Raw genomic sequence first — 49,079 nt, forward strand, 5'->3', positions numbered from 1 at the left:
ATGATGGCAGAGAGGTCACACCCGTTCCCATACCGAACACGGAAGTTAAGCTCTCTAGCGCCGATGGTAGTTGGGACCTTGTCCCTGTGAGAGTAGGACGTCGCCAAGCAATTAAAGCACGAGTCATTTGACTCGTGCTTTTTTATATTTTCAGGTGAAAAGATAAAAAAGTACTGTGGAAGAAAGTTTAATTTCATCATGTGTGTGACAAACACACTGCCCAAATAGGATTCATATCATACATATATAACGAAACGATGTATATTTTCCGGAAAAGTGTCAAGGAATAGAGGTAAGTATATTTTAATTCAAAATAGAGGGGAGGAATATCCTACATCGTTTTCATTTAGAGAAAAATGATTAGGATAAAGATATGAAAATAAAACATGAGGTTTGCATTGTATGTGGGAATAGGAAAGATGATGGTATACATGTACACACAAGTTTTATATGTGATGCTTGTGAACGGGATATGGTAGAAACTGAAACGAATGATCCTAAATATATATACTATTTAGAACAACTGCGAAAGATCCAAATATTATATTCATAAATAGGCGCACATGCCTATTATTTTTTTTGCCCTAATATCTCTGTATAATAGATAGAGAATGAAAAGTAAGGAAGAGATAAACATGAATCAAAATCGAATACCATTATATGAGACGTTACTCCAGTTTAAAAATAAAAAGCCTTTATCTTTACATGTTCCAGGACATAAAAATGGTTTGAATTTTCCGGAGCAGGCACAAGCAGGTTTTAGTGATGTGCTTTCTATTGATGTAACGGAATTAACAGGATTAGATGATTTGCATAGTCCGTTTGAATGTATAGATGAAGCACAGCAATTATTGGCTGATGTATATAATGTAAAAAAGAGTTATTTTTTAATTAATGGTTCTACAGTTGGAAATTTGGCAATGATTTTATCATGCTGCAAGGAGCATGATATTGTTCTTGTACAAAGAAATTGCCACAAGTCTATTATTAATGGCTTGAAGTTAGCTGGAGCGAATCCAGTATTTTTAGAGCCTTGGATTGATGAATTGTATGGCATACCAGTTGGAGTTGAGCATGAGGTCATTAAGGGAGCTATTGAACGATATCCAGAAGCAAAGGCATTGATTTTAACACATCCCAATTATTATGGTATGGGAGTTGACCTAAAGAAAAGTATTATGTGCGCACACGCACATAAAATTCCTGTTTTAGTAGATGAGGCACATGGAGCTCATTTTTGTATAGGAGAGCCATTTCCTAAGTCAGCATTAGAATACGGTGCTGATATAGTTGCACACTCAGCGCATAAAACATTACCCGCTATGACTATGGGGTCTTATTTACATATCAATAGTAATTTAGTGCATGAAGAAAAAGTTTCTTCTTATTTAAATATGTTACAATCTAGCAGTCCGTCTTATCCGATTATGGCTTCATTAGATGTGGCTCGCTTTACATTAGCAAATATGAAGGAGAAGGGCTGTCATAAAATCGTGGAGTTTGTGAGGCGATTTAGGGAGGAATTGCAGGGGATTCCACAAATTGCTGTTTTACAGTATCCTTTGCAGGATGAGTTAAAAGTTACGGTACAAACACGCTGTGAGCTGTCTGGCTATGAATTACAATCTATATTTGAAAAGATAGGTATATACGCAGAAATGGCAGATCCATATAATGTTCTATTTATTTTACCATTACAAGTGAATGAGCAGTATATGAAGGCCATAGAAGTAATACGGTCAGCATTACGTAATTATACGGTAACAGACAAGATACCATCTATTCGGTATACTTACAGAGAGGGATTCTCTTCTTTACCATTTACTTATAAGCAATTAGGAAAGTATAAGAAAAAAATTGTACCTTTACAAGAAGCTGCGGGGATGATTGCAGCGGATATGGTTATTCCGTATCCACCGGGTATTCCATTACTGATGTATGGAGAAGAAATTACGACAGAACACATCGAACAAATTTCTTATTTAGAAGAAACGGGTGCTCGTTTTCAAGGGAATGTAAAATATATGAATGTGTATGATATAGGAAGAAAGTAGGTTTTAGGATGAAGGGATTATTTGTAACAATTGAAGGACCAGAGGGTTCAGGTAAATCGACATTAATTACAAAGTTATTACCGTACTTTGAAAAGAAAGAACAAAAAGTCATAGCAACGCGAGAACCAGGTGGTATAGCGATTTCAGAAGAGATCCGAGCAATCTTACATAACCAAGAGTATACGATGATGGAAGCACGTACGGAGGCATTATTATATGCTGCAGCACGCAGACAACATTTAGTAGAAAAAGTTATGCCAGCTTTGGAGAAAAACTATCTTGTATTATGTGATCGCTTTATTGACAGCTCTCTTGCTTATCAAGGTTATGCAAGAGGTCTAGGGATTGATAAGGTATTTGAAATTAATCGGTTTGCAACTGAAGATTGTATGCCTAATTTGACAATCTATCTAGATATTGAACCTGAAGCAGGCTTAGCTCGCATCGAAAAGGATGCTAATCGTGAAGTGAATCGTTTAGATATGGAAAGTATTGAATTTCATAAGTGTGTACGTGATGGTTATTTACAGGTTGTAGATCGCTTCTTAGATCGCATAGTCGTTGTGAACGCAGATCAGCCAATAGAAAAGATTGTGGAAGAAGTTATTCAGCTTATAGAAGATAAATTGTTATAATAGAAGGAAAGTATAAAACAAGTGAGGTATGCATTATGACGAGGACGTGGGAGCAGCTTTCTGCTATACAGCCCATTGGTGTAAAGATGTTGATGAATAGTATTGCAAAAGGGCGTATATCCCACGCTTATTTGTTAGAAGGTGCAAAAGGAACTGGAAAATATGAAACGGCAATTCAAATGGCAAAAAGTTTTCTTTGTAAACAAAGAAACGGTGTGGAGCCGTGTCATACATGTACGAATTGCCGCCGGATTGATTCGGGTAACCATCCTAATTTACATATTGTAAGACCAGATGGGTTATCTATTAAAAAACAACAAATTCATGATTTACAGGAAGAGTTTTCAAAAACGGGTTTAGAGGCAAATAAAAAGGTATATATTATTGAGCATGCAGATCGAATGACAGCAAATGCTGCTAATACCTTATTAAAATTTTTAGAAGAACCAAGCAGCAATACAACAGCTATTTTACTTACTGAACAAAGTCATCAAATTTTAAATACTATTTTATCTCGTTGCCAAGTTGTGACATTTAGACCTTTGTCTACAGAATCTTTAATTGAGAGACTGCAGGGGGATGGAATTGCAGTTTCTTTATCTACCCTTGCTGCACAGCTTACGAATAGTTTTGAGGAAGCGTTATTACTGTGTAATGATGAATGGTTTGCACAAGCACGAGCTTTAGTGATAAAATTATGTGAAGCGCTCGAAAAAGATACAACCTCTCTTTTTTTTGTACAAGAAAAGTGGGGGAAACACTTTGGAGAGAAGGAACAATTACAACAAGGTTTAGATATTTTACTCCTTATTTATAGGGATTTATTATATGTTCAATTAGGAGAGGAAGATCGTCTTGTCTTTCAAGATCAAAAGGAGATGTTTCATTCTTTCTCTTACGCTCAGAAGCGCATTGTATCAGCTCTTTTTAATATATTAGAAGCAAAAAATAGAATCAACGCTAATGTAAATGCGCAGCTTGTGTTCGAACAGTTAGTGTTGCGGTTGCAGGAGGGATGACCGTTTTGTATGATGTAGTAGGTGTTCGCTTTAAGAAGGCCGGAAAAGTGTATTACTTTGACCCGAATCAATTCGATATCTCGGAAAATGAATTTGTGATCGTGGAAACTGTACGAGGTATTGAATATGGGAAAGTAGTTATTACAAAAAAGCAAGTTGATGAAAATGATGTGGTACTACCGCTAAAGAAAGTCATTCGCATTGCAAATGAAAATGATCGGACAATTGTTGAAGAGAACAAACATGCTGCAAAAGAAGCATATCAAGTTTGTCAACAAAAGGTAGGGGAACATAAACTTGATATGAAGCTTGTAGACGTAGAATATACGTTTGATCGTAATAAGATTATTTTCTATTTTACAGCGGATGGTCGTATTGACTTTCGTGAACTTGTAAAAGACTTAGCTGCAATTTTTCGGACAAGAATTGAGCTAAGACAAATTGGTGTTCGCGATGAAGCAAAAATGCTTGGTGGTATTGGTCCATGCGGCCGTATGCTTTGTTGTTCTACATTTTTAGGTGATTTTGAACCTGTATCCATTAAAATGGCAAAGGATCAAAATTTATCATTAAATCCTGCGAAAATTTCTGGCTTATGTGGCCGATTAATGTGTTGCTTAAAATATGAGAATGACGAGTATGAAGCGGCAAAAGAGCAACTTCCTGATTTAGATCAACGTATACAAACACCGCATGGTCTTGGACGCGTTATCGGATTAAATATTTTAGAAAGATTAATTCAAGTGGAATTAGTAGACAAGGAACGGATAGTAGAATATACGTTAGATGAATTAATTAATGAAGGGGTCGTTTCGAGTCAAACCACAGATTAATGAGGTGGGTGCTTGTGGAGAAAAAGGATATTTTTGCAGCGGTTTCCAGTATGGAAGAGCAAATTGGACATTTATATAAGCAGTTGGGAGAATTAAAGCAACATCTTGCAGAGTTACTTGAAGAAAACCAACATATTAAAATGGAAAATGAAAATTTGCGACGTCGTTTTGAAGAAATACAGAATAAGGAAAAACAAAAAACTCAAAAACGAAAAGAAATGAAGCCTAAAACGGATATTGGTGAAGGCTACGATAACCTAGCACGCCTATATCAAGAAGGTTTCCATATCTGTAATTTACATTATGGAAGTGTACGTAAAGAAGGGGATTGTTTATTCTGTCTGTCATTTTTAAATAAAAAATGAAATTACCTTTCCAATATATTGGAAAGGTAATTTTTTATACATGAGAGTAAAGATAAGATGAAATAGGTCTTAGTTTTACGTTCAAATAGGGTAGGTTAAGTATAAGAAAGGAAATCGTATATGCACTTATATGAAGATGAACGTTTAGATTATTTACTAGCGGAAGAAATGAAAATTATTCAAAGTCCATCTGTGTTTAATTTTTCTTTAGACGCAGTGTTACTTGCGAATTTTGCATGGGTTCCGATTCAAAAGGGAAATTTGCTTGATTTATGTACAGGAAATGCTGTTATTCCGCTTTTGTTAAGCACGAGAACGAAAGGGAATATTACAGGGGTAGAAATTCAAGAACGCTTGTATGATATGGGAGTAAGAAGCATCCAGTATAACAAGTTAGAAGAAAGAATCCAGTTAATTCATGGAGACTTAAAGGATATGCCAGAGCAGCTTGGGCGTCATCAATACGATGTTGTAACATGTAATCCGCCGTATTTTCAAACGCCAAAGGCATCTGAGAAAAACATTAACGAGCATTTAGCTATAGCTCGTCATGAAATTATGTGTACATTAGAGGATGTCGTATATGCTAGCAGTCAGCTTGTAAAGCAAGGTGGTAAGGTAGCATTTGTTCATCGTCCAGGTCGATTACTTGATATTGTAACACTAATGAGAAAGTATAAGATTGAACCAAAACGTGTGCAGTTTGTATATCCAAAGGCGGGTAAAGAAGCAAATACGCTACTAATAGAAGGAATTAAAGATGGAAATGCAGATTTGAAAATTTTGCCACCCCTTTTTGTATATGAGGAAAATAATGAGTATACAAAGGAGCTTCGTTCAATCTTATATGGAGAAGAATAAACATTATTTTTATGTAGTAGAATGTTCAGATAGGAGTTATTATGCAGGGTATACAAATAATTTAGAGAAACGAATTCAAACTCATAATAGTGGGAAGGGAGCACGTTATACTCGTGCTAGGCTTCCTGTTGTTTTAAAATACGTAGAGGTTCATGAAGATAAAACGACAGCGATGCAAGCTGAATATCATTTTAAACAGTTAAAGCGAAAAGAAAAAGAAGAATATATGCAAAAAGGAGAACGTTATGTGGCAGCAAAAAAGTTTTCAAGCAAATGAAAAGGGAGCCTTATATTTAGTTCCAACGCCGATTGGTAATTTAGAAGATATGACGTTTCGTTCGATTCGGATATTGAAAGAGGCTGATATCATTGCTGCTGAAGATACGCGGCAGACGAAAAAGCTTTGTAACTACTTTGAAATTGAAACACCAGTTATGAGTTATCATGAGCATAATAAGGAAGTAAGTGGACAGAAAATTTTAGATAAGCTAGAAGATGGAAAAACAGTAGCTCTTGTAAGTGATGCAGGTATGCCTTGTATTTCTGATCCAGGCTACGATATTGTTGTAGAAGCTGTAGAGAAACAATATCATGTTATTCCACTTCCAGGGGCAAATGCTGCTCTTACAGCGCTAATTGCATCAGGGTTAGAAACGAGACATTTTTATTTTTACGGATTTTTGCACAGAAATAAAAAAGAACGTAAGGCGGAATTAGAAAAGCTTCGTTATGTTCCAACTACGATGATGTTCTATGAAGCGCCGCATCGGTTAGATGATACATTAATTTCTATGAAAGAAGTACTTGGAAATAGAGAAATTGTATTGTGCCGAGAACTAACGAAAAAATTCGAAGAATTTATTCGTGGTTCGGTAGAAGAAGCGATTGAATGGACAAAGCAAAATGAGGTTCGTGGTGAATTTTGTATATTAGTATCCGGGTCAAAGGAGGAAGCTGCTCCAGAGGAACAGTGGTGGGAAGCTATATCAGTATACGATCATATCGAACACTACATAAACGAGCAAGGAATGTCTTCAAAGGATGCAATTAAAAAGGTGGCCAAAGATCGAGATTTGTCGAAACGAGACGTCTATCAAATCTATCATGTTGATAAAAAATAAGCTTCTCATAATTGAGAAGCTTATTTTACTGCTTGAATATATTGTTGAAGTTCGTTTAAGATCTGTTCAGCGCCTTCTTTGCTTAAGATAATTTTACCTTCGGCTAAAGAAAGGTTACCATCAGACACTTCACCAGTTACTTGGCAAGTCATGTTAGGCTTATATTTTTTTAGGATGATTTTTTCGTCATCAACGTAAATTTCAAGAGCATCCTTTTCAGCAATACCTAATGTACGACGTAATTCAATCGGAATTACAACACGGCCTAATTCATCAACTTTACGAACGATACCAGTAGATTTCATATTCGTTATCCTCCTCATATTCTGTAAGTTTGCGAGTCTATATTTTAATTCGTCATTTTTCGACAAAATACCCTATGAACATATGATACCAATCATTTACATTTCCGTCAATTCATAAATTTTATATTTTATGAAAGAATTGTAGATTTTTATACTTCTTATATATAATAGAAAATGAAAGAATTACACAAGTATTTTACTGTATTTTTAAATTTTATCAATATTTCAGATAAATCACTGTATATTTTTTTTGAATATGAGTAATAGATGATAAAGATAATCGAGCATTAATTCGTTTTTATGCGTCAGTTTTTGATATACTGTTTATAAATACATATGAGGTCATTTGGGAGGTTCAAAACAATGACAGAGGAAAATAAGACCTTTTATATCACTACTCCAATTTATTATCCAAGCGGAAAGCTTCATATTGGACATGCTTATACAACGGTAGCAGGAGATGCAATGGCACGCTACAAGCGCATGCAAGGATATGATGTTCATTATTTAACAGGTACTGATGAGCATGGACAAAAGATTCAAAAGAAAGCAGAAGAACTACAAGTTACACCACAAGCATATGTTGATAACATTGTAGCAGGAATTAAAGAATTGTGGGAGAAAATGGACATTTCTTACGATGACTTTATTCGGACAACCGAAGATCGTCATAAAGAAGTTGTTGAAAAGATTTTTAAACAACTTGTTGATCAAGGTGATATTTATCTTGATGAATATGAAGGATGGTATTCTGTACAGGATGAAACATTCTACACAGAACATCAACTTGTTGATCCGATTATGGAAGGCGATAAAGTAGTCGGAGGAAAAAGTCCAGATAGTGGCCATGCTGTAGAACTTGTTCGCGAAGAATCTTACTTCTTTAGAATGGGTAAATATGTAGATCGACTACTACAATTTTATGAAGAAAATCCACACTTCATTCAACCTGAATCTCGTAAAAATGAAATGATTAATAACTTCATTAAACCAGGTCTAGAAGATTTAGCAGTTTCTCGTACTTCTTTTGACTGGGGAATTCGTGTGCCAGGTAACCCCAAACACGTTATTTACGTATGGGTAGATGCATTATCTAATTACATTACAGCACTAGGATATGGAACAGATAATGAAGAGAAATATAAAAAGTATTGGCCAGCAGATGTTCACTTAGTAGGAAAAGAAATTGTTCGTTTCCATACAATTTATTGGCCGATTATTTTAATGGCACTAGATTTACCACTGCCGAAAAAGGTATTTGCTCATGGTTGGATCTTAATGAAAGACGGAAAAATGAGTAAATCAAAAGGTAATGTAGTTGATCCAGTTACGTTAATTGATCGTTATGGATTGGATGCACTGCGTTACTATTTACTTCGTGAGGTTCCATTTGGATCAGACGGTGTATTTACGCCAGAAGGTTTTGTTGAGCGAATTAATTTTGACCTTGCAAATGACTTAGGAAACTTATTAAATCGTACAGTAGCGATGATTGATAAGTACTTTAATGGAGAAATTCCTGCTTTTAAAGAAAATGTAACTGAGTTTGATGAAACATTAGTAACGTTTGCACAGGATACATTGAAAAAAGTAGAAGAAGCAATGGAAAACATGGAGTTTTCAGTAGCATTGAGTTCTATTTGGCAACTGGTTAGCCGTACTAATAAATATATTGATGAAACACAACCTTGGGTATTAGCGAAAGATGAGAATGATCGTGATAAGCTTGCGTCCGTAATGGCACACCTTGCAGAAATGCTTCGCCAAATGGGTATTATGCTTATGCCATTCTTGACAGCAACACCAAGTAAAATCTTTACACAACTTGGCCTTACTGATGAAGCTTATCAATCTTGGGATAGCCTTTCTACGATTGGTTGTGTTCCAGCTAGCACGAAGGTAGTCAAAGGACAACCAATTTTCCCACGCTTAGAGGTAGAAGTTGAAGTTGAATATATCAAAGAACAAATGAAAGGTTCTGCTCCTAAAATAGAAGAGAAAAAGGAAGAGGAACCGAAGGCAGAAGAAATTACAATTGATGATTTCTTTAAAGTTGAATTGCGTGTGGCGGAAGTAATAGAAGCAGAGCCTGTAAAAAAAGCAGACAAACTGTTAAAGATTCAACTTGATTTAGGCACAGAAAAGCGACAAGTTGTTTCTGGAATTGCTAAATTTTACACACCAGAAGAATTAAAAGGGAAAAAAGTTATTTGTGTAACAAATTTAAAACCAGTGAAATTACGTGGTGAATTATCACAAGGTATGATTTTAGCAGGCGAAGAAAATGGAGTATTGTCTTTAGCAACAATTGATCAAAATTTATCAAATGGTACAAAAATCAAGTAATCTTGACAAAATAAGAGATGTTTCACGTGTAACATTCGTGGAGCATCTTTTTTTCTTGTCAGGAATCTTTTTAAAAATTCCTTTTTTGTATTAAGATTGTACTATTGTTATTACGTTTTTAGGGAAGAGATTTTTTACTATGATAGAATTTATTTCAAATAAAAGGAGTTATTTGTTATGTTGTTTGATACACATTCACATTTAAATGCAGAGCAATTTGAAGAAGATTTACAGGAAGTTATTGCAAGAATGAAAGAAGCTAGGGTTTCGTATACAGTTGTTGTTGGTTTTGATGAGGTAACAATAAAAAAAGCAATTGAGCTCGCAGAAACATATGACTTTATTTATGCAGCGGTTGGTTGGCATCCCGTTGATGCCATTGATATGACGGAAGGACATTTAGTTTGGTTAGAAGAGTTAGCTGCACACCCAAAAGTAGTTGCTCTTGGTGAAATGGGGTTGGACTATCATTGGGATAAGTCTCCGAAGGAAGTACAGAAAGAAGTATTTCGTAAACAAATTCAGTTAGCAAAGAAAGTGAATTTGCCTATTATTATACATAACCGTGATGCAACGCAAGATATTGTAGATATTCTAGAAGAAGAAAATGCAGCTGAAGTAGGCGGCATTATGCATTGCTTTAGTGGCAGTGTAGAGGTGGCAAAACAATGTATTGATATGAATTTTTTAATTTCATTGGGTGGGCCAGTAACTTTCAAAAATGCAAAGAAACCGAAAGAAGTTGCAATGGAAATTCCAATGGAAAAGCTGCTAATAGAAACGGATTGTCCATACTTAACGCCACATCCATTTCGTGGTAAACGAAATGAGCCAAGTTATGTGAAACTTGTGGCAGAAGAAATTGCTAACTTAAAAGGTATTTCATACGAAGAGGTCGCAAAGGTAACTACAGAAAATGCAAAAGCTTTATTTGGTGTTGAATAAGAAAGAATGGTGAATTCCATTCTTTTTCTTTTATCCTGCCTCTATTGTTACCTCCCAATGAAGAGCACCAACAATACCCAGAAGGCAATACAAGCTAGCTAACTAACTAACGGATATATTTGTAGGGAAGAAAACAAGTGAGGTTAAAGTGTTACAATAAGAAGAGTAGGCAGAGGATTTTTTCTCCTCTGCTTTTTAAATTGTATCAGTGGGAAAATAATAATGGAAAAGTATTCGTTTTTTTGTTTTACTAAGTAGAGACGAAATCAGTGTGGAGGCAGTCATGAAAATTAAAGAGATTATCGTTGTAGAAGGTAAAGATGATACAGTTGCAATTAAGCGTGCTGTTGATGCAGATACAATTGAAACGAACGGTTCAGCAATCGGCGAACATGTCATTGAGCAAGTAAAATTGGCACAGCAAAAACGAGGCGTTATTATTTTGACGGATCCTGATTACCCGGGAGAGCGTATTCGGAAAATTATTTCTGAGAAGGTTCCGGGTTGTAAGCATGCTTTCTTACCGAAAGAAGAGGCACTTGCCAAGAGAAAAAAAGGAGTCGGAATTGAACATGCTTCCAATGAATCCATTCGCCGTGCTTTAGAAAATGTTCACGAAGAAATGGAAGCCTATACGAGCGAAATTAGTTGGAGTGACTTAGTAGATGCTGGACTAGTAGGCGGAGAACAGGCAAAAAGTCGTAGAGAAAAAATGGGTAAACTATTAAAGATTGGTTATACAAATGCGAAGCAGCTACATAAACGTTTACAAATGTTTCAAGTTTCAAAAGAAGCATTTGCGGAAGCATATAAACAAGTATTACAGGAGGAAAAGAAATGAAGGATATCGCAACACCGAATCGTACGAAAGATATTGTTGAAAAGTACGGGTTTTCATTCAAAAAGAGTTTAGGTCAAAATTTCTTAATTGATACAAACGTATTAAATCGTATTGTGGATTATGCAGAAATCGGCCCAGAGAGCGGAGCAATTGAAATTGGTCCTGGTATTGGAGCGTTAACGGAGCAGTTAGCAAAACGTGCTAAGAAAGTAGTCGCTTTTGAAATCGATCAACGACTATTACCAATTCTAGATGAAACATTAGCTCCTTACAGCAACGTAACTGTAATTAATAAAGATATTTTAAAAGCAGATGTACATGAAGTATTCGGAGAGCAGTTCGAAAAAGGGCAAGAGGTAATGGTAGTAGCAAATTTACCATACTATGTTACAACACCAATTTTGTTTAAATTGCTAGAAGAACAATTACCAGTTCGTGGGTTTGTTGTTATGATGCAAAAAGAAGTGGGAGATCGCTTAGCGGCTAAACCAGGAACGAAAGACTACGGTTCTCTATCTATTGCAATTCAATATTATACGGAGGTAGAAACAGTTATGACTGTTCCGCGCACCGTATTTGTCCCACAACCAAATGTAGATTCCGCAGTTATTCGTCTTTTAAAACGTCCAAAACCAATTGTTGAAGTGAAAGATGAGAAGTTTTTCTTCGAAGTAGTACGAGCAAGCTTTGCACAACGTCGTAAAACGTTGATGAATAACTTATCAAATAATCTAAATGGTTTCCCGAAAGATAAAGAGTTATTAGATCGTATTTTAACGGAAGTAGGCATTGATCCAAAGCGAAGAGGCGAAACATTATCAATCGAAGAATTTGCAGCACTGAGTAATGCATTAGTCTCTCATAAAGTGAAACCTTAATCCCCCACTGATTATTAGTTGAACCAATCGGGCTTTTATGGGCAGTTAATCCCCCACCTAACTTCTTTACTTTCGCTGAATTTTGAGGTGGGGATCTTACTGGTCGCAAATAGCGGGATAAACAATAAAAGGACAGCTCAATTCGAGCTGTCCTTTTTGTCACCCTTTTCACTCTAAATTCATACGTTAAAAACAGAACATGGTTAGTGAGATGGCCTAATGAATTTGGAGGTAGGATAATGGCTGTACATGTTGGAGATTTAGTGGAACGACAGTCTTATAACCGAGACATTCTTTTTCGCATTACAGAAATAAAAGGTGAAATTGCAATATTATTTGGAGAAGAAGTCAGACTTGTGGCAGATGCACCGCTTGAAGATTTAATTAGCATTGATCAGAGAGAGTATAAGAAAAGGGAAAAGCGTGAGAAGGAAACGATGGAGCGAACATATCGCCTGTTTCAACAAGACTATGTTTTGATGAAGCAACGTCACGAGCATAATTCTACAGGAGGATATACGAGTGAAGTCAATTATTTTCAAATGCCAGGTAGGGTTTTGCATATAGATGGAGACCCATTATATTTACGGAAATGTTTAGATTTATATACAAAGATAGGTGTTCCAGTTCAAGGGGTACATTGTAAAGAAACAGAAATGCATGAAAAGGTAGTTGATTTAATCGATCATTTTCGTCCAGACATTTTGGTCATTACAGGTCATGATGCATATACAAAATCTAAAGGAGTTATGGGAGACTTAGCAGCTTATCGTCATTCTCGGCACTTTGTACAGGCCGTTCGGGAAGTACGAAAAAAATACCCTTCTTTAGATCAACTTGTTATTTTTGCAGGGGCATGTCAGTCCCATTTTGAAGCATTAATTCGAGCTGGTGCTAATTTTGCTAGTTCACCATCGCGTATTAATATTCATGCATTGGATCCAGTATATGTAGTGGGGAAGATTAGTTTTACTTCATTTATGGAACGCGTAAATGTATGGGATGTTGTTCGAAATACTATTACTGGGCAAAAAGGCCTTGGTGGTATTGAGACCCGAGGACTTTTACGAACAGGATTACCTTTTCAATATTATGAAGAGTAAGCAAGGTATATATGTACCTTGTTTTTCTTATGGGAAAAGTATCAGTTTGTTTGGTGAAAGATGTACCATAAACAAGGATTTGTAGGTGCTTGGATAAAAAAAGGTAAGAACGTACAGACTATACAATAATACTTTTACAATATAGTAATTCTTCTATCTATTCGAACGCATTAGGTTCTTGCGAAGATATTGCTTGTTATGTATAGGCAATGATTGGGATAGATATATCATGTATTTATGTATTCACTCTAAATTACAGCGAGGTGTAGCAAAGTATATGTCAAAACGTTTAGATGAAATTAAAAGTGAATTAGATCATCATCTTGGGAAGCGCCTTATGTTAAAGGCGAATAGTGGAAGAAGAAAAACAGTGGAACAATCAGGCGTACTAGCAGAAACTTATCGTTCTGTTTTTGTTGTACAGTTAGATCAACAAGAAGATACATTGCAGCGTGTTTCCTATAGCTATGCAGATGTTTTAACAGAAACGGTAGAATTAACGTTTTATGATGATCCTCAGAACGAGGTTATTTTAGGGTAATTGTCTAATTTGTTACATATATTCCCATAAATAAAAAAGACATTTTTTTGCATACTAATTATACCGTAGCAAAATAAGGAGGGACCTGCATTGAGTAGACGAAGAGGAGTCATGTCAAATCAGTTTAAAGAAGAGCTTGCAAAAGAGCTTGGATTTTATGATGTTGTTCAGAAAGAAGGATGGGGCGGAATTCGTGCGAAAGATGCTGGTAATATGGTGAAACGTGCTATTGAAATTGCACAGCAGCAATTAATGAAACAAAACCAGTAGTTGCAAAATAACTTCTATGCTACGGTGGCCGAGGAGAAATTCCTCGGCTTTTTGCACGCCAAAAGGTATCATCATTTTGTATAAGTAGTTTCATTCTGAATGCTTTTCGTTATAATTAGGGAAGTGTCATCGTCTTACTATAAATTTATGGTAAAATAAACGATAAAAGATTGAGTACATAGAGTGGGTGAATAGATTGAAGCTACTAGTGAAAGCACCAGCAAAGATTAATCTGTCGTTAGATGTACTAGGGAAAAGACAAGACGGTTATCATGAAGTGAAAATGATTATGACAACAATCGATTTAGCAGATCGTTTAGAGTTAACGGAGTTATCAGAAGACCGTATTGAAATTGTATCCCATAATCGGTATGTCCCAGACGACCAGCGTAATTTAGCTTATCAAGCAGCGAAATTATTAAAAGAGAAATTTAAGGTAAAACAAGGTGTATCTATTGCTATTGAAAAAACAATTCCAGTAGCAGCAGGATTAGCAGGTGGAAGCAGTGATGCGGCTGCTACATTACGTGGTCTTAATAAGCTATGGAATTTAGGTCTTACAATAGGTGAATTAGCGGAACTTGGAGCAGAAATTGGGTCTGACGTATCCTTTTGTGTATATGGCGGAACAGCGATTGCGACAGGAAGAGGAGAAAAGGTTGAGCATATAAAGACACCCCCTTCTTGTTGGGTTATTTTAGCGAAGCCTCATATCGGTGTATCTACTGCTGACGTATATGGAAATTTACAATTAAATCGTGTTACACATCCAGACGTAGATAAAATGGTTGAAGTTATCAATCAAGGTGACTATAAAGGAATATGCAATGCAGTTGGAAATGTATTAGAAGATGTGACATTTGCGATGCATCCTGAAGTTGCACGTATTAAAGCACAGATGAAGCGCTTTGGCGCAGATGCAGTTTTAATGAGTGGCAGTGGTCCAACTGTGTTTGGGCTTGTGCATCATGATTCGCGTATGCACCGTATTTATAATGGTTTAAAAGGATTTTGTGAACAAGTATACGCAGTCCGTCTATTAGGGGAGCGAGAAACGCTTGAATAAAGACGTATAATAAGTTATGATTTGTTTAGAATATTCGTGATTTGGGGTGAGAATGTGAAAATTAGACGGAGTACAAGACTAGTTGATATGACTTACTATTTATTGCAAAATCCTCGTCAGTTAGTTTCTCTCACTTTTTTTGCTGAACGGTATCAATCAGCTAAGTCTTCCATTAGTGAAGATTTAGTTATTATTAAGCAAACGTTTGAACAACACGGGGTCGGCACATTGCAAACGATACCAGGGGCAGCAGGAGGAGTGAAATATATTCCATATATAAGTGAAGAGGAAGCAAATCTGATCATTAATGAGCTTTGTGGCTTATTTGAGAATCCAGATCGTCTTCTTCCAGGTGGATACTTATATATGACGGATCTTTTGAGTAATCCCCGCTATATCAACGGGGCAGGTCGCCTATTTGCTTCTGTATTTGCGAGGCAGCCGATTGATGCGGTTATGACGGTAGCAACAAAAGGAATTCCGCTTGCATATGCGGTAGCGAATTATTTAGATGTACCTGTGGTAATTGCAAGAAAAGATAATAAGGTAACAGAAGGACCAACAGTTAGTATTAACTATGTATCAGGTTCATCTAAGCGTATTCAAACAATGACTTTAGCAAAACGTAGTCTTCCGGAAGGTGCCAATGTTTTAATCGTTGATGATTTTATGAAGGCTGGAGGAACAATTCAAGGCATGATTAGCATGCTAGAAGAGTTTAATGCCAATGTTGTTGGAATCGGCGTATTAGTAGAATCGACAGATATTGAAGAAAGACTTATTAATAACTTTGTTTCTTTAATCCGCTTATCAGAAGTAGATATTAAAGAGAAAACAATTCAAGTGGAAAAAGGGAATTATTCACTTGTGCCATTTGACGAAGGGCTTGTAGAAGCTGAATAAAAAGGTAAAGCAGAAGCTTTATCTTTTTTTGTAAATGAAAGTGCTAGTGGGCGTTAAGTCTTTTCTTGTATTGTGAAAGTCTTACCGCCCGCTAGCACAGGGCATCCTAATTATTTTAGATAGGATGAACTGAGTTTATATGGGAAGAAAATTTTCTAAGAGTTTTTATTTAAGGAAAATAAAATAATAAAAGGGAGAGAGAATATGAAAGTAGTTCAAACAAATCAAGCACCACAAGCGATTGGTCCATATTCACAAGGGATTATCGTAAATAACATGTTTTATAGCTCAGGACAAATGCCATTAACGGTAGGTGGAGAACTTGTAACAGGTGATGTGAAAATACAAACCGAACAAGTATTTCAAAATTTACAAGCTGTGTTAGAAGAGGCAGGAGCATCATTTGATACGGTTGTAAAAACAACTGTATTTTTAAAAGATATGGATGATTTTAATGATGTAAACGAAGTATATGGAACATATTTTTCTGCACATAAACCAGCTCGTTCTTGTGTACAAGTTGCAAAATTACCAAAAGATGTTTCCGTCGAAATTGAAGTTATTGCCCTTGTAAAATGAAAATTTGTAAGCGATAACGTCCATTAATTCTTATATTCCGTTAAAATAAAAATTTTTATCTTAAAAATTTTTAAAAAATTAAAGGGAAAATAGAAAATTTGTGGAATTTATACAAACATATCGCTTATTTAGAAAAGGGTGGTGAACACAAGATGGAAGTGACTGACGTAAGATTACGCCGCGTAAACACAGAAGGCCGTATGAGAGCGATTGCCTCTATTACATTAGACCATGAGTTTGTTGTTCATGATATTCGTGTAATTGATGGCAATAATGGATTATTTGTAGCAATGCCAAGTAAACGTACTCCAGATGGGGAGTTCCGTGATATTGCGCATCCAATTAATTCTAACACACGCTCAAAAATTCAAGATGCGGTTTTAGCTGAGTATCACCGTTTAGGCGAGTTAGAAGAAGTTGAGTTTGAAGAAGCGGGAGCTTCGTAAAATTCGAATAAAAAGGGCTCTAATAAAGGAGCTCTATAATTTTGTAACAAACTCCTGTAAACCCTTACAGGGGTTTGTTTTTTAATTTGTAAATCCATTTTGATTTATTGGCACCTAAGTTCCGGCTATGAAAATAAAAGAAGATCTGAACTCGTTATCTCCTTTTGTCTTCCCTGGGCATGGAGGCAAAAAAGGCCCTGACCGCTTCTGTGCGAGGCCGGGCGCTCTCTCCCGCCTAAAAAGAACGGTTTTGTACTTATAAAGTATTTATTTTGAATAAAATTTTCCGCTAATTAAAGCCTCACTTTATTGTCCTCGTTATATGTAAACTTCTAATTTCTTTAAAATCATTCGAAATAGTATATCTTATTTCCTAAAAAAAGATATTAAAGAATAAAACATCTTATAAGAAGTATGGTAAAATTTAATAGTTATGCTGTGTTTCTTGAAATATATAATGATTTAGGATAATATCTTTAATGGATAAATAGGTTGCGATGGAGGGTCTATATGTCAAACAGATTTGCAGTGATTTTAGCTGCAGGTAAAGGCACACGTATGAAGTCCAAGCTATACAAAGTGCTTCATCCTGTATGCGGAAAACCAATGGTACAGCATGTAGTTGATCAAGTATCTCAATTAGGATTGCAGAAACTTGTAACGGTAGTTGGACATGGTGCTGAAAAAGTACAAGAACAACTAGGGAACGTAAGTGAGTTTGCATTGCAAGCAGAACAACTTGGTACAGCACATGCTGTTGATCAAGCTGCCGATGTACTTGCAAATGAAGAGGGAACAACTTTAGTTATTTGTGGTGATACGCCCCTTATAACTGCAGGAACAATGGAAGCATTGTTAAAGCATCATGAAGAAGCAGGAGCGAAAGCGACGGTGTTAACAGCGTACATAGAAGAGCCTGCTGGATATGGACGCATTGTTCGTAATGAAAGTGGTCATGTTGAAAAAATCGTTGAGCATAAAGATGCAAATGAAGTAGAGCGAGCTATTAAAGAAATTAATACAGGTACGTATTGTTTTGATAATAAGGCACTATTTGCTTCACTTTCTAAAGTTTCAAACGATAATGTTCAAGGTGAATATTACCTTCCAGATGTTATTGAGATTTTGAAAAGTGAAGGTCATATTGTATCAGCTTATCAAACAGAGCATTTCGATGAAACATTAGGTGTTAATGACAGAGTCGCTCTATCGCAAGCGGAAATTATTATGAAAAAGCGTATTAACCAAAAGAACATGGTAAATGGTGTTACAATTATTGATCCAAATAACACATACATTTCTGCTGATGCAATCATTGGTAGTGATACAGTTCTTTATCCGGGAACAGTTATTGAAGGCAAAACTGTAATTGGTTCTGATTGTGAAATTGGTCCACATACAGTAGTACGTGATAGTGAAATTGGAGATCGTACGACAATTCGTCAATCTACTGTACATGACAGTAAGATTGGTATGGAAGTTTCAGTCGGCCCATTTGCACATATCCGTCCAGATTCAGTTATTGGTGACGAAGTACGCGTTGGAAACTTCGTGGAAATCAAAAAGACTGTTTTTGGTAATAGAAGTAAAGCTTCACACTTAAGTTATATCGGGGATGCACAAGTTGGAGAAGACGTGAATCTTGGTTGTGGTTCAATTACGGTGAACTATGATGGCAAGAATAAATTTAAAACAGTTATTGGAAACGGCGTATTTATTGGTTGTAATTCAAACCTTGTTGCTCCTGTAACAGTTGAAGATGGTGCTTATGTTGCGGCAGGATCTACAATTACAGAGAGTGTTCCATCAAAAGCATTATCAATTGCACGTGCACGTCAAGTTAACAAAGAAGACTATGTTGATCAATTGCTGAATAAGAAAAAATCATAATGTGGAGGGTTAATCTAGATGTCGACTCAATATCTAAATTCTAATTTGAAAGTATTCTCTTTAAACTCTAATAAGGAACTTGCTGAGCAAATTGCAAAGCATATTGGAGTAGGGTTAGGGAAATGTTCTGTTGACCGTTTTAGTGATGGAGAAGTTCAAATTAACATTGAAGAAAGTATTCGTGGTTGCGATGTATTCATTATTCAATCTACAAGCTTCCCAGTAAATGAACATATCATGGAATTACTTATTATGATTGATGCATTAAAACGTGCATCTGCAAAAACAATTAATATCGTTATTCCTTATTATGGTTATGCGCGTCAAGACCGTAAAGCGCGTTCTCGTGAACCAATTACATCGAAACTTGTAGCAAACTTACTTGAAACAGCAGGTGCAACTCGTGTAATCACTCTAGATTTACATGCTCCACAAATTCAAGGGTTCTTTGATATCCCAATCGACCACTTAATGGGTGTACCGATTCTTTCTGATTACTTTGAGACAAAAGGTCTTAAAGATATCGTAATCGTATCTCCTGACCACGGTGGTGTAACACGTGCAAGAAAAATGGCAGACCGCCTAAAAGCGCCAATTGCTATTATTGATAAACGTCGCCCACGTCCGAATGTGTCGGAAGTTATGAATATCATCGGTAACATTGAAGGTAAGACAGCAATCTTAATTGATGACATCATTGATACAGCTGGTACAATTACATTAGCAGCAAACGCTCTTGTTGAGAACGGTGCTTCTGAAGTATATGCTTGCTGTACACACCCAGTTTTATCTGGTCCAGCAATTGAGCGTATCCAAAACTCAAATATTAAAGAGTTAGTTGTAACAAACTCTATTGTATTACCGGAAGAGAAGAAAATTGATAAAGTACACGAGCTTTCTGTTGCTCCATTAATCGGAGAAGCGATCATTCGTGTTTATGAAGAAGAATCAGTGAGTGTATTATTCAATTAATTGGATAGAATGAGACGTAACCAAATTTGGTTACGTCTTTTCGTATCGTAAAAAGAAAGTAGTGGTACAAGAGTGAAATTAATAGTAGGACTTGGGAACCCGGGTAGAGAATATGAATTAACAAGGCATAATATCGGATTTATGGGAATTGATGAGCTTGCGAAACGATGGGGCATTTCTTTAAGTGAACAAAAGTTTAAAGGCATGTATGGTTCAGGTTTTGTTAATGGTGAAAAAGTAATTTTATTAAAGCCGCTTACGTATATGAATTTATCTGGAGAAAGCATTCGTCCACTTATGGATTACTATAAAATTGATGTAGAAGATTTTGTTGTCATGTATGACGATTTAGATATTCCAGTGGGTAAATTGCGTCTTCGTATGAAAGGTAGTGCAGGCGGTCATAACGGTGTGAAATCGACAATTTCTCATTTAGGAACGCAAGAGTTCCAACGTATTCGTATGGGGATTGATCGTCCAAAAAATGGCATGAAAGTTGTGGATTATGTATTGGGGCGTTTCACAGCAGAAGAGCTACCAGGGGTAAATCAATCTATTGAAAAAGCTACGGACGCATGTGAAGAGTGGTTGAAGAAACCATTTCTTCAAATTATGAATACTTTTAACGGTTAATGTTCTAAATTGGAATATTTTATAATGTTTTTATCCATACTAGTAGTAATTGTACACTTAGGAGGATAGTATGGAAGGACATTATTACTGTAGACATTGTGGTTGTAACGTAGGTTCCATTACCGCAGAAAAGGTATACAACAAAGTTTTATTTCAACTAACAGAGCAAGAACGATTGGATATGATTCATTTTCATGAAAATGGAAATATATATATAAAAACAATCTGTGAGTCGTGCCAAGAAACGCTCTCATCTTATCCGGAGTATTATGAGTATGAAAAATTTTTGCAATAAAATGTTGTCGCTTTGGCGTGTCCAAAGCATTTTTCTGTTTTCCTTTTCCAAAATATTTGCATAAAAATATATTAACTTGCTCTTTATGTTGAGAGGAGTTTTGAAAATGATAGGGTTATTAGAGCAATTTTATAAAAATAAAGAAATACAATCCATTATTAATGGACTAGAAGAAGGATTGAAAGAACAGCTTGTATCAGGTATGGCAACTTCTTCTCGTTCTTTATTAATGGCTGCTTTATATAAAAAAACAAAGCAGTCACAACTTGTTGTTACACACAACTTATTTCAAGCGCAAAAAGTATATGAGGATTTAGTATCACTACTTGGTGAGCGGGATGTATGGTTATATCCGGTTAATGAATTAATTGCGTCAGAAATAGGGGTTGCAAGCCCAGAACTGAAAGCTCAGCGTATTGAAGTATTAAATCGTTTAGCGATGGGCGAGCAGGGCATTATTGTTGTTCCAGTTGCTGGATTACGTAGATTTCTACCAATAAAAGAATTATGGAAGCAAAAGCAAATCGAAATTAGTCTAGGGCAAGAGATTGATTTAGATGTATTGCTTCATACATTGCATCATATTGGATATGAACGTAAGTCAATGGTAGAAGCACCTGGAGAATTTAGTTTGCGCGGGGGTATACTGGATATTTATCCGTTAACTGAAGAATTACCGTTTCGTATAGAGCTCTTTGATACGGAAGTAGATTCTATCCGCTCATTTGATGTAGAAGAACAACGCTCTCAAGATAAAAGAGAAAGCGTGAAATTCGGTCCTGCGACAGAATTTTTATTTTCAAAAGATGAACTGAAATTAGGGGTGGAGCGTCTTGAGGAAGGTTTAATGAAGACGATGCAGAAGCTCTCTGATGATAAAATCAAGACAGCAGTACTTGAAACAGTTAGTCACGAGATAGAAATATTGAAAAACGGACAGACTATAGAGCAAATGTTTAAATATTTATCTATTTTTTACAAAGAACATGCTAGTCTAATAGACTATTTACCTGAGAATGGTGTCGTTATCTTAGATGAAATTTCGCGTATTCAAGAAACGGCATCACATCTTGAGACAGAAGAAGCAGAATGGTATACATCGCTTCTAAGTGAAGGGGCAATTATTCAAGATTTGGTGTTCTCACACCAATTTGAAGAATTTCTACACCATAAAAAGAGAAGCTTTGTATATTTAACATTATTTTTACGCCATATTGCACATACGCACCCGCAAAATATTGTTAATGTAACGTGTAAAACAATGCAGGACTTTCATGGGCAAATGCAATTGTTAAAAACAGAAATTGATAGATGGACTGAAGGGGACTTCACGACTGTTGTATTAGGAACAGATGAAGAACGCGCAAAAAAATTACAATATATTTTAAGTGATTATGATATTGAAGCAGACATTATAGAATCTACAGATATATTGCTTCCTGGTCGCCTTCAAATTGCTGTAGGTGATTTACATGCAGGATTTGAAATGCCAATGCAAAAGCTTGTTGTGATTACAGAAAAAGAGCTGTTCCATAAAAAAGTAAAAAAATCACAACGTAAGCAAAAACTATCGAATGCAGAGCGTATTAAAAGTTATTCAGAGTTAAAAGTTGACGACTATGTTGTTCATGTAAATCATGGTATCGGTAAATTTTTAGGAATTGAAACGTTAGAAATTAATGGTGTCCATAAAGATTATTTGAACATTAAATATCAAGGTAATGATAAGTTATATGTGCCAATCGAACAAATTGATCAAGTACAAAAGTATGTAGGATCAGAAGGTAAGAATCCGAAAGTTTACAAACTAGGCGGAAACGATTGGAAAAAGGTCAAAACGAAGGTGGGAAAATCTGTACAAGATATTGCAGATGACTTAATTAAATTGTATGCAGAGCGTGAGGCTTCAAAGGGATATGCGTATACGCCGGACACTGCAGAGCAGCAGGAATTTGAATCATCTTTCCCGTACCAGGAGACAGAAGATCAGTTGCGTTCTATTGAAGAAATTAAGAAGGATATGGAACGTGGGCGTCCGATGGATCGACTTCTATGTGGTGATGTTGGATATGGTAAAACGGAAGTTGCAATTCGTGCAGCGTTTAAAGCAATTATGGATGAAAAGCAAGTTGCAATTTTAGTACCGACAACGATTCTTGCACAACAACACTATGAAACGATTCGAGAACGTTTTCAAGACTACCCAATTAATATTGGATTGTTAAGTAGATTCCGTACTAGAAAACAACAAAATGAAACAATTAAAGGTTTAAAAGATGGGACAGTTGATATTGTTATTGGAACACATCGCATTTTATCTAAAGATGTAACCTATAAAGATTTAGGCTTACTAATTATCGATGAAGAACAAAGATTTGGTGTTACGCATAAAGAAAAGATTAAACAATTGAAAGCGAATGTTGATGTATTAACATTAACGGCAACGCCAATTCCGCGTACGCTCCATATGTCTATGCTCGGTGTACGAGATTTATCTGTTATTGAGACGCCACCAGAAAATCGTTTCCCGGTACAAACATATGTGGTTGAGTATAATCCAGGGTTAATTCGAGAGGCGATAGAACGGGAACTTGCAAGGGGCGGTCAAATTTATTTCTTGTATAACCGTGTTGAAGATATTGAAAGAAAAGCAGATGAAATCTCCATGTTAGTCCCAGAGGCGCGTGTGACGTATGCACATGGGAAAATGAACGAGAGTGAACTAGAGTCTGTCATGCTATCATTTTTAGATGGGCAGCATGATGTTCTTGTAAGTACAACGATTATTGAAACAGGTGTTGATATTCCTAATGTAAATACATTAATTGTATTTGATGCCGATCGTATGGGATTATCACAGCTTTATCAGCTTCGTGGGCGCGTTGGTCGTTCAAACCGTGTTGCTTATGCATACTTTGCATATAAGCGTGATAAAGTGTTGTCAGAAGTCGCTGAGAAGCGTTTACAAGCAATTAAAGAATTCACAGAACTTGGATCAGGATTTAAAATTGCAATGCGAGATTTATCCATTCGTGGTGCTGGTAACTTGTTAGGGGCTGAGCAGCATGGATTCATCGATTCTGTCGGATTTGATCTATATTCTCAAATGTTAAAAGATGCGATTGAACAGCGTCAAGGAACACAAGGAATTGAAAATACGATTGATGTTGAAATTGATTTAGAAGTGGATGCTTACTTGCCAGACGCCTATATTTCAGATAGTAAACAAAAAATTATGATGTACAAACAATTTAGAGGTGTCTCTGCGATTGAAGATATTGAGGAATTACAAGAAGAAATGATTGATCGTTTTGGAGATTATCCGCAAGAAGTTGGATATTTATTACAAATTGCAAATATTAAAGTATTAGCAACGAAAGAACAGATTGAGCTAATTAAGCAAACAAAATTTGAAGTGACGTTTTTATTCTCAGAGCAATCAAGCCAAAATATTGATGGTGGAAAATTATTTATGCTTGGTAATAGTTTTGGTCGTATGATTGGTCTTGGTATGGAAGGTTCTCGTTTGAAAATTGTTATGAAAACGAATGGATTAGAGACATCAAAATGGTTAACAATCGCCGAAAATTTATTAAAAGGTTTGTCTGACGTGAAAAAAGAAGTAATAAATGCCTAAAACAAAATAAAAAATGCAATTCGACGTGCATAGAAGAACTAATGTGTAAAATACTATGTCTAACAGTTGGTGATTTTTACATGAACAGGTAAATTCACCACTTTCATCATCAGTAGAAAGTGAGGCAGCATTAGAATGAAAGCAACTGGAATTGTACGTCGAATTGATGATTTAGGTAGGGTAGTAATTCCGAAAGAAATTCGTAGAACCCTTCGTATCCGAGAAGGAGATCCACTAGAAATTTTTGTGGATCGCGATGGAGAAGTGATTTTGAAAAAATATTCTCCAATTAGTGAATTAGGTGATTTTGCAAAAGAATATGCAGAAGCTTTATACGATAGTTTAGGACATAACGTACTCGTGTGTGATCGCGATTCCATTATCGCCGTAGCGGGGGTATCTAAAAAAGAATACTTAAATAAAAGTGTTGGCGATTTAATCGAAAAAACGATGGAAGATCGAAAATCTGTTGTTATGACAGATGAAAGTGAAATTTCGATTATCGATGGTGTAACTGAAAAGGTTAGCTCTTATACAGTTGGCCCAATCGTTGCAAATGGAGATCCGATTGGAGCTGTTATCATCTTTTCAAAAGAAGCAATTATAAGTGAGGTAGAGCATAAGGCAGTAAATACTGCTGCAAGTTTTTTAGCAAAACAAATGGAACAGTAATTCTTCTTAATCATAATATTTCTTTATAAAAGGTTTTTTTCGGAAAGTAGGATTGTATTTCATTTAAAGGTAGCGTCTTGCTACCTTTTTTATTGTATAAATCTAAAAGGAATCCTGTTTTTTCTTTGTGATATAATACGAGGGATGAGAATAGGAAAAGGAGTTTTCTCGTATGGAAGCGAAGAAGTATCAAGCTTTTTGGCGCGGGGCTATTATATTAACGATTGCAAGTTTTGTTACGAAAGTATTAAGCGCTTTTTACCGTATTCCATATCAAAATATAGCGGGGGATGTTGGTTTTTATATTTATCAACAAATTTATCCGTTTTATGGATTTTGTTTAATTTTAGCTACTTATGGTTTTCCCATCATTATTTCTAAGATGGTAGCAGAGCGTTTAGAACAAGGAAAACAGGAAGAGGCAGAGGGAATTATTTGTGTTTCTTTTTGGTTTTTATTAGGAATCGGTTGTATAGGTTTCTTTACGTTGTTTTTAGGAGCTCACACGATTGCATCAGTCATGGGCGATGCAAATTTAGATAAACTGCTAAGAGTTATTTCATTTTCATTCTTGTTAATGCCCTTTTTATCTGTTGCACGAGGGCACTTCCAAGGGTTTAACAATATGATACCGACAGCTATATCGCAAGTGATTGAACAAACGGTTCGTGTGTCAATTATTGTGTTCTTATCGTTGTTCCTCATTGCACATGAATTTGATTTATATACAGTTGGAGCAGGAGCGATGTTGGGGTCGATTGCAGGCGGATTTATTGGTATACTCGTACTTTTATTTTATATGCGGCATAATTTTCGCTCTATTTTCTTACAAGGATGGAAGAGGGTACACAATAAAAAGAGAATCATTCGAATCCTTTTTTGGCAAGGAATGGCTATTTGTGTTAGTAATTTAGTGTTAATTTTTATACAAATGGCAGATTCAGTTTCGTTTTATACATTGCTTATTCAGGCAGGAGAACCGGCGGAAATTGCAAAAGTATTAAAGGGTGTTTATGACAGGAGTATCCCGCTTATGCAGCTTGGTACAGTTGTGACGACTTCATTTTCACTTTCGCTTATTCCAATTATTACTTCAGCAAAAGAACGAGGAGATCGTCTGTTTATTCAACAAAAGGTGCAGTTAGCGATGAAGATAACTTTTGTGATTGGAGTTGCGGCAGCATTAGGATTAGCGTGTATCATTAAGCCGACAAATATTATGTTGTTTGAAAATAGTGAGGGCTCAGGTGTATTAGCTATTTTAGCTGTTTCTATTTTATTTAGTTCCTTATCCATTACAACGGCTTCTATTCTGCAAGGGCTTGGTCAAACTGTAAAGCCGGCATTGTTTGTTATATTTGGAGGGTGTCTAAAATTATTGCTTAATTATATGTTAATGCCGCAATTTGGTGTAACTGGGGCGGCAGTCGCAACGTTAATTTCGCTCATGGTTATCGCTTTGTTAAATAGTGCTTTCCTTATTCGAATTGTAGAAGAACCACTCATTCATAAACAAGGCATATTTGGAGTAACGATCAGTGGATTAGGAATGGTCGTTATATTAATGTTATTTATGCGTATTTATGAAGGGTTGGGACTAGCAAGTGATGAAGGGTATAGAGGATTAGCTGTAATTGAAGCGTTGCTAGGCGTAGCGATTGGCGGATTGGTATATCTGTTTTTAATTACAAAGTTAAGTGTTTTTACAAAAAAAGAATTAGGGACTGTTATGAAGCAAGAGAAGGTACAAGCTTCATTGAAGAAGAGTGGATAGAGGTGAATGGTTGTGAGTAGAGTAATCACGATTTTAGGATTAGGTGCTGGTGAATTAGATCAGCTGACAATGGGTGTATACCGAAAAATAAAAGAAGCAGATCATATGTATGTGCGTACGAAAGAGCATCCTGTTATTGAAGAGTTAGAAAAGGAAGGTGTAAAGTACACGGCTTTTGATGATGTATATGAGTCGCACGATACATTTGAAATCGTGTATGAAACAATTGCGAATACGTTAATGGAACAAGCGCAAGGTGCGGATATTATATATGCTGTACCAGGTCATCCGCTTGTTGCGGAACGAACTGTTCAATTACTCTTGCAAAAAGGGGAAACGAAGCAGATTGAGGTGCGAATTGAAGGTGGACAAAGCTTTTTGGATCCGATGTTTGCTAGTTTAAAAATAGATCCAATTGAAGGATTCCAACTTATTGATGCAACTTCATTTGAAAGAGGTCAATTAGAATTACGCCAACACTTAATTTTTTGCCAAGTATATGATGCGTTTGTTGCATCTGAGGTTAAGTTGACATTAATGGAAATGTTGCCTGATGAGTATGAAGTATATATTGTAACAGCTGCAGGAACATCTTTTGAGCAAGTGAAAAAAGTGCCGCTCTATATGTTGGATCATGAAACAGAGTTGAACAATTTAACAAGCGTATATGTACCGCCTGTTACTGAGCGAGCTTCTTTATATCAACAATTTGATGTGCTCCGAGAAATTATTGCTGAGCTTCGTGGGCCAAATGGCTGTCCATGGGATAAAAAGCAAACACATCAGTCTTTAAAGAAATATTTAATTGAAGAGGCATATGAAGTGTTAGAGGCAATTGATGAAGAAGATGATGACCACTTGATTGAAGAACTTGGTGATGTGTTGTTACAAGTTATGCTTCATGCTCAAATTGGAGAAGATGAGGGCTGGTTCTCAGTTGATGATATCATCCGAACGCTATCTGAAAAAATGGTACGTCGTCATCCGCATGTGTTCGGAGATATAGATGTAGAGAGCGCGGAAGAAGTTGTTTTAAACTGGGAAGAAATTAAAAAACAAGAAAAAGGGCATGTAAGGGAGTCTGCTTTAACGGGAATTCCAAAAAGTTTACCACAATTAATGCGTGCGTATGAAATTCAGAAAAAAGCAGGAAAAGTTGGTTTTGATTGGGATGATGTACAGCCAATGATGGATAAAGCTTTTGAAGAATTGAAAGAGTTTGAGCAGGAAGTTGCAAAGATGGATAAAGAAAAAATGTTAGGTGAATTTGGGGATTTACTATTCGCCTTTGTTAATATTGCTCGCTACTATAAATTGGATCCAGAAGAGGCACTTCGTACCACAAATGAGAAATTCATGCGCCGATTTATATACATGGAAGCCAAAGTAGCTGAAATGAATAAGGAAATGCAGGAGTTAACGTTAGAGCAAATGGATGCTTTATGGGAAGAAGCGAAGCAGATAGAGAATCGATAGGGGGGAAATGAGATGCGCTTAGATAAATTTTTGAAAGTATCGCGTCTAATTAAAAGGAGAACATTAGCAAAGGAAGTAGCTGATCAAGGAAGAATTGCGATTAATGGGCAAGCTGCAAAGGCGAGCTCTGTTGTGAAAGTAGAAGATGAACTAACAATTCGTTTTGGACAAAAGGTAGTAACTGTAAAAGTAAATGAATTAAAAGAAACAACGAAAAAAGAAGATGCAGCTAATATGTATACGGTAGTTCGTGAAGAGAAAGTGAAAGCAGAAGAAGGCTTGTTCTAAATTATTTTCTCTCCTCATACATTATTTACTAGATAGTATAAAGCTATGGGGGGATTGACGTGAATAAGGGCTACTCAGTTGCGTCTTCTAATCAACAGAATGTTTCTGTAGAGCATGATATTATTATGCGTGGTAGACGTGTAATAGATATTACTGGCGTAAAGCAAGTAGAGAGTTTTGATAGTGAAGAGTTTTTATTAGAAACTGTAATGGGTTTTTTAACAATTCGCGGTCAAAACTTACAGATGAAAAATTTAGATGTAGAAAAAGGTATTGTATCCATTAAAGGGAAAATTCATGAGATGTTGTACATTGATGAAAATCAAGGGGAGAAAGCTAAAGGATTCTTTAGTAAGTTGTTTAAATGAGTTTAACGATTCAACTGTATACAATGCTTTCTATGATTGGAATGGGTGCTTGGATTGGAGCGGCGTTAGATACATACCAACGCTTTTTACAGAGACCGCGGCGTAAGCGTTGGATTGTATTTATATATGATATACTGTTTTGGATTGTCCAAGCACTGTTTGTCTTTTACGTATTGCTGCTTGTAAATGAAGCTGAATTACGTATATATGTTTTTGTAGCTTTGTTTTGTGGTTTTGCTGCATATCAAAGCTTATTGAAAGCAGTGTATATGCGAGTATTGAATTTTCTCATTTATATTTTTGTACAAACGATACAATTTTTTATCCAAATTGTACAGCTACTTATGATAAAACCTGTTATTATTATAGCGCAGCTTATTATTGCTTTTATTTTATTTTTATTTCGTATACTATTTTCAATTGGGCATGTGTTGTGGAAGTGTACCGTATGGATATTACTTTTTGTATGGAAAGTTTTTTTCTGGCCTGTTCGATTTCTTACTTTGCTCATATGGAAACTTCTCCCTAACCGTGTTAAACTTTTTATAAAGAGATATGTGGAATTACTGCAACATACAAGGAAATTGAAGAAATATATCTTTCAAATTTGGGAGCGTATAAAAAAGAAGTTAGGGGGACCTCGGAAATGAGGGAACTGAGGCAAAGATTGATTGAAGAGCAGAATCCAAATTCTGTAAGAGAACATATAATACAAACAAATGAAAACAGGAGGCGATTATATCGCCGTTTAGCAGTTTTTCTTGTCTTTGCTTTTACAATTATTGCGAGCATTAGTGTAACGTTTTATCAACAAAATAGTTCCATTAAAGCAAAAGAAGTAAAGGTTGAAGAGATGAAAAAAGAATTGGGTTCATTAACAAAGAAAGAAAAAAAATTACAAGATGATGTTCAAAAGTTGAATGATGAAGAGTATGTTTTAAAGATTGCTAGGAGGGATTATTTCTTCTCTGGAAAAGGGGAGATAATTTTTCCTGTTTCTAAGTAGGTCGTGTCTTATTGACACTATATTTTAGGATTATATATAATAAAGTAAAATTTGACTTTTTAACCACTAAGGAGGAGCATTTTTTTTATGTCAATCGAGGTAGGCAGCAAGTTACAAGGTAAAGTAACAGGTATTACAAATTTTGGGGCTTTTGTGGAGCTGCCAGAAGGCTTAACGGGTCTTGTTCATATTAGTGAAGTTGCTGATAATTATGTGAAGGATATTAATGATCACTTAAAAGTAGGCGACCAAGTAGAAGTAAAAGTTATTAATGTTGAAAAAGATGGAAAAATCGGTCTATCTATTAAAAAAGCGAAAGAACGTGTAAAACCAGAAGGAGATCGTCCACGCAGTGAATATCAACGTGGTGGTGATCAACGTGGTGGTGATCAACAACGTTCTGGGCGTCCACAACGCAATCGTTCTTTTAACAGAGATAACCGTGGTGGCCGTGATAATGGTGGCAATCAAAAGGAAACGTTTGAGCAAAAGATGGCACGCTTTTTAAAAGACAGTGAAGATCGTCTAACTTCTTTAAAGCGTAATACAGAATCTAAACGTGGTGGCCGTGGCGCTCGTCGCGGATAAAACGAACGTTTTATTCTTAACATATAGAGAGGTGCCCGGAGTAAGTCACTCGGGGTGCTTTTTTATGTAAATGAGTATATAAAAAAAGAATAAAAAACTTTTTGAAACATGTTGACTTTAAAGTGAATTTGATATAAGATACTAATTGTCCGTTAAATAAGACGACATGGCGGTGTAGCTCAGCTGGCTAGAGCGTACGGTTCATACCCGTGAGGTCGGGGGTTCGATCCCCTCCGCCGCTATATTTATTTTAACGGCCCGTTGGTCAAGTGGTTAAGACACCGCCCTTTCACGGCGGTAACACGGGTTCGAATCCCGTACGGGTCATCTAGAAAAGATCATGCAGATAGCATGATCTTTTTTTTATTAAGAAATTATAAATAAGTGCAAAGCTTCTACAAAAACACCCTATATTTTTTGAATTTTCTGTTCTTTTAAGGTCCTTATTTTTAACAACTTGTATATATATAGGTTTATTTCGAATAAAAAGTCGAACGATTATGTAAGTGTGAACTGTTGTTTTGACAAAAATCCCAATAATCATCTTTTATAATGACAGTAATTAAACTATGCAGGTGGTGTTAAAAATATGCCAAAAGCAGGAAGGAATACTGTGAACACAAGTACACTGGCTATGAATGATGGACAACTCAGATCAATAACATGGACAAGCAAGTTGAAAGTGAAGTTGGAGCAAGTTTTCTTTAGATGGGGATTCGTTATTGCTGTAATCGGTTTTCTTTTAGGAAGAGCATATATATTAACGAACATTTTACCGTTTGCACTACCGTTTTTTGCTGCTGTTTATGTAATGAAGCGTGATAAGATGGCACTCGCATTTCTTGCTCTTATGGGTGGTGCGCTTTCCGTTTCACTAGATAATTTACTTTTTGCCTTTGCATCTATTTTTACTTTCTTCATTTACAATATCTTCTTTAGTCGATTTACACGTAAAATTGTTGGACTTGTACCATTTCAAGTATTTATCTCCGCATTAACCGCACATCTCGCTGTTGTTTACTTCGCGCAGCAAACCGTCACTATGTATGATTTACTTGTAAGTACTATTGAAGCAGGGCTTAGTTTTGTTTTAACAATGATTTTTCTACAAAGTGTACCGTTATTGACAGAAAGAAAAGGAAAGCAACAAGCGTTAGAAACGGAAGAAATTGTTTGTTTAATTATACTACTTGCATCTGTGTTGACGGGTACAACAGATTGGTTTATTTACGACGCTTCAGTTCAACATATTTTCACGAGATATTTAGTGTTATTATTTGCTTTTGTTGCAGGGGCAGCTACTGGTTCAACAGTAGGGGTTGTTACAGGATTGATATTGAGTTTAGCGAATGTAGGTAGCTTATCTCAACTTAGTCTATTGGCTTTTTCGGGGTTACTTGGTGGATTATTAAAAGAAGGGAAGCGTTTGGGCGTTAGTTTAGGGTTGCTAATTGGTACAAGTCTAATCACATTATACGTCGACAAACAAGTAAATATTATAACAACTTTAATAGAATCTGGAGTGGCGATAGGATTCTTTTTACTAACACCACAGGCAATTATCGATCGGCTTGCTAAATTTATGCCAGGAACACAAGAACATTCTCAGGATCAACAACAATATTTACGAAGAATGCGTGATGTGACAGCGAATAAAATTAATCAATTTGCAAATGTATTCTCTGCATTATCTAATAGCTTTTCGGTATATGGATATGTGGAGGAAGAGGATGAGGAAACAGAAGCTGATTTATTTTTAAGTACAATTACAGCAAAGACGTGTCAATCATGTTTTAAAAAGGATCAATGCTGGGTAGTGAATTTTGATAAAACATATGATTATATGAAACAAATTATGAATGAAACAGAAGAAGGGACGCTTCAGCATAACCGTAAGTTGGTTCGTGAATGGGACAAGCACTGCGTAAGAGGAAAAAAGATAACAGATTTAATGGCAGGAGAATTAAGTCATTTCTATGAGGGACAAAAGTTACGAAAACAAATGAAAGAGAATCGTAGAATTGTTGCAGAACAATTATTAGGTGTTTCAAAAGTAATGGAAGATTTTGCGAAAGAAATTCAGCGTGAACGGGAAAATCATCAGGTACAGGAAGAACAAATTTTACAAGCGTTTCGTGACTTTGGTGTCGAGGTGGAACATGTTGATATCTATTGTTTAGATAGAGGGAATATTGATATTGAAATGATGATTCCAGCAGCATCTAATCAACATGGGGAATGTGACAAATTAGTTGCGCCGATGCTTTCGGATGTTTTAAAAGAAAATATTATTGTTAAACATGAAGAACCTTCTGCTTATCCAAATGGTCATAGCATGATATCTTTTGGATCAGCGAAAACATTTTCTCTTGATACAGGGCTTGCTACAGCGGCAAAAGGAGGCGGATTTGTATCAGGAGATTCGTATGCGATGATGGATTTAAGTGTTGGGAAATATGCTCTTGCCATTAGTGACGGAATGGGCAATGGACAAAGGGCACATATGGAAAGTAAGGAAACGGTAAAATTGTTACAAAAAATATTGCAATCCGGTATTGATGAAGAAATTGCTATTAAGTCTATTAATTCAATTCTTTCATTGAGGACGACAGAAGAAATGTTTACGACGCTTGATTTAGCTATGGTAGATTTACGTGATGCAAGTGCTAAGTTTTTAAAAATTGGTTCAACCCCAAGTTTTGTAAAACGTGGAAATAACGTTTTACAAATAGAAGCAAGCAACTTGCCAATGGGAATCATTGAGGATGTTGAGGTGGATGTTGTTGGTGAACAATTAAAAACAGAGGACATTCTAATTATGATGAGTGATGGGATTTTTGAAGGGGCGCAGCATGTGGAAAACCATGAATTGTGGATGAAACGTAAAATTAAAGAACTACAAACCGATGATCCACAAGAAATTGCTGATATTATTATGGAAGAGGTCATTCGATCTAGTGATGGATATATCAATGATGATATGACGATTGTCGTTGCGAAGGTAAAGAAGAATATGCCAAAGTGGGCTACGATTCCAATTATGGGTAAACAAGCGCAATAGGGGAGCGGAAATCTCTTCAGTTTGGTTATGAGGTCTAGGTTGATACCTAGGCCTTTTTTTATAGGAGAAAGTAGCTGTATTATTTCTATGAAGATAGGGAAGGGATGTAAGATAAAAATGTGAATTTTGTACATCTTTTTTTTGCACAAAGTTTGTAAAAGTTGTACCATTATAGGTAAGGTAAAAAGTATGTTATTGTTTGGTTTTAACGAAAGGTGATTGCGGAGTTGAAAGATACATTTGTTGAAAAAGTAGATGAGTTTGCAAAGCAGCATGATGTATTAGAGGAACATTCGACAATTGTTGTAGGAGTTTCTGGAGGCCCTGATTCTTTAGCTCTTTTATATTATTTATTAGAGAAAAGGGAAGAGAAGAAATTGAAGATTGTAGTCGCGCATGTGGATCACATGTTTAGAGGAGATGAATCCTATGAAGACTTACAATTTGTAGAAAATCTTTGCCGGAAGATTGGGGTTATTTGCGAAACGATAAGAATTAATGTATCGCAATATCAACAGCAATATGGAATGAATGCACAGGTGGCTGCTAGGGAATGCCGATATGCATTTTTGGAAAGAATAATGAAGAAATATGATGCGGGATATGTAGCTCTTGGGCATCATGGAGATGATCAGATGGAGACGATTTTAATGCGTCTCGTCCGCGGGAGTACTCCGAAGGGTTATGCTGGAATTGCTGTGAAACGCCCTTTCCATAGTGGATATGTAATTAGGCCTTTGTTAGCGGTAACAAAGGAAGAGATTAATGCTTATTGTAAAAGGTTAGGGGTTACGCCACGTATGGATCCGAGTAACGAAAAGGAAGTATATACGAGGAATCGATTACGTAAGTATGTTCTACCTTATTTAAAAGAGGAAAATCCGCATGTGCATGAGCGATTTCAAAATTTTAGTATGCTTATGCAAGAGGATGAGGCGTATTTGCAGGAATTAGCTTTTGAAAAGATGAATAAAGTAATTACAAAAAAAAGGGATAAACACATCGTCTTATCAATTCCTGCCTTTGAATCCATGTCTATGCCTTTACAAAGGAGAGGGATTCAACTAATATTAAACTATCTTTATGAATACAAGATTCCGTCTTCGCTTTCTTCTATACATATTGACAAAGTTATTGCATTTTTTAAGCGGACACACCCTTCAGGCTCACTTGATTTTCCTGGTGGCCTAAAAATTGTTCGTACATATGAAGAATGTAGTTTCCGATTTAAGCAAGAAATTGTTTTCCCTTTTTCACAAGTTTTATCAGTACCGGGTGCTGTTACCTTAGCAAACGGTGATGAACTTGTAGCAGAAGTAAATGAGGAATTACCAAGTAACATGAATGAAACAGTATTTGTTGCTAAGTATAATGATATATCATATCCTCTTCTTATCCGCTCTAGAGAAAATGGAGATCGCATGTCAATAAAAGGTATGAGTGGTACGAAAAAGATAAAAGCTATTTTTATTGAGGAAAAAGTACCAAAAGAAAAGAGAGAAGAGTGGCCGATTGTTTGTGATGCAAGCGGGAACATTATTTGGGTTCCGTTGTTGAAACAATCTGCAGTTGCTATTTCACATGGAACAGCAGATAAGGATAAATATATGATTATTCACTACAAAAGCAAGGAGTCTTCCAGGAGGATAATGAAATGATGAATCAAGATATCGAAAAAGTATTAATTTCCGAAGAACAAATACAAGAAAAGGTGCATGAGCTAGGTGCAATTATTGCAGAGGATTACAAAAATACAGTACCTCTTGCAATCGGTGTATTAAAGGGTGCAATGCCATTTATGGCAGATTTATTGAAAAGAACAGATACATATCTTGAAATGGATTTTATGGCTGTTTCTAGCTACGGTCATTCTACAGTTTCAACAGGTGAAGTGAAGATTTTAAAAGACCTTGATACTTCTGTAGAAGGTCGCGATATTTTAATCGTTGAAGATATTATTGATAGCGGCCTTACATTAAGTTACTTAGTGGACCTATTCAAATATCGTAAGGCGAAATCTGTAAAGATTGTTACGCTACTAGATAAGCCAACTGGTCGCAAAGTCGATCTGAAAGCGGATTATGTTGGATTTACTGTTCCTCATGAATTTGTTGTAGGATATGGCTTAGATTATAAGGAGCAATATCGTAATCTTCCTTATGTTGGAGTATTGAAACCAAGCGTTTACTCAAATTAATTAAATACAGGCGTTAAAAATTGGATAGGAAAGTTTTTCTATGTTACGATTTACTATAGTGTTTATGCCGTGAGAGGAGGTTAGGAATGAATCGTATCTTCCGTAATACCATCTTTTATTTACTGATATTCTTAGTAGTGATTGGAATCGTGAGCTATTTTAATGGTTCAACACAAAAAACAACATCAGTTAGCTACGATAAATTCATTACTAAACTTGAAAAAGGTGAAGTGCGTAATGTGCAGCTTCAACCAAAAAATGGTGTGTTTGAGGTAAAAGGACAATTTAGCAATGCTAGTCAGGAAGAACAATTTGTTACTTATGCACCAAATACTGAAGAATTACAAAAGAAAATTAATGACAAAGCGCAAGGTGCTGAAGTGAAGTATCAACCAGCAGAGGAAACGAGTGCTTGGGTGACATTCTTTACTTCTATCATTCCGTTTGTGATTATCTTCATCTTATTCTTCTTCTTACTAAACCAAGCTCAGGGCGGCGGTAGCCGTGTTATGAATTTCGGGAAAAGTAAGGCGAAGTTATACAATGATGAAAAGAAAAAAGTGCGCTTCAGAGATGTAGCTGGAGCAGACGAAGAGAAACAAGAACTTGTTGAGGTAGTAGAATTCTTAAAAGATCCTCGCAAGTTTGCTGAAGTTGGTGCCCGTATTCCTAAGGGTGTTCTGCTAGTTGGACCTCCAGGTACAGGTAAAACATTGCTTGCACGTGCTGTTGCAGGTGAGGCTGGCGTTCCTTTCTTCTCTATTAGTGGTTCTGATTTCGTAGAGATGTTCGTTGGTGTCGGTGCTTCCCGTGTACGTGATTTGTTTGAAAATGCGAAGAAAAATGCTCCTTGTATCATCTTTATCGATGAGATTGATGCAGTAGGTCGTCAACGTGGGGCAGGTCTTGGTGGTGGTCACGATGAACGTGAACAAACGCTAAACCAACTTCTTGTTGAAATGGATGGATTCGGTGCAAACGAAGGTATTATTATCATCGCTGCAACAAACCGTCCTGATATTCTTGACCCAGCGTTATTACGTCCAGGACGTTTTGACCGTCAAATCACAGTGGATCGTCCAGATGTAAATGGACGTGAAGCGGTACTAAAAGTACATGCTCGTAACAAACCACTTGATGATGATATTAACTTAAGAGCAATTGCGACTCGCACACCAGGATTCTCTGGTGCAGATCTTGAGAACTTATTAAACGAAGCTGCATTAGTAGCTGCGCGTCAAGATAAAAAGAAAATTGACATGTCTGATATCGATGAAGCGACGGATCGTGTTATTGCAGGTCCTGCGAAGAAAAGTCGTGTTATTTCTGAAAAAGAACGTAATATTGTCGCATTCCATGAAGCGGGCCATACTGTAATTGGTGTCGTGCTTGATGAGGCGGATATCGTTCATAAAGTAACAATTGTTCCTCGCGGTCAAGCTGGTGGATATGCGGTAATGCTTCCAAAAGAAGATCGTTACTTCATGACAAAACCAGAATTACTTGATAAAATCACTGGTTTACTTGGTGGCCGAGTGGCTGAGGAAATTGTATTTGGTGAAGTGAGTACAGGAGCTCATAACGACTTCCAACGTGCGACTGGCATTGCAAGACGTATGGTAACGGAATTTGGTATGAGTGATAAGCTTGGACCGATGCAGTTTGGAAGCTCACAAGGTGGTCAGGTGTTCTTAGGAAGAGATTTCCATTCAGAACAAAACTACAGTGATGCAATTGCACATGACATCGATGTAGAAATGCAAACGATTATGAAAGAATGTTATGCTCGTGCAAAACAAATTCTTACTGAAAAACGTGATAAGCTTGATATTATCGCAAAAACGTTACTTGAAGTGGAGACGTTAGATGCAGAGCAAATTAATCATTTATATGATTATGGAGTTTTACCTGAGCGTAAAAAGTCCTCTGAAGATGTGAAAGTGAATATCACAATGAAAAAAGATGACGAGAACGCAGAAGATAAATAAGAAATGAAGGAGTGACAATAGTCACTCCTTTTTTTATGCTGAGAAAATTGTGTACTTGTATATAAATTTGAAGCTTCTTTGCTTTAAAAATTGAAATAGTGAACGATCTTTTTGTAAAATGGTGAAGATGGAAAAACTGATTATATAGGTATGTATGATATGATGGCATTATCAGTTTTGTACATACTGCACAAATATAGATTAAATAAGATAAGTGGTGAGAATATGATTTTTGTATTGGATGTAGGGAATACAAATGCGGTGCTTGGTGTATTTGAAGATGGGAAACTTCGTCAGCATTGGCGCATGGAGACTGATCGTCATAAAACAGAAGATGAATATGGTATGTTAGTGAAACAGTTACTTGAACATGAAGGCCTTTCTTTTCAAGATGTGAAAGGAATTATTGTTTCTTCGGTTGTACCACCAATTATGTTTGCCTTAGAGCGTATGTGTGAGAAATATTTCAAAATTAAACCACTTGTAGTGGGACCAGGAATAAAAACAGGTTTAAATATTAAATATGAAAATCCGCGTGAGGTTGGAGCGGATCGTATTGTAAATGCTGTAGCTGGTATCCAATTATACGGAAGCCCGCTTATTATTGTCGATTTTGGAACAGCTACTACATATTGTTATATTAACGAAAATAAGCATTATATGGGCGGGGTAATTACACCAGGTATTATGATTTCGGCAGAAGCTTTATACAGTAGAGCGGCTAAACTTCCTCGTATTGAAATTACAAAACCAAGTAGTATTGTTGGGAAAAATACAGTAAGTGCAATGCAAGCTGGCATTCTTTATGGGTATGTTGGACAAGTGGAAGGTATTGTGAAGCGTATGAAAGAAGAAGCTAAACAAGAACCGAAAGTTATTGCAACTGGAGGATTAGCAAAATTAATTGCAGAAGAATCTAATGTAATTGATGTTGTAGATCCGTTTTTAACATTAAAAGGCTTGCATATGCTATATGAACGTAATGCAAATTTACAACATGAGAAGGGTGAATAAATAAGTATGAAAGATTATTTAGTAAAAGCGTTAGCGTTTGATGGAGAAGTTCGTGCGTATAGTGTACGTACAACAAATATGGTAAGTGAGGCGCAAAGACGTCATGATACATGGAGAACCGCTTCAGCGGCACTTGGGCGTTCGTTAACAGCTGGTGCAATGATGGGGGCTATGTTAAAAGGTGATCAGAAGCTGACGATTAAGGTGGAAGGAAATGGCCCACTTGGCCCAATCTTAGTGGATGCTCATGCGAATGGAGATGTACGTGGATATGTAACGAATCCCCACGTTGATTTTGAAGCAACAGAGCAAGGGAAATTGCGTGTATATCAAGCAGTAGGTACAGAAGGGTTTCTAACAGTAATTAAAGATATCGGTATGCGTGAACCGTTTATCGGGCAATCTCCAATTGTTTCGGGAGAATTAGGAGAAGATTTCACGTATTATTTTGCTGTTTCTGAGCAAACACCTTCTTCTGTTGGTATTGGTGTCCTTGTAAATGGGGATGATAGCATACTTGCTGCAGGTGGATTTATCCTGCAAATTATGCCAGGAGCACAGGAAGAGACAATCTCCTTTATTGAAGAGCGTCTGCAAAAAATCCCACCTGTTTCAAAATTAATTGAACAAGGACTTTCGCCAGAGGAATTATTATACGAAGTACTAGGAAAAGAAAAAGTGAAGGTATTAGAAACAATGGACGTTCAATTTAATTGTACATGTTCTCGTGAGCGTATTGAGAGTGTATTAATTAGTCTCGGTAAAAAAGAATTAGAACAAGTTCGTGAGGAAGAAGATGAAACGGAAGTGCATTGTCATTTCTGTAATGAGCGATATAATTTCTCTAAAGAAGATATTACAAACTTGATTGAAACCTTGTAAACAGAAAGGTTTTCTAGCAATTGTAAATCATCTAAATAAATTGACAAGTAAGAAAAATTCTGTCAAAATTGAAATGTATATAAAACCAATAAAAATACTCGGTGTTAGGAGTGACAGGAATGCGAGTGGCACAATCAGTTTCAGAATTAATCGGGAAAACGCCGATCGTTAAGTTGAACCGCATCGTAGAGCAAGACAGTGCAGACATTTACTTAAAATTAGAATTCATGAACCCTGGAAGTAGCGTAAAAGATCGTATTGCATTATCTATGATCGAAGCTGCTGAAAAAAAGGGATTATTACAAGAAGGCGATACAATTATTGAACCAACGAGTGGTAACACAGGAATTGGCTTAGCGATGGTAGCGGCTGCAAAGGGCTATAAGGCAATTTTAGTAATGCCGGAGACAATGAGTATTGAACGTCGTAACTTATTACGTGCTTATGGAGCTGAATTAGTATTAACTCCGGGTCCAGAAGGAATGGGCGGCGCAATTCGTAAGGCAACTGAATTAGCGAAAGAGCATGGTTACTTTATACCACAACAATTCCAAAACCCGGCGAATCCAGAAATTCACCGTTTGACGACAGGGCCAGAAATTGTTGAACAAATGGGTAATGAATTAGATGCATTTATCGCTGGTATCGGTACTGGTGGAACAATTACAGGTGCTGGTGAAGTGTTAAAAGAAATATATAAAGATATTAGAATTTACGCAGTAGAACCTGCAGATTCTCCAGTGTTATCTGGTGGGAAACCAGGTCCGCATAAGATTCAAGGTATTGGGGCTGGATTCGTTCCTGAAACATTGGATGTAGAAGTATATGATGAAATTATTCAAGTAAAGACAGAACAGGCATTTGAATATGCGAGAAGAGTGGCTCGTGAAGAAGGTATTTTAGTTGGTATTTCTTCAGGTGCTGTCATTTATGCCGCGACAGAAGTTGCGAAAAAACTTGGTAAAGGGAAAAAGGTTCTTGTAATTATTCCAAGTAATGGTGAACGTTATTTAAGTACACCGCTTTATCAATTTGAATCATAATTAGTATGGCCAGAAAAAGCATTCCTGAAAAGGAATGCTTTTTCTTTTTTCGTTTGAAAATAGTGAATGACTAGAAAACTTCATGTAAAATAAGTAGTAGTAAAGTTAAAATATTTTCACTAGCTCTCAGGGACGATTGTTTCATATTAACCATCTGTAATTTGGGGTGATTAGTCTAAGGGAGTGGGATAAAAGAAGACGGGGTGTTGGTATGCAGCGAAGAAAATCTTTAGCGCTTTCTGTTCCATATCATTTAGATTTTTTTAAGCAATATAAGTCTCTTTCTCAGAATAAGAATCAACATATTTTGTTAGAAAGTGGACGTGGGGGTCGTTATAGTATTGCGGGGCTCGATCCGGTAGCGGTGATTCGGGGGAAAGATGAAACGTTACATATAAGTGAAAGCGGTAAGGAAACAATAGAGAAAGGCAATCCGTTAGATTTAATGCAAAGGTATATGGAACGATGGAGAACGAATCATAATCCAGACTATCCGCCATTTCAAGGTGGTGCAATCGGATATTTTAGTTATGACTGTATCCGTTATATTGAAAAACTTCCTTCCCTTGCGGAGGATGATGTGGATATACCTGACATATTCTTTTTATTATTTGATGACGTGTTTGTGTATGATCAACAAGAGAAAGTGTTGTGGATTATTACGCATTATATAGATGAATGTGAGGAAGCGGAAAGTCGTTTAAATGAATGGAAGAGCCTTTGGATGAAGGAAGTTCCTGAAGTTAAATTGCCATTTGAATGTCCTGAACATAGAAATGAAGCGGTAGCTTTTACAGAAGAAGGATTTATGAAAGCTGTTCAGCGTATTCAAGAATATATTGGGGCTGGAGATGTGTTTCAAGTGAATTTGTCTACAAGACAAGAGAAAACATTACAAACACACCCACTGGAGATTTATACGAGTCTTCGTGAAATTAATCCATCACCATATATGGGATATTTAGAGCTTGGAGATTTTCAAATTGTTAGCGGTTCACCTGAATTGTTAATTAAAAAGCAAGGGAATGAAGTGAGTACCCGTCCGATTGCTGGTACACGTTCTCGTGGGAAGAATGAACAAGAAGATGAGAGCTTAGCGAAAGAGTTAATTGAAAATGAAAAGGAACGTGCAGAACACGTCATGCTTGTGGATTTAGAGCGTAATGATTTAGGGCGAGTTTGTAAGTATGGAACTGTAGAAGTAGATGAATTTATGGTTATCGAAAAATATTCGCATGTTATGCATATCGTTTCAAACGTTCGTGGTGAGGTCGGACGAGATAAGGATGCTTTCGATTTAGTGCGAGCTGTATTTCCAGGTGGAACGATTACGGGTGCACCCAAAATACGTACGATGGAAATTATAGAAGAATTAGAACCTGTTCGCCGTGGGATTTATACAGGTTCAATTGGATGGATTGGTTACTCAGGAGATATGGAATTAAATATTGTGATTCGGACGCTTCTTGCAAAAGATGGTCAAGCGTATGTGCAGGCTGGAGCAGGAATTGTAATTGACTCAAATCCGAAAAATGAATATAAAGAGTCGTTAAAAAAGGCAATCGCCCTGTGGCGTGCGAAAGAAAGTAGCGAAGAAACGGTTAGGTGAGAGAAATGATATTGATGATTGATAATTATGATTCTTTTACATTTAATTTAGTGCAATTTCTTGGAGAACTTGGACAAGAGCTTATCGTCAAGCGCAATGATGAAATTACCATTTCAGATATTGAACAAATGAAACCTGACTTTATTATGATTTCACCAGGTCCTTGTAGTCCGAATGAAGCTGGTATAAGTATGGATGTCATTAAATATTTTGCAGGAAAGATTCCTATTTTTGGTGTGTGTCTAGGTCATCAATCGATTGCACAGGTTTTCGGAGGCGATGTTGTTTGTGCGGATCGTTTAATGCATGGAAAAACTTCTCTTATGTATCATGATGGAAAAATGATTTTTGCAGACATTCCAAATCCATTTACAGCAACGCGTTATCATTCTCTTATTGTAAAAAAAGAAACATTGCCAGAATGTTTAGAAGTGACATCTTGGACAGAAGAGGGAGAGATTATGGCGCTTCGTCATAAAACATTGCCAATTGAAGGAGTGCAGTTTCATCCAGAATCCATTATGACTTCACATGGGAAAGAATTGCTGCAGAACTTTATTCGGAATTATAGTCCAAGTATATCATCATGTTAATTTATGTGAATGGCACGTATGTGGAAGCGGATGAAGCGAAAATCTCTCCATATGATCATGGGTATTTATATGGGTTAGGTGTTTTTGAGACGTTTCGTATTTATAATGGTCATCCGTTTTTATTAGATGACCACTATGAACGTTTAATGGATGCTCTTTCTACGTTGCAAATCAAATGGACGATGACGAAAGATGATGTGCTGTGCATTTTACAGGAGTTACTTGTAAGGAATAGGATAGACCATGCGTATGTGCGCTTTAATGTATCGGCTGGTATAGATGAAATAGGTTTACAAACAGAGGTTTATGAAGAGCCCTCTGTTATTGTGTTTATAAAGCCTTTAGCAGTCCCTGGTGTAGTGATGGAAAAGGAAGGCGTTATTTTGAAGCAAATACGAAATACGCCGGAAGGAGCATTTCGTTTAAAGTCCCATCATTATTTAAATAACATTTTAGGAAAACGTGAAATTGGAAATGTTGTGAACAAAGAAGGGATTTTTTTTACTGAAGCAGGCCACGTAGCGGAGGGGATTGTTTCGAATCTCTTTTTTGTAAAGGAGGGTATCTTATATACACCTTCACTTGAAACTGGGATTTTAAATGGAATCACTCGTGCGTTTATTATAAGGATTGCTGAAATATTAGATGTACATGTGGAAGAAGGTTTCTTTACACAAAAGGAGTTACTTTCCGCTGATGAGGTGTTTGTAACGAATTCTATTCAAGAAATTGTTCCGCTTAATCAGATTGGAGAATTTAATTTCCCTGGTAAAGAAGGAAAGGTTACAAAGTCTCTAATGTATGTATATGAAATGCATAGAGAAAATCTTTGGAGCCGAAATGAACTGCGAAGAGGAGATGTGTAGTGTGAAGTGGAATTATGATTTGCGCTGCGGCGAATATACATTGGATTTAAATACAAAGACATTAATCATGGGGATTTTAAATGTTACACCAGATTCATTCTCAGATGGTGGAAACTACGATGAGATGAACGCAGCTGTAAGTCATGCGAGAGAAATGGTGAGTAATGGAGCTGATATTATTGATATCGGTGGAGAATCAACTCGTCCTGGTTTCGCGAAAGTTTCGGTGGAAGAAGAGTTAGGGCGCGTAATCCCGATGATTCAAGCGGTTTCGAAAGAAGTGAAAGTGCCTATTTCTATTGATACGTATAAAGCTGAAGTAGCCAAGCAAGCAATTGAAGCGGGTGCTCATATTATTAATGATATCTGGGGAGCGAAGGCAGAACCGAAAATTGCAGAAGTTGCGGCACATTATAATGTGCCGATAATTTTAATGCATAATCGTGATAACACAAATTACCGTAATCTTATTGCGGATATGATTGCGGATCTATATGAGAGTGTTAAAATTGCAAAAGGTGCAGGTGTACCTGATGAGAATATCGTTTTAGATCCGGGTATCGGTTTCGCGAAGACGCCAGAACAAAATTTAGAAGCCATGCGCAATCTAGAAAAATTACATGTGTTAGGGTATCCAGTCCTTCTTGCAACTTCGAGAAAATCGTTTATCGGTCATGTTTTAGATTTGCCGGTAGAGGAACGTGTAGAAGGCACAGGAGCATCGATTTGTCTTGGTATTGATAAAGGCTGTGAAATGATTCGTGTTCATGATGTGAAGGAAATGGCACGTATGGCAAAGATGATGGATGCGATGATTGGCAAGGGGGTAAAATGATTGGATAAAATTTATATTCATGATATGGAGTTTTATGGCTATCATGGCGTATTTCCAGAGGAGAATAAATTGGGGCAAAGGTTTAAAGTGGATTTAACAGTGGAACTGGATTTAAAACAAGCGGGCGAAAGTGATAACTTAGAGCATTCGGTAAACTACGGGGAGCTCTTTGAACTTTGTAGACAAGTGGTAGAAGATCGAACATATAAGCTTGTAGAAAGTATTGCGGAAAATATAGCGGCGAATATATTGAATCAGTACGTAAGTATTTTGCGATGTACAGTAAAGGTTGTTAAACCGGATCCACCAATACCAGGGCACTATCGTGCTGTGGCGGTAGAAATTACGAGAGGCCGACCATGAAAAATGTAGTATATGTTGCGTTAGGATCAAATATTGGTGATCGTTATGTTTATTTATTGCAAGCGATTGAGCTGTTAAATAAAAATCCTCATATTCAAGTGGAGGATGTCTCTTCTGTATATGAAACAGATCCAGTGGGATATACAGATCAAAATCGTTTTTTAAATTTAGTTATAAAAATTTCTACCAATTTACTGCCGCAAGAATTGTTGAAAGTAACGCAAAAGGTTGAGATAGATTTAGGAAGAAAAAGGGAGATCAGATGGGGCCCGCGAACCATTGACATTGACATTTTGCTCTATAATCAAGAAAATATTGAAGCAGAGAATCTTATTGTGCCGCATCCGCGGATGTTCGAAAGAGCTTTTGTTATCGTTCCGTTGTTAGAGATCAATCAAGATATAAAACAAAACATTTCACGTTCGCAAGTAGATGAAATGAAAAGGCGAGAGGGAGTAACGGTATGGAAGCAGAAAAATGGGGAAGACGCATTCGTGCTTTTCGGAAGTTGAAAGGTTATACGCAAGAAGGTTTTGCAAAGGAATTAGGGGTATCTGTATCTGTTTTAGGAGAAGTAGAGAGAGGGAATAGAACCCCTTCTCAAGATTTTGTAGTAGAAGTTGCTAAGACATTAAATATTTCAATAGATGAATTAATGCCAAAGTGAGGGTAAAGTAAGGAGACAGTAGAGTGTTAAAGATTGCAAACATTGAGATGAAGAATCCAGTTGTACTAGCACCGATGGCGGGAGTGTGTAACTCTGCATTCCGTTTAACAGTAAAAGAATTTGGTGCAGGTTTAGTATGTGCTGAAATGGTAAGTGATAAGGCGATTTTATTTAATAACCAAAAAACATTAGATATGTTATATATCGATGAGAGAGAGAAGCCGCTAAGTTTACAAATTTTTGGCGGTGAGAAAGAAACGCTTGTTGGTGCTGCGAAATATGTAGATAAAAACACAACGGCGGATATTATCGATATCAATATGGGTTGCCCAGTTCCGAAAATTACGAAGTGTGATGCTGGTGCAAAGTGGTTATTAGATCCAGATAAAGTATATGAAATGGTAGCGGCCGTTGTAGATGCTGTGGAAAAACCAGTTACAGTTAAAATGCGTATTGGCTGGGATGAAGACCACATTTTCGCAATTGAAAATGCTAGAGCTGTGGAACGTGCAGGCGGTCAAGCGGTAGCGGTTCATGGACGTACACGTGTTCAAATGTATGAAGGGAAAGCGGATTGGGATATTATTAAACAGGTAAAACAATCTGTAAATATTCCTGTTATTGGAAATGGTGACATAGAAACTCCTCAAGATGCGAAACGTATGCTTGATGAAGTAGGGGTAGATGGCGTTATGATTGGACGTGCAGCTCTTGGGGATCCATGGATGATTTATCGTACGGTAAAATATTTAGAAACAGGGGAATTAATGCCGGAACCAACAGTGCGTGAGAAAATGGATGTATGTATGTTGCACTTAGATCGTCTTATTGACTTAAAGAATGAAGATATTGCAGTAAGAGAGATGAGAAAGCATGCAGCTTGGTATTTAAAAGGTGTTCGTGGTAATGCGAGAGTACGTAATGCAATTAATACTTGTGATACTCGTGAAGATCTTGCCTCTTTATTAGGTGCATTTGTAGAAGAAGTAGAAGCAAAACAACAAACAATTCACGTTGGTTAAAAGGAGGGAAGAGAGAACGTTTGACATTCCTTCTCTCACTACCTATAATTACGTGAAAGAAAGAAGAACTGCCAGTATGCTACTGGCAGTTTTTCTAGTTGAGTAGAAAATGATATACTGTATATATTGTAAAATTTAATAGAGCTGGAGTGATATCAATACCATGGATAACATGAACCACGAAGAATTAAATGACCAATTGCTTGTTCGTCGTGAGAAGTTACATAACTTACGTGAACAAGGGATCGATCCGTTTGGTAAACGTTTTGAACGTACGAATTCAACGGAAGAATTATTAAACTTGTATGGAGAGTTCTCTAAAGAAGAATTAGAAGAGAAAGGAATCTCTGTTTCTATTGCTGGCCGTATTATGACGAAGCGCGGTAAAGGGAAAGCAGGTTTTGCACATATCCAAGATTTACACGGACAAGTTCAAATCTATGTTCGTAAAGATGCTGTTGGAGATGAGCAATATGAATTATTTAATACAGCTGACTTAGGTGATTTAGTAGGAATTGAAGGGAAAGTTTTCAAAACGAACGTAGGTGAGCTTTCAGTGAAAGCAACAGGATTTACGTTATTAACGAAAGCTCTTCGTCCACTTCCAGATAAATACCATGGATTGAAAGATGTTGAACAACGTTACCGTCAACGTTACCTAGATTTAATTACGAGCATGGAGAGTCGTGAAACATTTGTTACTCGTAGTAAAATCATTCGTGAAATGAGAAGATACTTAGATGATAATGGCTACCTTGAAGTGGAAACACCAATGATGCACGCGATTGCGGGTGGTGCTTCTGCTCGTCCATTCATTACGCATCATAATGCGTTAGATATGGAATTATATATGCGTATTGCAATTGAGTTACACTTAAAACGCCTTATTGTAGGTGGCTTAGAGAAGGTATACGAAATCGGCCGTGTATTCCGTAATGAAGGTGTGTCAACGCGTCATAATCCTGAATTTACAATGATCGAATTATATGAAGCATATGCTGACTATAAAGATATTATGAAACTAACAGAAAACATGATTGCTCATATCGCAAAACAAGTACTAGGTACAACAACAATCCAGTACGGTGAGCAAGAAATTAATTTAGAGCCAGAATGGACACGTCTCCACATGGTAGATGCAATTAAACAATATTCTGGAGCAGATTTCTGGAGCCCGATGAGCGTGGAAGAAGCACGTGCATTGGCGAAAGAACATGGTGTGGAAATTAAAGATACAATGGAAGTTGGTCATATTATCAATGAATTCTTCGAACAAAAAGTAGAAGAAAAGTTAATTCAACCTACATTTATCTATGGACACCCAGTGGAAATTTCTCCGCTTGCGAAAAAGAATGATGAAGATCCACGCTTTACAGATCGTTTCGAGTTATTCATTGTTGCTCGTGAGCATGCGAATGCATTTACGGAATTAAATGATCCAATCGATCAAAAAGAACGTTTTGAAGCGCAATTAAAAGAGCGTGAGCAAGGTAATGATGAAGCGCATATGATGGACGATGATTATATTGAAGCACTTGAGTACGGTATGCCTCCTACAGGTGGACTTGGAATTGGTATTGATCGTCTTGTTATGCTATTAACAAATGCGCCATCTATTCGCGACGTGCTGTTATTCCCAGCGATGCGTCATAAGTAAGACTAATCTAAGCTTTGGAGATTTCTCCAAAGCTTTTCTTTTTGTCATATAATGAAGTTAAAATGATTCATTTACTATATAGAAGAAAGGTGTCTTTATGTAGGGGGATTGATACTGTTTTTATACTTTTTGATTAGGTTAAAAATTTTATTGAAAAAACTATTGCATTTTAATAAATGAACTGGTATATTTATATTCGTTGTCACGAAAGACAACAAAGAAAACAAACGAAAACAACTTTTAAGATAAAAAAGTTGTTGACGAAAATGTAACGAAATGTTATATTGATAAAGTCGCTTCGGCGGCAATGAGTTCTTTGAAAACTGAACGAAACAAACAACGTGAAACGTCAATTTTTATTTTAGATGCTAGACAAACTAACTTTATTGGAGAGTTTGATCCTGGCTCAGGATGAACGCTGGCGGCGTGCCTAATACATGCAAGTCGAGCGAATGGATTAAGAGCTTGCTCTTATGAAGTTAGCGGCGGACGGGTGAGTAACACGTGGGTAACCTGCCCATAAGACTGGGATAACTCCGGGAAACCGGGGCTAATACCGGATAACATTTTGC

50 protein-coding genes, 2 tRNA genes and 2 rRNA genes are annotated in these 49,079 nt (G+C 36.6%); 53 read left to right on the forward strand and 1 reads right to left on the reverse strand.

Going from position 1 to position 49,079, the window contains the following annotated elements; translation table 11 throughout:
• The 10 genes from rrf to rsmI all read left to right on the forward strand — a co-directional run.
• A 5S ribosomal RNA gene (rrf, locus tag C568_RS0124975) occupies positions 1-109 on the forward strand; the annotation flags it as partial.
• Between the two features lie 264 nt (positions 110-373).
• The gene (locus tag C568_RS33665) at positions 374-553 is read left to right on the forward strand and encodes a sigma factor G inhibitor Gin (RefSeq protein WP_029427743.1); all 180 of its coding nucleotides are present in this window, start codon (positions 374-376) and stop codon (positions 551-553) included.
• Positions 554-635: 82 nt separating this feature from the next.
• Positions 636-2,054, forward strand: coding sequence for an aminotransferase class I/II-fold pyridoxal phosphate-dependent enzyme (locus C568_RS0124985; protein ID WP_018783057.1), 1,419 nt, complete (start codon positions 636-638; stop codon positions 2,052-2,054).
• Between the two features lie 8 nt (positions 2,055-2,062).
• Positions 2,063-2,689 carry a dTMP kinase gene (gene tmk / locus C568_RS0124990; RefSeq protein ID WP_003194196.1) on the forward strand — a complete coding sequence of 209 codons (627 nt, stop codon included), beginning with the start codon at positions 2,063-2,065 and terminating at the stop codon, positions 2,687-2,689.
• A gap of 35 nt (positions 2,690-2,724) precedes the next feature.
• Positions 2,725-3,708, forward strand: a complete 984-nt coding sequence (gene holB, locus C568_RS0124995; RefSeq protein ID WP_018783058.1) for a DNA polymerase III subunit delta' — start codon at positions 2,725-2,727, stop codon at positions 3,706-3,708.
• A gap of 5 nt (positions 3,709-3,713) precedes the next feature.
• Positions 3,714-4,541 (forward strand): PSP1 domain-containing protein, encoded by an 828-nt coding sequence (locus tag C568_RS0125000; RefSeq protein ID WP_003194202.1) that lies wholly within the window; start codon positions 3,714-3,716, stop codon positions 4,539-4,541.
• Positions 4,542-4,555: 14 nt separating this feature from the next.
• Entirely contained in the window at positions 4,556-4,906 is a 351-nt protein-coding gene (gene yabA / locus C568_RS0125005; protein WP_016116893.1) for a DNA replication initiation control protein YabA, read from the forward strand.
• 120 nt (positions 4,907-5,026) lie between these two features.
• Positions 5,027-5,767, forward strand: coding sequence for a tRNA1(Val) (adenine(37)-N6)-methyltransferase (locus C568_RS0125010; protein ID WP_006093070.1), 741 nt, complete (start codon positions 5,027-5,029; stop codon positions 5,765-5,767).
• Positions 5,754-6,044, forward strand: coding sequence for a GIY-YIG nuclease family protein (locus C568_RS0125015; protein ID WP_018783059.1), 291 nt, complete (start codon positions 5,754-5,756; stop codon positions 6,042-6,044). The genes C568_RS0125010 and C568_RS0125015 overlap by 14 nt, the downstream gene beginning before the upstream one ends.
• A complete protein-coding gene (gene rsmI, locus C568_RS0125020) occupies positions 6,013-6,888 on the forward strand; it encodes a 16S rRNA (cytidine(1402)-2'-O)-methyltransferase (RefSeq protein ID WP_018783060.1) in 876 nt (291 codons plus the stop codon). Before C568_RS0125015 ends, rsmI begins: the two co-directional genes overlap by 32 nt.
• A gap of 20 nt (positions 6,889-6,908) precedes the next feature.
• On the opposite strand, the gene C568_RS0125025 is transcribed toward rsmI, so the two are convergent.
• Positions 6,909-7,193, reverse strand: coding sequence for an AbrB/MazE/SpoVT family DNA-binding domain-containing protein (locus C568_RS0125025; protein WP_003194210.1), 285 nt, complete (start codon positions 7,191-7,193; stop codon positions 6,909-6,911).
• 363 nt (positions 7,194-7,556) lie between these two features.
• On the opposite strand from C568_RS0125025, the gene metG reads away from it, so the two are divergent.
• The 43 genes from metG to C568_RS0125240 form a co-directional block, all read left to right on the forward strand.
• Positions 7,557-9,539: a methionine--tRNA ligase gene (gene metG / locus C568_RS0125030; RefSeq protein ID WP_018783061.1), complete on the forward strand. Its 1,983-nt coding sequence runs from the start codon at positions 7,557-7,559 to the stop codon at positions 9,537-9,539.
• Between the two features lie 177 nt (positions 9,540-9,716).
• Entirely contained in the window at positions 9,717-10,484 is a 768-nt protein-coding gene (locus C568_RS0125035) for a TatD family hydrolase (RefSeq protein ID WP_018783062.1), read from the forward strand.
• Between the two features lie 283 nt (positions 10,485-10,767).
• Complete coding sequence (gene rnmV, locus C568_RS0125040; RefSeq protein WP_018767333.1) at positions 10,768-11,325, forward strand: ribonuclease M5; 558 nt, start codon at positions 10,768-10,770, stop codon at positions 11,323-11,325.
• The gene (gene rsmA / locus C568_RS0125045; protein ID WP_018783063.1) at positions 11,322-12,203 is read left to right on the forward strand and encodes a 16S rRNA (adenine(1518)-N(6)/adenine(1519)-N(6))-dimethyltransferase RsmA; all 882 of its coding nucleotides are present in this window, start codon (positions 11,322-11,324) and stop codon (positions 12,201-12,203) included. The genes rnmV and rsmA overlap by 4 nt, the downstream gene beginning before the upstream one ends.
• A gap of 239 nt (positions 12,204-12,442) precedes the next feature.
• Positions 12,443-13,306, forward strand: coding sequence for a sporulation peptidase YabG (gene yabG / locus C568_RS0125050; RefSeq protein WP_003205440.1), 864 nt, complete (start codon positions 12,443-12,445; stop codon positions 13,304-13,306).
• Positions 13,307-13,583: 277 nt separating this feature from the next.
• Complete coding sequence (veg, locus tag C568_RS0125055; RefSeq protein WP_018767332.1) at positions 13,584-13,847, forward strand: biofilm formation stimulator Veg; 264 nt, start codon at positions 13,584-13,586, stop codon at positions 13,845-13,847.
• A 90-nt stretch (positions 13,848-13,937) separates the two neighbouring features.
• Positions 13,938-14,117, forward strand: a complete 180-nt coding sequence (gene sspF, locus C568_RS0125060; protein ID WP_016116903.1) for an acid-soluble spore protein SspF — start codon at positions 13,938-13,940, stop codon at positions 14,115-14,117.
• 196 nt (positions 14,118-14,313) lie between these two features.
• Positions 14,314-15,183, forward strand: a complete 870-nt coding sequence (gene ispE, locus C568_RS0125065; protein WP_018767331.1) for a 4-(cytidine 5'-diphospho)-2-C-methyl-D-erythritol kinase — start codon at positions 14,314-14,316, stop codon at positions 15,181-15,183.
• 54 nt (positions 15,184-15,237) lie between these two features.
• A complete protein-coding gene (purR, locus tag C568_RS0125070; RefSeq protein ID WP_018783064.1) occupies positions 15,238-16,086 on the forward strand; it encodes a pur operon repressor in 849 nt (282 codons plus the stop codon).
• A gap of 204 nt (positions 16,087-16,290) precedes the next feature.
• On the forward strand, positions 16,291-16,665 hold the full coding sequence (locus C568_RS0125075; RefSeq protein ID WP_018783065.1) for a RidA family protein: 375 nt from the start codon (positions 16,291-16,293) through the stop codon (positions 16,663-16,665).
• Positions 16,666-16,817: 152 nt separating this feature from the next.
• The gene (spoVG, locus tag C568_RS0125080) at positions 16,818-17,111 is read left to right on the forward strand and encodes a septation regulator SpoVG (protein ID WP_002174553.1); all 294 of its coding nucleotides are present in this window, start codon (positions 16,818-16,820) and stop codon (positions 17,109-17,111) included.
• A 510-nt stretch (positions 17,112-17,621) separates the two neighbouring features.
• On the forward strand, positions 17,622-19,001 hold the full coding sequence (gene glmU / locus C568_RS0125085; RefSeq protein WP_018767328.1) for a bifunctional UDP-N-acetylglucosamine diphosphorylase/glucosamine-1-phosphate N-acetyltransferase GlmU: 1,380 nt from the start codon (positions 17,622-17,624) through the stop codon (positions 18,999-19,001).
• An 18-nt stretch (positions 19,002-19,019) separates the two neighbouring features.
• Positions 19,020-19,973, forward strand: a complete 954-nt coding sequence (locus C568_RS0125090) for a ribose-phosphate diphosphokinase (protein WP_000107420.1) — start codon at positions 19,020-19,022, stop codon at positions 19,971-19,973.
• 72 nt (positions 19,974-20,045) lie between these two features.
• Complete coding sequence (pth, locus tag C568_RS0125095) at positions 20,046-20,606, forward strand: aminoacyl-tRNA hydrolase (protein ID WP_018783066.1); 561 nt, start codon at positions 20,046-20,048, stop codon at positions 20,604-20,606.
• 70 nt (positions 20,607-20,676) lie between these two features.
• Positions 20,677-20,901: an anti-sigma-F factor Fin family protein gene (locus tag C568_RS0125100; RefSeq protein ID WP_003194238.1), complete on the forward strand. Its 225-nt coding sequence runs from the start codon at positions 20,677-20,679 to the stop codon at positions 20,899-20,901.
• Between the two features lie 106 nt (positions 20,902-21,007).
• Positions 21,008-24,538, forward strand: a complete 3,531-nt coding sequence (gene mfd, locus C568_RS0125105; RefSeq protein ID WP_018783067.1) for a transcription-repair coupling factor — start codon at positions 21,008-21,010, stop codon at positions 24,536-24,538.
• A gap of 135 nt (positions 24,539-24,673) precedes the next feature.
• The gene (gene spoVT, locus C568_RS0125110; protein ID WP_006093076.1) at positions 24,674-25,210 is read left to right on the forward strand and encodes a stage V sporulation protein T; all 537 of its coding nucleotides are present in this window, start codon (positions 24,674-24,676) and stop codon (positions 25,208-25,210) included.
• A 172-nt stretch (positions 25,211-25,382) separates the two neighbouring features.
• A complete protein-coding gene (locus C568_RS0125115; RefSeq protein WP_018783068.1) occupies positions 25,383-26,984 on the forward strand; it encodes a putative polysaccharide biosynthesis protein in 1,602 nt (533 codons plus the stop codon).
• Positions 26,985-26,996: 12 nt separating this feature from the next.
• Positions 26,997-28,460 carry a nucleoside triphosphate pyrophosphohydrolase gene (gene mazG, locus C568_RS0125120; protein WP_029427744.1) on the forward strand — a complete coding sequence of 488 codons (1,464 nt, stop codon included), beginning with the start codon at positions 26,997-26,999 and terminating at the stop codon, positions 28,458-28,460.
• A 12-nt stretch (positions 28,461-28,472) separates the two neighbouring features.
• Complete coding sequence (locus C568_RS0125125; RefSeq protein WP_003194249.1) at positions 28,473-28,748, forward strand: RNA-binding S4 domain-containing protein; 276 nt, start codon at positions 28,473-28,475, stop codon at positions 28,746-28,748.
• Positions 28,749-28,807: 59 nt separating this feature from the next.
• Positions 28,808-29,116, forward strand: coding sequence for a sporulation protein YabP (gene yabP, locus C568_RS0125130; protein WP_003194251.1), 309 nt, complete (start codon positions 28,808-28,810; stop codon positions 29,114-29,116).
• Positions 29,113-29,766: a spore cortex biosynthesis protein YabQ gene (yabQ, locus tag C568_RS0125135; protein ID WP_018767323.1), complete on the forward strand. Its 654-nt coding sequence runs from the start codon at positions 29,113-29,115 to the stop codon at positions 29,764-29,766. The genes yabP and yabQ overlap by 4 nt, the downstream gene beginning before the upstream one ends.
• Positions 29,763-30,122: a cell division protein DivIC gene (gene divIC, locus C568_RS0125140; RefSeq protein ID WP_018767322.1), complete on the forward strand. Its 360-nt coding sequence runs from the start codon at positions 29,763-29,765 to the stop codon at positions 30,120-30,122. The genes yabQ and divIC overlap by 4 nt, the downstream gene beginning before the upstream one ends.
• 87 nt (positions 30,123-30,209) lie before the next feature.
• Positions 30,210-30,710: a S1 domain-containing RNA-binding protein gene (locus tag C568_RS0125145; RefSeq protein ID WP_003194257.1), complete on the forward strand. Its 501-nt coding sequence runs from the start codon at positions 30,210-30,212 to the stop codon at positions 30,708-30,710.
• Between the two features lie 168 nt (positions 30,711-30,878).
• A tRNA-Met gene (locus C568_RS0125150) sits at positions 30,879-30,952 on the forward strand.
• Positions 30,953-30,965: 13 nt separating this feature from the next.
• Positions 30,966-31,037 (forward strand) — tRNA-Glu (locus C568_RS0125155).
• Positions 31,038-31,299: 262 nt separating this feature from the next.
• Complete coding sequence (gene spoIIE, locus C568_RS0125160) at positions 31,300-33,771, forward strand: stage II sporulation protein E (RefSeq protein ID WP_018783070.1); 2,472 nt, start codon at positions 31,300-31,302, stop codon at positions 33,769-33,771.
• A gap of 227 nt (positions 33,772-33,998) precedes the next feature.
• Entirely contained in the window at positions 33,999-35,429 is a 1,431-nt protein-coding gene (gene tilS / locus C568_RS0125165) for a tRNA lysidine(34) synthetase TilS (RefSeq protein ID WP_018783071.1), read from the forward strand.
• Positions 35,426-35,968 (forward strand): hypoxanthine phosphoribosyltransferase, encoded by a 543-nt coding sequence (hpt, locus tag C568_RS0125170; RefSeq protein WP_000981837.1) that lies wholly within the window; start codon positions 35,426-35,428, stop codon positions 35,966-35,968. Before tilS ends, hpt begins: the two co-directional genes overlap by 4 nt.
• 86 nt (positions 35,969-36,054) lie before the next feature.
• Positions 36,055-37,956, forward strand: coding sequence for an ATP-dependent zinc metalloprotease FtsH (ftsH, locus tag C568_RS0125175; RefSeq protein ID WP_018767320.1), 1,902 nt, complete (start codon positions 36,055-36,057; stop codon positions 37,954-37,956).
• 225 nt (positions 37,957-38,181) lie between these two features.
• Positions 38,182-38,970 (forward strand): type III pantothenate kinase, encoded by a 789-nt coding sequence (locus tag C568_RS0125180; protein ID WP_003194273.1) that lies wholly within the window; start codon positions 38,182-38,184, stop codon positions 38,968-38,970.
• Positions 38,971-38,976: 6 nt separating this feature from the next.
• On the forward strand, positions 38,977-39,852 hold the full coding sequence (gene hslO / locus C568_RS0125185; protein ID WP_018783072.1) for a redox-regulated molecular chaperone HslO: 876 nt from the start codon (positions 38,977-38,979) through the stop codon (positions 39,850-39,852).
• 119 nt (positions 39,853-39,971) lie between these two features.
• Positions 39,972-40,895 carry a cysteine synthase A gene (gene cysK, locus C568_RS0125190; protein WP_018767319.1) on the forward strand — a complete coding sequence of 308 codons (924 nt, stop codon included), beginning with the start codon at positions 39,972-39,974 and terminating at the stop codon, positions 40,893-40,895.
• A 211-nt stretch (positions 40,896-41,106) separates the two neighbouring features.
• Positions 41,107-42,504, forward strand: a complete 1,398-nt coding sequence (trpE, locus tag C568_RS0125195; RefSeq protein WP_006093083.1) for an anthranilate synthase component I — start codon at positions 41,107-41,109, stop codon at positions 42,502-42,504.
• Positions 42,505-42,509: 5 nt separating this feature from the next.
• Positions 42,510-43,097 (forward strand): aminodeoxychorismate/anthranilate synthase component II, encoded by a 588-nt coding sequence (gene pabA / locus C568_RS0125200; RefSeq protein WP_029427745.1) that lies wholly within the window; start codon positions 42,510-42,512, stop codon positions 43,095-43,097.
• Entirely contained in the window at positions 43,091-43,963 is an 873-nt protein-coding gene (gene pabC / locus C568_RS0125205) for an aminodeoxychorismate lyase (RefSeq protein WP_018783073.1), read from the forward strand. Before pabA ends, pabC begins: the two co-directional genes overlap by 7 nt.
• Complete coding sequence (gene folP, locus C568_RS0125210) at positions 43,938-44,798, forward strand: dihydropteroate synthase (RefSeq protein WP_026008711.1); 861 nt, start codon at positions 43,938-43,940, stop codon at positions 44,796-44,798. The genes pabC and folP overlap by 26 nt, the downstream gene beginning before the upstream one ends.
• Positions 44,799-45,161, forward strand: coding sequence for a dihydroneopterin aldolase (gene folB, locus C568_RS0125215; protein ID WP_003194288.1), 363 nt, complete (start codon positions 44,799-44,801; stop codon positions 45,159-45,161).
• On the forward strand, positions 45,158-45,673 hold the full coding sequence (gene folK, locus C568_RS0125220; RefSeq protein WP_018767315.1) for a 2-amino-4-hydroxy-6-hydroxymethyldihydropteridine diphosphokinase: 516 nt from the start codon (positions 45,158-45,160) through the stop codon (positions 45,671-45,673). Before folB ends, folK begins: the two co-directional genes overlap by 4 nt.
• Entirely contained in the window at positions 45,625-45,828 is a 204-nt protein-coding gene (locus C568_RS0125225) for a helix-turn-helix domain-containing protein (RefSeq protein ID WP_000387032.1), read from the forward strand. The genes folK and C568_RS0125225 overlap by 49 nt, the downstream gene beginning before the upstream one ends.
• 23 nt (positions 45,829-45,851) lie before the next feature.
• Positions 45,852-46,850 (forward strand): tRNA dihydrouridine synthase DusB, encoded by a 999-nt coding sequence (gene dusB / locus C568_RS0125230; protein ID WP_003194292.1) that lies wholly within the window; start codon positions 45,852-45,854, stop codon positions 46,848-46,850.
• Between the two features lie 163 nt (positions 46,851-47,013).
• On the forward strand, positions 47,014-48,507 hold the full coding sequence (gene lysS, locus C568_RS0125235) for a lysine--tRNA ligase (RefSeq protein WP_003194294.1): 1,494 nt from the start codon (positions 47,014-47,016) through the stop codon (positions 48,505-48,507).
• A gap of 383 nt (positions 48,508-48,890) precedes the next feature.
• Positions 48,891-49,079, forward strand: a 16S ribosomal RNA gene (locus C568_RS0125240); the annotation flags it as partial.

This window comes from Bacillus sp. 95MFCvi2.1 (genome assembly GCF_000374965.1).
Classification (GTDB): Bacteria; Bacillota; Bacilli; order Bacillales; family Bacillaceae_G; genus Bacillus_A; species Bacillus_A pseudomycoides.

What these genes read in the sequence shown, in the direction of transcription:
- C568_RS33665 (WP_029427743.1), top strand. Translation starts at nt 374, where the DNA reads ATGAAAATAAAACATGAGGTTTGCATTGTATGTGGGAATAGGAAAGAT.
- C568_RS0124985 (WP_018783057.1), top strand. Translation starts at nt 636, where the DNA reads ATGAATCAAAATCGAATACCATTATATGAGACGTTACTCCAGTTTAAA.
- tmk (WP_003194196.1), top strand. Translation starts at nt 2,063, where the DNA reads ATGAAGGGATTATTTGTAACAATTGAAGGACCAGAGGGTTCAGGTAAA.
- holB (WP_018783058.1), top strand. Translation starts at nt 2,725, where the DNA reads ATGACGAGGACGTGGGAGCAGCTTTCTGCTATACAGCCCATTGGTGTA.
- C568_RS0125010 (WP_006093070.1), top strand. Translation starts at nt 5,027, where the DNA reads ATGCACTTATATGAAGATGAACGTTTAGATTATTTACTAGCGGAAGAA.
- C568_RS0125015 (WP_018783059.1), top strand. Translation starts at nt 5,754, where the DNA reads ATGGAGAAGAATAAACATTATTTTTATGTAGTAGAATGTTCAGATAGG.
- rsmI (WP_018783060.1), top strand. Translation starts at nt 6,013, where the DNA reads ATGTGGCAGCAAAAAAGTTTTCAAGCAAATGAAAAGGGAGCCTTATAT.
- C568_RS0125025 (WP_003194210.1), bottom strand. Translation starts at nt 7,193, where the DNA reads ATGAAATCTACTGGTATCGTTCGTAAAGTTGATGAATTAGGCCGTGTT.
- metG (WP_018783061.1), top strand. Translation starts at nt 7,557, where the DNA reads ATGACAGAGGAAAATAAGACCTTTTATATCACTACTCCAATTTATTAT.
- C568_RS0125035 (WP_018783062.1), top strand. Translation starts at nt 9,717, where the DNA reads ATGTTGTTTGATACACATTCACATTTAAATGCAGAGCAATTTGAAGAA.
- rnmV (WP_018767333.1), top strand. Translation starts at nt 10,768, where the DNA reads ATGAAAATTAAAGAGATTATCGTTGTAGAAGGTAAAGATGATACAGTT.
- rsmA (WP_018783063.1), top strand. Translation starts at nt 11,322, where the DNA reads ATGAAGGATATCGCAACACCGAATCGTACGAAAGATATTGTTGAAAAG.
- yabG (WP_003205440.1), top strand. Translation starts at nt 12,443, where the DNA reads ATGGCTGTACATGTTGGAGATTTAGTGGAACGACAGTCTTATAACCGA.
- veg (WP_018767332.1), top strand. Translation starts at nt 13,584, where the DNA reads ATGTCAAAACGTTTAGATGAAATTAAAAGTGAATTAGATCATCATCTT.
- C568_RS0125075 (WP_018783065.1), top strand. Translation starts at nt 16,291, where the DNA reads ATGAAAGTAGTTCAAACAAATCAAGCACCACAAGCGATTGGTCCATAT.
- spoVG (WP_002174553.1), top strand. Translation starts at nt 16,818, where the DNA reads ATGGAAGTGACTGACGTAAGATTACGCCGCGTAAACACAGAAGGCCGT.
- glmU (WP_018767328.1), top strand. Translation starts at nt 17,622, where the DNA reads ATGTCAAACAGATTTGCAGTGATTTTAGCTGCAGGTAAAGGCACACGT.
- C568_RS0125090 (WP_000107420.1), top strand. Translation starts at nt 19,020, where the DNA reads ATGTCGACTCAATATCTAAATTCTAATTTGAAAGTATTCTCTTTAAAC.
- C568_RS0125100 (WP_003194238.1), top strand. Translation starts at nt 20,677, where the DNA reads ATGGAAGGACATTATTACTGTAGACATTGTGGTTGTAACGTAGGTTCC.
- mfd (WP_018783067.1), top strand. Translation starts at nt 21,008, where the DNA reads ATGATAGGGTTATTAGAGCAATTTTATAAAAATAAAGAAATACAATCC.
- spoVT (WP_006093076.1), top strand. Translation starts at nt 24,674, where the DNA reads ATGAAAGCAACTGGAATTGTACGTCGAATTGATGATTTAGGTAGGGTA.
- C568_RS0125115 (WP_018783068.1), top strand. Translation starts at nt 25,383, where the DNA reads ATGGAAGCGAAGAAGTATCAAGCTTTTTGGCGCGGGGCTATTATATTA.
- C568_RS0125125 (WP_003194249.1), top strand. Translation starts at nt 28,473, where the DNA reads ATGCGCTTAGATAAATTTTTGAAAGTATCGCGTCTAATTAAAAGGAGA.
- yabQ (WP_018767323.1), top strand. Translation starts at nt 29,113, where the DNA reads ATGAGTTTAACGATTCAACTGTATACAATGCTTTCTATGATTGGAATG.
- divIC (WP_018767322.1), top strand. Translation starts at nt 29,763, where the DNA reads ATGAGGGAACTGAGGCAAAGATTGATTGAAGAGCAGAATCCAAATTCT.
- C568_RS0125145 (WP_003194257.1), top strand. Translation starts at nt 30,210, where the DNA reads ATGTCAATCGAGGTAGGCAGCAAGTTACAAGGTAAAGTAACAGGTATT.
- spoIIE (WP_018783070.1), top strand. Translation starts at nt 31,300, where the DNA reads ATGCCAAAAGCAGGAAGGAATACTGTGAACACAAGTACACTGGCTATG.
- hpt (WP_000981837.1), top strand. Translation starts at nt 35,426, where the DNA reads ATGATGAATCAAGATATCGAAAAAGTATTAATTTCCGAAGAACAAATA.
- ftsH (WP_018767320.1), top strand. Translation starts at nt 36,055, where the DNA reads ATGAATCGTATCTTCCGTAATACCATCTTTTATTTACTGATATTCTTA.
- C568_RS0125180 (WP_003194273.1), top strand. Translation starts at nt 38,182, where the DNA reads ATGATTTTTGTATTGGATGTAGGGAATACAAATGCGGTGCTTGGTGTA.
- hslO (WP_018783072.1), top strand. Translation starts at nt 38,977, where the DNA reads ATGAAAGATTATTTAGTAAAAGCGTTAGCGTTTGATGGAGAAGTTCGT.
- cysK (WP_018767319.1), top strand. Translation starts at nt 39,972, where the DNA reads ATGCGAGTGGCACAATCAGTTTCAGAATTAATCGGGAAAACGCCGATC.
- trpE (WP_006093083.1), top strand. Translation starts at nt 41,107, where the DNA reads ATGCAGCGAAGAAAATCTTTAGCGCTTTCTGTTCCATATCATTTAGAT.
- pabA (WP_029427745.1), top strand. Translation starts at nt 42,510, where the DNA reads ATGATATTGATGATTGATAATTATGATTCTTTTACATTTAATTTAGTG.
- pabC (WP_018783073.1), top strand. Translation starts at nt 43,091, where the DNA reads ATGTTAATTTATGTGAATGGCACGTATGTGGAAGCGGATGAAGCGAAA.
- folP (WP_026008711.1), top strand. Translation starts at nt 43,938, where the DNA reads ATGAACTGCGAAGAGGAGATGTGTAGTGTGAAGTGGAATTATGATTTG.
- folK (WP_018767315.1), top strand. Translation starts at nt 45,158, where the DNA reads ATGAAAAATGTAGTATATGTTGCGTTAGGATCAAATATTGGTGATCGT.
- C568_RS0125225 (WP_000387032.1), top strand. Translation starts at nt 45,625, where the DNA reads ATGGAAGCAGAAAAATGGGGAAGACGCATTCGTGCTTTTCGGAAGTTG.
- lysS (WP_003194294.1), top strand. Translation starts at nt 47,014, where the DNA reads ATGGATAACATGAACCACGAAGAATTAAATGACCAATTGCTTGTTCGT.